Source organism: Blastococcus sp. DSM 46786 (assembly GCF_900109665.1).
Lineage (GTDB): Bacteria > Actinomycetota > Actinomycetes > Mycobacteriales > Geodermatophilaceae > Blastococcus > Blastococcus carthaginiensis.
Genome location: NZ_FOAO01000002.1, coordinates 286233 through 327976 on the forward strand (window position 1 = coordinate 286233; position 41744 = coordinate 327976).

The window sequence follows — 41744 nt, forward strand, 5'->3', positions numbered from 1 at the left end:
ACGCCGTTCCGCTGCTGGCCGGCGCGCTGGCCGACGCGGCGCCGCCCGGCGTGCCCGGCCGACCGCGCACCGCCGTGCTCACCCAGGGGGAGAGCGACGGCGCCTGGTTCGAGCACCGGGTGCTCGCCGAGGCGCTCGACGCCCCGCTGGTGCGCGCCGGCGACCTGTGGCCGCGCAGCGACGGGGGAGTGGAGGCCGCCGTCGACGGCGGTCGCGTGCCCGTCGACGTCCTCTACCGGCGCTTCGACGACGCGTTGCTCGGCGCCTATCCGACCGGGGCGGGGGTCCCGCTGGACCTGGCGCTGACCGAGGCGGTGCGGGCCGGACGGCTCGGGCTGGCCAACGTGCCCGGCAACGGGGTGGCCGACGACGCGGCCGGCTACGCCTGGGTGCCGGCCATGATCCGCTTCTACCTCGGCGAGGAGCCGCTGCTGGCCTCGGCGCGGACCTGGGTGCTGGCCGACCCGGACGCGTGGGCCGAGGTCGCCGGCCGGCTGCACGAGCTCGAGGTGGAGTCCGTCGCCGGGTACGGCGGCCGGCGCGTCGTGCACGGGCCGGCCTGCTCGGCGGACGAGCTGGCCGCGCTGCGGGCCGAGATCGCCGCCGCCCCGCACCGGTTCGTCGCCCGCGAGCCGCTGGTCCCCTCGACCGCGCCGGCGCTGGTCGACGGGTGCCTGCGTCCCCGGCCGGTGGAGCTGCGGGTGTTCTCCGTCGCCGGGCGCACCACCACCGCGCTCCCGCTGGCGCTGACCCGGGTGGGCAGCACCCCCCTCGTCGGCAAGGACACCTGGCTGCTGCGCTGACGGGCCCCCTGCTCAGCCTGTGCGGCAACAGGTGGGTAGCCGAGCGAGCACACGCCGGCCGGTGAGTACTGGCGGCTCAGGACGCCGGCCGTAGCGCGGCCCGGATCCGGACCGTCGTCCCCGCGGGGCTGGGGACGGCGGTGACCTCGGCGACCGCGCTCATCAGCGTGGAGCCGCGGCCGCGGTCCATGCTCGGCACCCGCTCCCGCCACTGGCCGTGGTCGCGGACCGTGATCTCCACGGCGCCGCCCTCGATGGCCGCGGTCACCTCGACGACGGGCTCGATGGGGTCCTGGGCGTGCTCGATCGCGTTGCTGGCCGCCTCGCAGGCGGCCAGGAGCAGGTCGTAGGACTGGTCCGGGCCGACGCCGGCGTCGGCCAGCAGCGCGCGGAGCCGCCGGCGCACCACGGGGATGGAGGAGAGCTCCGACGGCAGCCGCCAGTGCGCCCGGGAGCGGGCGCCGGATGAGTCGCCGGCACGGGGAGCAGGCACGGGCTCGCTGCCGTGCCCGGGCCGCTCGACGTGGGTGGAGACCAGCGGGGCCGGCAGCGGTGAGGTCGCCGGCCGGGGCGGGGCGATGTCGCGCGCACCAGCGGGGGCCACGGCGTGACCGGCGGCCCGCTCCAGCGCCACCCGCACGCGGGCGAGCAGCTCCGCGGCGCGGAAGGGCTTGGCCAGGTAGTCGTCGGCGCCGGCCTCCAGCCCCTCGACCGACGCCTCCTGCCCGGCGCGGGCGGTCAGCATGATCACCGGGACGTCGCGGGTGGCCGGGTCCACGCGCAGCGCCCGCAGCAGCTCGAACCCGTCGACCCGGGGCATCATCACGTCGGTCAGGATCAGGGCCGGGCGCCGCTCGGCCACCGCGGCGAGCGCCTCCGCGCCGTCGGCGGCCGTGCGCACCGCCCAGTGGGGCTGCAGCAGGCGGGTCAGGTAGCTGCGCATGTCGGCGTTGTCGTCGACGACCAGCACGCCGGGCGCGTCCGGGACGCCGGTCGGCCGGCCCGCCGGCCGTGCGCCCTGCTGCTCCCAGCCCTCCGCCTCGCCGCGGGCGGTGTCGGAGGGGGCGGCCGCGGGGCCATCGGCGGCGGCGTCGGGCTCGCCGAACGGCAGGGAGACGGTGAACGTGCTGCCCTGCCCCGGCTCGCTGGTCACCGTGACGGTGCCCCCGTGCAGCGCGGCGAGCTCCTGCACCAGGGCCAGGCCGATACCGGTGCCCTCACGGGTGCGGGCGGCGGCCCCGGCGACGCGGTGGAAACGCTGGAAGAGCTGGGGGAGCTCCTCGGCGACGATGCCCACGCCGGTGTCGGCGACGGTGAGCACGAAGCGGTCGTCCACGCCGCGGAGGGCGACGTCGATCCCGCCCACGAAGGTGTACTTCACCGCGTTGGCGAGGAGGTTGACGACGATCTTCTCCCACATCCGCGGGTCCACGTGGGCGGGACGCCCCAGCGGCGGGCAGTCGACGGTCAGCCGCAGCCCGGCCCGCTCGGCGGCCGACCGGAAGATGCCGGTCAGCTCGGCGGTGAAGGTGGCCACGTCGGTCGCCACCCGCACCGGGGTGGCCCGACCGGCCTCGATGCCGGCGAAGTCGAGCAGGTCGTCGACCAGGCGGCGCAGCCGCTGACCGTTGCGCACGGCGAGGGTGACCTGCTCCCGCACGTCCGCGGTCAACGCGGCGTCGGGGTCGTCGAGCACGTCGCGGAGCGGGCCCAGCAGCAGGGTCAGCGGCGTGCGCAGCTCGTGGCTGACGTCGGCGAAGAACGTCGTCTTGGCGCGGTCCAGCTCGGCCAGGGACTCCGCCCGCGACCGCTCGACCTCGAAGGCCCGGATGTTGACGACCACGCCGGCGAACTGCCCGGCCACGAGCTCGTAGAAGGACCGGTACTCCACGTCGAGCGCGAGGTTGGGGCTGGTGCCCGCGAGGAGCAGGCCGAGCGGCTCGCCGTCCCGCGTGGCGGTGAGCGGGAGGACGACGGCCTCGGTGACGCGGTCACCGAACGGGCCGCCGGTCACGTCCAGCCGGTCGACGATCCCGGTGAGCTCGGCGTCGGTCCCCGCCGTCTCCGGCAGCAGCGTCGCGTCGCATCCCACCGCGGCGACGCGGCGGAACCCGGGTTCGCCGGGAGAGGCGAGGTACACGGCGGCGAACGGCAGGTCCAAGGAGTCGGCGGACAGGGCGGCGCACATCGCCGCCACCGTCTCCTGCTCGTCCCCGAGCTGGGATCCGACCGTGGCGAGGTCGTGGAGGAGCCGCTGCCGGCGCTCGCCCAGGATCTGCCCGGTCATCTCGGTGCACACCGCGTGCATGCCGGCCACAGCACCGTCGTCCCCGAACGCGGGGGCGTGGGAGACGGTGAAGTAGGTCTCCTCCCGGTAGCCGGCGCGCTCGAGCAGCAGCAGCAGCCCCGGCAGCCAGGAGGCCTCGCACGTGGCCATCGCCCGCTCGACCGGGGGGCCGAGCGCGTCCCAGCCCTCGGCGAGGGTCTGGCGGATGTCATCCCCGATCGCCGGGTGCTTCGCACCGATGAAGGGCGCGTAGGCGTCGTTGTAGAACTGGATGTACTCCGGCCCCCAGGTCAGGACCATGGGGAACTTGGACACCAGCACCGTGCGGACGGCGAACCGCAGGCTCGCCGGCCAGCCGTCGACCGGGCCCAGCGGGGTGCTCGCCCAGTCGAACGCGGCCATGATCCGGCCGGCCTCGCCCCCGGCGGCGAAGAGATCGCCACCGTCGGCGCCCGCAGGCACACCGGGCCCCACATCCACCTCCACCGACACATCGTGCACGACGCCCGGTCGGCTCCCGACCGGCTCCACCCCCCGCAGGGTCCAGGGGCGCCGTCCCTACAGGCGCTCCACCACGTAGTCGATGCAGGCCGTCAGCGCCTGCACGTCGTCCGGGTCGACCGCGGGGAACATGCCGACGCGCAGCTGGTTGCGGCCGAGCCGGCGGTAGGGCTCGACGTCGACGATGCCGTGGGCGCGCAGCGTCGCCGCCAGCGCGGCGGCGTCGACGGAGCCGGCGAAGTCGACGGTGCCCACGACGTAGCTGCGGTGCTCCCGGTCGGCGACGAAGGGCGTGGCGTACGCCGACCGCTCCGCCCAGCCGTAGAGCCGCGACGAGGACTCGCGGGTGCGCTCGACGGCGGCCGACAGCCCCCCGAGGGAGAGCAGCCAGTCGATCTGGTCGGCCAGCAGGAACAGCGTGGCGACGGCCGGGGTGTTGTACGTCTGGTCCCTGGCCGAGTTCTCGACGGCGATCGACAGGTCGAGGAAGGCGGGCACCCAGCGGCCCGACGCCTTGAGCTCGGCGATCCGCTGCAGCGCGTCGGCCGACATCAGCGCCACCCAGAGCCCGCCGTCGGAGGCGAAGGACTTCTGCGGGGCGAAGTAGTAGACGTCGGTCTGCGAGACGTCGACCGGCAGGCCGCCGGCGCCGGAGGTCGCGTCGACGAGCACCAGGGCGTCCTCGGTGCCGCTGGGGCGCGAGATGGGGGCCATGACCCCGGTGGAGGTCTCGTTGTGCACCCAGGCGTAGGCGTCGACGCCCCGGGTGGCGGCCGGCAGCGCGAGCGAGCCGGGCTCGGCCGTGACGACCACCGGCTCCCCGAGGAACGGTGCGTCCCGCGCCGCGGCGGCGAACCTGGCGGAGAACTCCCCGTAGCTGCCGAAGGCGGCGCGGTCGCGGATCAGGCCGAACAGCGCGGCGTCCCAGAACGCGTTCGTCCCGCCGTTGCCGAGCACCACCTCGTAGCCGTCGGGGAGGTCGAACAGCTGGGTGAGCCCCTCCCGGATCCGGCGCACCAGGGCCTTCACCGGCGCCTGGCGGTGGGAGGTGCCCATGACCGCGGCTCCCGCGCCGGCCAGGGCGCGCAAGGCCTCGGGGCGCACCTTGGACGGCCCGCTCCCGAACCGGCCGTCGGCCGGGAGGAGCGCGGCGGGGATGGTGGGGGTCATGCCGTCGAGGGCCTCTCAGGGTGACGTGCTGGAACGGCCACCCTTCAGGGGCCCGCGCCGAGCTCGCGAGGCGTGGGGGGAAGGGTGGTCCTTGTTCAGGTGAGCTGGGCGGCCTTCGTGTTGATGGTGTCCCAGCCCTCGACGGCCTCGGGCTTGCGCGGCTCGGGCCCGATGTAGCGGGCCGACGGACGCACCAGGCGGCCGGTGTTCTTCTGCTCGAGGATGTGCGCGCACCAGCCTGCCGTGCGGGCGCAGGTGAACATCGAGGTGAACATGTGGCTGGGGACCTCGGCGAAGTCCAGGACGATGGCCGCCCAGAACTCCACGTTGGTCTCCACCGGCCGGTCGGGACGCCGCTCGCGCAGCTCCTTGAGGGCGGCGTCCTCCAGGGCGAGGGCGGCCTCGAAGCGCGGGGCGCCGAGCTCCTGGGCGGAGCGGCGGAGCACGCGGGCGCGGGGGTCCTCGGCGCGGTAGACCCGGTGGCCGAAGCCCATCAACCGCTCCTTGCGGTCGAGCAGGTCCTTCACGTACTTCTCGGCGTCACCGGTCTTCTCGACGTCGTCGAGCATGTGCAGCACCCGGGAGGGGGCGCCGCCGTGCAGCGGGCCGGACATCGCGCCGATCGCGCCGGACATGGCGGCGGCGACGTCGGCACCGGTGGAGGCGATGACGCGCGCGGTGAACGTCGAGGCGTTCATGCCGTGCTCGGCGGCGGAGGTCCAGTAGGCGTCGACCGCGGCCACGTGGCGGGGGTCGGGCTCACCGCGCCAGCGCACCATGAAGCGCTCGACGATGGTCGAGGCCTCGTCGATCCGGCTCTGCGGCACGGCGGGGACGCCGATGCCGCGGGCGGACTGGGCGACGTAGGACAGCGCCATGACGGCGGCGCGGGCCAGCTGGTCGCGCGCCTCCTCGGCGCTGATGTCCAGCAGCGGGCGGTACCCCCAGAACGGGGCCAGCATCGCCAGGGCGGCCTGGACGTCGACGCGCACGTCGCCGCTGTGCACCGGGATGGGGAACGGCTCCGCCGGCGGCAGCCCGGGACCGAACTTGCCGTCGACCAGCAGCGCCCAGACGTTGCCGAAGGTGACCTTGCCGACCAGGTCCTCGATGTCGACCCCGCGGTAGCGGAGCGCACCGCCGTCCTTGTCCGGTTCGGCGATCTCGGTCTCGAAGGCGATGATGCCTTCCAGGCCGGGTACGAAGTCGTCGGCCATCTCGCAAGCTCCTCTGCGCGCGGACCCACGTGCGCGCAGGGAACTGGCGCACGGATTGCCTGCCGACCCTAGGCCGTCCACCCCGTCCTGGCACACGGGGGGCGGTGCGGGCGCCCTCCCGAGCCGCCGCGCGGACCCGGTGTCAGCATGGCGGCGTGCCCGACCTGTCCCGCATGCGCAACGACTACACCCTCGGGCGGCTGCGCGAGGACGAGCTCGCCCCCACCTGGGTCGAGCAGTTCGACCGCTGGTTCGCCGACGCGGTCGCCGCAGAGCTCCCCGAGCCCAACGCCGTCGTCGTGGCGACCGCGGACGCCGACGGCGCCCCGGACGCCCGGGTCGTGCTGATGAAGGGCTACGACACCGACGGCATCGTGTTCGGTACCAGCTACGCCTCGGCCAAGGGCGCGCAGCTGGCGGTGAACCCGCGGGCCGCGCTCGTGTTCCCCTGGCACGCGCTGCAGCGGCAGGTGCGGGTGGCCGGGCGGGTGGAGCGGATCGGCGACGCCGCGTCCGACGGGCTGTGGGACCCGCGCCCGCGCGGCTCGCAGCTGGCGGCGGTCGCCTCGGTGCAGTCGACCGTCGTCGACTCCCGGCAGGAGCTCGAGGAGCGCGTGCGGCTGCTGGACGAGCAGACGCCGGAGGGCCCGGTGCCCCGCCCCGAGGTGTGGGGCGGCTACCGGGTGGTGCCCGAGCGGGTGGAGTTCTGGCAGGGCGGGGCCGACCGGCTGCACGACCGGCTGCGGTTCGTCCGCGACACCGCCGAGGGCGGCGGCTGGGTCGTCCAGCGGCTCGCGCCGTGAGCCAGCCGGTCGACCCGATCGAGGGCGGGGCGCCGGTCGAGGAGCCGGTCCCCGAGCGGGTGCGCCGGCGGGGCTGGGCGATCGACACCACCCCGCTGCGCGACCCCCGCTACCGGCGGCTGTTCTGGGGCATCGCCACGACCACGATCGGCCAGCAGATGACGCTGGTGGCCGTCCCCTTCCAGGTCTACCTGCTGACCGGCTCGTCGTTCATGGTCGGCGTGACGTCGATCGTCGCGCTGGTCCCGCTCATCGTCTTCGGGCTCCTCGGCGGCGCGATCGCGGACGCCATGGACCGCCGGCGGCTGCTGGTGGTCACCTCGGTCGGCGCGGCGGTGACCAGCGCGCTGCTCGCGGCGCAGGCGCTGCTCCCGGGCGGCGGGAACCTGGTCCTGCTGTGGGTCCTGACCGCCGCGGTCTCCGCCTTCACCGCGGTCAACTCGCCGACGCGCTACGCCGTCATCCCCGCGCTGGTCGGCACGGCGGGCGTCCCCGCCGCGAACGCGCTCGCCATGACCGTCCGGCAGATCGGCGTGATCGTGGGTCCGCTGGTCGCGGGGCTGCTGATCGGGCTCGGGTCGCTGTTCACCGCCTACGCCATCGACGCCGTCGGTTTCGTGGTCGCCGCCGTGCTGCTGCGCGGGCTGCCGCCGCTGCCGCCGGGACGGGACGCCGGGAAGCTGCGGCTGGGTGCCGCCGTGCACGGGGTCTGGGAGGGCTTCGCGTTCCTGCGCACCCAGCCCGTGCTGCTCATGACCTTCGTCGTCGACGTCATCGCGATGCTGTTCGCCTGGCCGCAGGCGGTGTTCCCCGAGCTGTCGGAGACCCGGTACGCCGACTCGCCCAACAGCCTGGGCTGGCTGTTCGCGGGCATCTCGATCGGCGCGCTGGGAATGGGGCTGACGTCGGGCTGGGTGTCGAAGGTGGACCGGCAGGGCGCGGTGGTGATCGTCTCGATCGCGGTGTGGGGCGTGGCGATCATCGGCTTCGGCCTCGCCCCGACGCTGTGGCTGGCGGTCCTGTGCCTGGCCGTCGCGGGCGCGGGCGACATGGTGAGCGCGGTGCTGCGCAGCGCGATGCTGCAGACGGCGGCGCCCGAGGAGATGCGCGGCCGCATGCAGGGCGTCTTCATCGTCGTGGTCACCGGCGGCCCCCGGCTGGGTGACCTGCGCGCCGGTGGCCTGGCCAGCGCCGCGGGCGTGTCGTTCGCGATGGTCTCAGGCGGCGTCGTGGTGGTGCTCGCGATGGTCGCCGTCGCGCTGCTGGTGCCGTCGTTCTGGCTGTTCCGCGCCTCGCGGTCGGCCGTCGACCGGACCGGCTGACCCGCCGGGTGTCCGGCCGGGCTCGCCCGCCCCCGAGAGTGGCGAGGCCGGCCGGACCTCCGGCGTTCATATCCGATCCTGCCCGGCCCTACTCCCCAGTAGCGGGATGGGGCAAGAGCTGGGGCAGCGGCGGGAGGCGCAGTCGTCCGCGGCGGCGAGTGAGCGGAAACGCCGACCTGCGCCCTCACCCCGTGGGGGGACGAGGTGAGGCACGCCTCAAGCGCGGCGGCGTGTGGACCGATCGTCGGTGGCATGAGCCTTCTCCACCGGCTACGGGGCACCAGCCTCCTCGCACGCTTCGGTGCGGTCAGCCTGCTGCTCACGTTCGCGGTGGGGGCGGTGCTCTCCTCGGTGTTGAGCACGGCGATCGAGAACCGCGCCCGCCAGCAGGCGGAGGACGCGGCCCTGATGGCGGTGCGCCTGGGGCTCCAGCCGCAGTTCACCCCCGTCGACCTCGCCGAGGGGTTCGAGGCCGAGCGCCTGGCGGACGTGGAGAGCGCCGTGAACGACGCCGCCGAGGAGTTCGGTACGGCGGGGCTCTCGCTCGCCGCGTTCGACCCGATCGAGCTCAAGATCTTCAACCGCGACCGCACGATCGTCTACCACTCGGAGAACCCAGAGCTCGTGGGCGAGACATCGGGTTCCGGTGAGCTGGGCGCGGCACTCGACGGTTACGTCGTCTCGGGCTTCGCCCACTCCGCCGACGACAGCGCCACCAGCGAGGACGGCACGCACCAGCTGCTCGAGGTCTACGTGCCGATGCAGTACGACGGTGCGGACTCGCCGGACGGGGTGATCGAGCTCTACCTGCCCTACGCGCCCGTCGCCGCCGCGGTCGCAACGGACGTGCGGACCATGACGATCGCCCTCGTCGCCTCCCTGACGGTCTTCCACCTCGTCGTCTTCCGCCTGATCGCGTCGGCGTCGAAGAAGCTGCGCCGCCAGACCGAGGACCTGCGGAGCTCCGCCGAGCGCGACCGCCATCAGGCCACGCACGACGCCCTCACCGGCCTGCCCAACTGGGAGCTGCTGCGCGACCGTCTCGACCAGGCCCTGGCCGCGGCCAGCCGCTCGGACGGCGAAGTCGCCCTGTTCCTGATCGATCTGGACCGCTTCAAGGAGATCAACGACACCCTCGGCCACTCCTTCGGTGACAGGTTGCTCTGCCAGGTGGGGCCCCGACTGGAGTCGGTGCTGCGGGAGGGTGACACCGTCGCCCGCCTCGGCGGGGACGAGTTCACCGTCCTGCTGCCCCTCGTGGATGGGGCCGGTGAGGCCGAGCAGGTGGCCGAGCGGCTGCGCGAGGCGCTGCACCGGCCCTTCGACGTCGACGGCGTGGCCGTCGACGTGGAGGCCAGCATCGGCATCGTCGTCTCCCCGTGGCACGGCACCGACACCGAGGTGCTGCTGCGCAACGCCGACATCGCGATGTACGTCGCCAAGGAGTTCAAGTCCGGCGCGGTGATCTTCGAGCCCGAGGAGCACGTCACCGCCCCGTCGCGGCTGACGGTCCTGGGCGACTTGAGGCGGGCGCTGGAGGGCGCCGGCGAGCTGTTCCTGAACTACCAGCCCAAGTACACCCTGGACGGCGAGCGCATCGAGGGACTGGAGGCGCTGCTGCGGTGGCGGCATCCCGTCCACGGCCTCATCCCGCCCGACGACTTCATCCCGGCCGCCGAGGGCACCGGCATCATCCTGCGGCTGACCGAGCACGTGCTGGATCTGGCACTCGCCCAGATGCGCTGCTGGATGGACGCCGGCCACGGCGTCCCCGTGGCGGTGAACCTGTCCACCCGCTGCCTGCTCGACGTGGGGCTGCCCGAACTGGTCCGGCGGCTGCTGACCGCGCACCGGGTACCGGCCGAGCTGCTGCGACTCGAGGTGACCGAGAGCGCGGTCATGGGCGACGCCGCCCGGTCCATGGAGGTCCTGCAGCGCCTGCACGACCTGGGCGTGAAGCTGTCGATCGACGACTTCGGCACCGGTTACACCTCCATGGCGCACCTGCGGCGGCTGCCGGTCGACGAGCTGAAGATCGACCGCTCGTTCGTGCTGGGCATGATCTCGACCGCCCACGATGCCGTGCTGGTGCGAACCGCGGTCGACCTGGGCCACAACCTGGGGCTGACCGTGGTCGCCGAGGGCGTCGAGGGCGCCGAGCACGTGGCTGCGCTGCGCGACCTCGGCTGTGACATCGCGCAGGGCTACCACTACGCCCGGCCGATGGGCGGCGAGCAGATGAGCGAGTTGCTCGACCGGGTCGGCACGATCCACGACGGATCGATGCCGGTCGTCTGACAGCGGACACGACAGAGGCCCAGGTCGGTGAACCTGGACCTCTGTCGTGGGACGAGCGCCGGGTCAGGCCAGCGCCCCGGCGACGGTGCGCAGGTCGGCGACCAGGGCGTCGTAGGCGGCGGCGCGCGCCTCGTCGGGCGTGCGCAGGATCGCCGAGGGGTGCGTGGTCGCGAGGATCCAGGTCTGGTGGGGCGCGTCCTCGTCGTCGTCCTCCGTCGGCGCCGGCGCGCCCGGCGGGGTCCAGGGGAGCAGCTGCCCGTGGTCGCGGGTGATCCGGAACGACGGGGAGATCAGCCCCTTGGCCGCCGTCGCGCCCAGGGCCACGACGACCTCGGGCTGCAGGACGGCGAACTCCGCCTCCAGCCACGGCCGGCAGGCCCGCAGGTGCTCGGGCCGGGGCGTCTGGTGGATCCGCCGCTTGCCCTTCACGGTGTGCGAGAAGTGCTTCACCGAGTTCGTGACGTAGCTGTCCCGCCGGTCGATGCCGGCGTCGGCCAGGGCCTTGTCCAGCAGCCGGCCCGCGGGGCCGACGAACGGCTCGCCCTTCCGGTCCTCCTGGTCGCCCGGCTGCTCGCCCACGAAGACCACCCGGGCGGTCTCCGGTCCCTCCCCGAACACCGTCTGGGTGGTGTCCTGCCACAGCTCGCAGGCCCGGCACCCGGCCGCGGCCGACCGCAGCTGCTCCAGGCCCACCCCGGCCGGCGGCCGGGCCACGCCGTCGCGCTCGCTCATCCACCGATGACACCGCACCGGGGCGCCGGCCGCGAGGTGAACTTCCGGTACTCGGGCACCTCACCTGCCCCGACGTGATCGTGGGCCCCGATACGGTCTCGGGCAGGAACACGCGAGGGCAGGAGGAACAGGTGCTCGAGTTCGACGGGCTGCGCAAGAGCTTCGGGAGCATCCGCGTGCTCGACGGTGTCGGCTTCACGGTCGCGCCCGGATCGATGTTCGGGTTCTGCGGCTCCAACGGCGCCGGCAAGACGACGACGATGCGCATCGCCATGGGGCTCGTGCGGGCGGACGCCGGCGAGGTGCGCTGGCAGGGGCGCCCGCTGGACCAGGTGACCCGCAGCCGGATCGGCTACATGCCGGAGGAGCGCGGCCTCTACCCGAAGATGAAGGTCGGCGAGCAGGTCACCTACTTCGCCCGGCTGCACGGCATGGACGCCGCCCCCGCGGCGAAGGCGGCGGAGGAGTGGGTGGGGCGGCTGGGCCTCGGTGACCGCCGCGGCGACCCGGTCGAGAAGCTGTCGCTGGGCAACCAGCAGCGGGTGCAGCTGGCGGCCGCGCTGGTGAGCCGCCCCGAGGTGCTGATCCTCGACGAGCCCTTCTCCGGCCTCGACCCGGTCGGCGTCGACTCCCTGGCCGAGGCGCTCCTGGAGCAGGTGCGCACCGGCGTCCCCGTCGTCTTCTCCAGCCACCAGCTGGACCTGGTGGAGCGGCTCTGCGACTCCGTCGGCATCCTCGCCCGCGGCCGCATGGTCGCCACCGGCACCGTCGAGGAGCTCCGCCGGCGCGAGGCGGGCCGGGTGCTCCGCGTCGTCGTCCCCGACGCCCCGCCGGGCTGGGCGGCCGCGCTGCCCGGCGTGCGGGTGGTCTCGGAGTCCGCCGGCGACACGCTGCTCGACCTCGGGGCCGGCGCTGACGACCAGGCGGTCCTCGGCGCCGCCGTCCGCACCGGGCGGGTCACCCACTTCGCCTGGCGCCAGCCCAGCCTCGTCGAGCTGTTCCGCGAGGCCGTCGCCCAGCCGCAGGAGGTGGCCGCGTGACCGAGCTCCGCACCCTGAGCAGCGCCGCGAAGGTCCGGCTGGTCGCAACGCGGGAGCTCTCCACCCGCATCCGGGACAAGAGCTTCATCATCAGCTCGATCGTCATCCTGGTCGCGATCGTCGGCGCGATGGCGTTCCAGGTGGTCGTGAGCTCCGGCGGCGAGGAGACGCGCGTCGCTGTCGTCGGCGGGGACGCCTCCGTGACCGCCGCCCTGGAGGCCCAGGGCGAGGCGCTGGACGTCGACGTCACCGTGGTGGAGCTGGTCGACGAGGACGCCGCGCGCGCAGCGGTGGACGCCGAGGACGTCGAGGGTGCGCTGCTCGCCGGTGCCGACCCCGAGCTGCTGGTCCGCGAGTCCGCCGGCGGCTCCCTGGAGGCGGTCGTGCAGGGGGCGGTCGGCCAGCTCGCGGTCGCCCAGCAGCTCGCCGACGCCGGGCTGACCGGTCTGGACGTGCCCGAGGTGGCGGTCACCCCGCTGGAGACCGGCGCCGCGGCCGACGGCCAGCGGATCGTCACCGCGATCATCGGCGTCGTCCTGCTCTACAGCCTGCTGATCCTGTTCGGCCAGTTCATCGCCCAGGGCGTGGTGGAGGAGAAGGCCAGCCGGGTCGTCGAGCTGCTGCTGGCGACGATGCGCCCCTGGCAGCTGCTCGCCGGCAAGATCCTCGGCCTCGGGGTGCTGGCCCTGGGCCAGATGGTGCTGATCGGCGTCGTCGGCGTCGCGGGCGTGCTCGCCTTCGACGTCGTCGAGGTGCCGGGGGAGCTGATCGGCACCGTGCTCACGGTGATCGCCTGGTTCCTGCTGGGCTACGCCTTCTACGCCGCGGTGTTCGCGGTGGCGGCCTCGCTGGTGAGCCGGCAGGAGGACCTGGCCACGGTGCTCATGCCGACGTCCATGGTGCTCATCGTCGCGTTCTTCGTCGGCATCCAGGCCGCCTCCGACCCCGCCGGCGGCCTGGCCCGGGTGACCTCCTACCTGCCGGGACTGTCGCCGCTGGTCATGCCGGTGCGCCAGGCCGCGGGCCAGGTGGCCCTCTGGGAGGTCGGGCTGGCCGTGGTGCTGATGCTGGCCGCCATCGCGCTGATCGTGCGGCTGGGCGGGCGGGTCTACGCCGGGGCGCTGCTGCGGACCGGCGGGAAGATCAAGGTCCGGGAGGCGCTGCGGGCCGAGCGCGTCTGAGGGTTGACCCCCCGGGGGGTCCGGGTAGCGGCGCGGCATGGCGATGCAGCTGGGCTACACGATGATGACCGAGCAGGCCGGGCCGAGGGACCTGGTCCGCCACGTGGTGGGTGCCGAGGAGGTCGGGTTCGACTTCGCCGTCAGCAGCGACCACTACTTCCCGTGGCTGGACGAGATGGGCCACTCACCGAACGCGTGGGTGACGCTGGGGGCGGCGGCGCAGGCGACCAGCCGGATCCCGCTGATGACGTACGTGACCTGCCCGACCTTCCGGTACCACCCGGCGGTCGTGGCGCAGCAGGCCGCGACGCTGCAGCTCCTCTCCGGGGGACGCTTCACCCTGGGGATCGGCGCGGGGGAGAACCTCAACGAGCACGTGGTCGGCGGCGGGTGGCCCGCGGCCGACGTGCGGCACGAGCGGATCGTCGAAGCCCTGCAGATCATCCGCGACCTGTTCGACGGCGAGGGCTACACCAACTTCCGCGGCGAGCACTTCGACGTCGAGTCGGCCAAGCTCTGGGACCTGCCGGAGAAGCGGGTGCCCATCGGCTTCGCGGCGGGCGGGGAGCAGGCGGCCACGATCGCCGGCGAGCTCGCCGACGTCCTCATCGCCACCGACCCGATGAGCGAGCTCGTGGAGCAGTTCGAGGCCGCCGGCGGTGCCGGCAAGCCCAAGGTCGCGCAGATGCCGATCAGCTTCGGCACCGACGAGGACGCCGCGGTGCAGCGGGCGCACAGCCTCTTCCGCTGGTTCGGGCTCGGCTGGAAGGTGAACGCCGAGCTGCCGGGCACCGCCGCGTTCGACGCGGCCAGCCAGTTCGTCACGCCCGACGACGTCGCCGGGGCCATCCCGTGCGGGGACGACGTCGAGGCCGTCATCGAGGGGGCCAAGGCCTACGCCGACGCGGGCTTCACGCACCTGGCCCTGGTGCAGATCGGCGGGGACCAGCAGGAGCCCTACCTCGACTGGGTGCGCAGCTCCCTGATGCCGGCCTGGCGGGAGGCGTTCGGCAGCTGATCGGGTGACCTGCCGCCCCCGGGCCGCTCCCTTGGGGTGAGGTCCGGGCGCGAGGGGGCGCGCAGCGCGCCCCCTCGCCGCGATCATCGGCGGCATGACCGAGGACCTGGACGTGCGGCTGCGGCGGCTGCTCGCCTCCGACGACGCCGACGCGCTGATCGACCTCGGCTGCGACCTGGCCGACGCCGGCCGGCAGACCGACGCCGAGGCGTGCTTCCGCCGCGCGTTCGACCTGGGCGACTCGGTCGCCGCGTTCAACCTCGGCAACTCCCTCGCCGCACAGCAGCGCTGGGAGGAGGCGGTCGACGCCTACGAGGTCGCCCTGCGCGGCGGGGAGTCGGACGCCTGGCGCAACCTCGGCCTGGTTCTGGAGGACCTGGGAGACCTCGCCGGCGCGATGCGCGCCTACCGGGGCGCGGCGGCCGCCGGTGACCTGGAGGGCGGGCTGCAGCTGGCGTTCCTGCTCCGCGAGCAGGGCGAGCGCGAGCAGGCCATGGCGGTGGCCGAGGAGTTCGCCGCCGCCGGTGACCAGGAGGCGGCGGCCGTCGTCGCCTGCTGGCGCTGGTGCTCGACCCTGGACCCGGCGCTGGAGGACGACCTGCGAGCGGGGCAGCACCACTTCCCGGCCGCCCGCGCGGATCTCGCGCACCTGCTGCGGGAGACCGGCCGGTCGGCCGAGGCGCGCTCGGTGCTCGAGCGCGGGGCCAAGCTCGGTGAGCAGGTGGCCTGGCTACCGCTGGGCAACCTCTACCGCGAGGAGCTGGGCGACGAGGAGGCCGCCGAGGAGGCCTACCGCAGCGGCATCGCCGCCGGTGACGCGTACTGCCACCAGAATCTCGGCGTGCTGCTGGCCGACCGCGGGGACCTCGAGGGCGCCGTGGAGCAGTTCCGCCTGGGCGCGGCGGCCGGTGACCAGCTCGCGGCGCAGTGCCTGCGGGAGCTCGAGCACTGAGAGGACCCCGTCCTGACGGGGCCGGGCAGCGGACATCGAGCGCTGATGTGCAGTCGTGGCGCCTGGATGTGCGCATCGGCGCACTCTGACGGTGGGTGCGACGGGGCCGCCGTGGCAGGGGGGGACATGAGCGCGTCACGTGCGTCCCCGATACTCGCGGTGTGAGCGAAGCCACTGTCGACGTCGCCGATCTCCGCCGCCACGGTGCCCCCGGCGCCGCCGACCGGGCGGACGACGAACCGCTGCGGGAGGACATCCGCCTCCTGGGCCGGGTCCTCGGCGAGGTCATCGGCGAGCAGGCCGGGCCCGACGTGCTGGAGCTGGTCGAGTCCACCCGCGTGGAGGCCTTCCGCATCCGCCGCTCCGAGGTCGACCGCGCCGAGCTCGCCCGGCGCCTCGCCGGGCTGGACGTCCGCTCGGCGAACCACGTCATCCGCGCCTTCAGCCACTTCTCGCTGCTGGCCAACCTGGCCGAGGACATCCACCACGAGCGCCGCCGCCGGCACCACCGGCGCGCGGGGTCGCCGCCGCAGCAGGGCAGCCTGGCGGCGGCGTTCGCGCTGCTGGACGAGGCCGGCGTCGCGGAGGACACCGTGGCCCGCGAGCTCGCCGGCGCCCTGGTCTGCCCCGTCGTCACGGCCCACCCCACCGAGGTGCGCCGCAAGACGGTCTTCCAGGTGCAGCGGCAGGTCACCGAGCTGATCCGGCAGCGCGACCGCGCCGTCGACGGCGACGTCGACCCGCAGTGGTCGGCCCGGCTGTGGCGCTCGGTGCTCACGCTCTGGCAGACGGCGCTGCTGCGGCTGTCCCGGTTGCGGCTGACCGACGAGATCGACGAGGCGCTGCGCTACTACGAGCTCTCCCTGTTCGAGGTGGTGCCGGCGATCAACGCCGAGGTGCGGCGCGCGGTCGAGCAGCGCTGGCCCGGGGCCGGGGTGCTGCGCCGGCCGCTGCTGCTGCCCGGTTCCTGGATCGGCGGCGACCGCGACGGCAACCCGTTCGTCACCGCCGAGGCGCTGCGCCGGGCCACCTCCCGGCAGGCCGGCACGGCGCTGGCGCACCACCTGGCCGAGCTCGCGGCGCTGCGCGACGAGCTGTCGATGTCCGACCGGCTGGTCACGCCGACGCCCGCGCTCTACCACCTCGCCGAGGTCTCGCGGGACGACTCCCCGTTCCGGGCCGACGAGCCCTACCGGCGGGCGCTCACCGGCATCTCCGCGCGGCTGGCGGCCACCGCCGCCCGGGTGCCGGGCGCCGGGCCCGCGGAGGCCGGGGCGCTGCCCGCGCTGCCCCCGTACGAGGGCCCCGACGAGCTGCGCGCCGACCTCGACGTGGTCGACGCGTCACTGCGCAGCCACGGCGCCGGCCCGCTCGCCGACGACCGCCTGCTGCGGCTGCGCGAGGCGGTCGAGGTGTTCGGCTTCCACCTGTGCGGGCTGGACCTGCGGCAGAACTCGTCGGTGCACGAGCAGGTCGTCGCCGAGCTGCTCGCCTGGGCCGGGGTGTGCGACGACTACGCGGGGCTCGACGAGACCGCGCGGGTGGAGCTGCTCGCCGGGGAGCTGACGCTGCGGCGCCCGCTGGTGCGCCCCGACGCAGAGCTGTCGGAGGAGACGCGCAAGGAGCTCGACGTGCTCCTCGCCGCCGCCGAGCGGGTGGCGCTGCTGGGCCCGCGGACCATCCCGAACTACGTGATCAGCATGTGCGAGTCGGTGAGCGACGTCCTCGAGGTCGCCGTCCTGCTCAAGGAGGTCGGCCTGCTCGACCCGGCCGGCGGGGACGGCCCCACCTGCCCGGTCGGCATCTCGCCGCTCTTCGAGACCATCGGCGACCTGCAGGCCGCGGCGACGACGCTGGGCGCGGTGCTCGACCAGCCCCTGTACCGGTCGCTGCTGGCCGGCCGGGGGAACGTGCAGGAGGTCATGCTCGGCTACTCCGACAGCAACAAGGACGGCGGCTACCTCGCGGCCAACTGGGCGCTCTACCGCGCCGAGCTGGACCTGGTGGAGCTCGCCCGCCGCGAAGGCATCCGGTTGCGGCTCTTCCACGGCCGCGGCGGCACCGTCGGCCGGGGCGGCGGCCCCAGCTACGAGGCGATCCGCGCGCAGCCGCCGGGCGCGGTGGCCGGGGCGCTGCGGCTCACCGAACAGGGCGAGGTGATCGCCGCGAAGTACGCCGACCCCGACCTCGCCCGGCGGAACCTGGAGGCGCTGGTCGCCGCCACCCTGGAGTCGACGCTGCTCGACGTCGAGGGCCTCGGTGCCGACGCCGAGGAGGCCTACGCGCTGCTGGACGACCTCGCCGCCCGGGCGCAGCAGGCCTACCGGGAGCTGGTGCACGACACCCCCGGGTTCGTGCAGTGGTTCCGGGCGGCCACGCCGATCGGCGAGCTGGCCGAGCTGAACATCGGCAGCCGCCCGCCCTCGCGCAAGGCCGGAGACTCCATCGCCGACCTGCGCGCGATCCCGTGGGTGTTCAGCTGGTCGCAGACGCGGATCATGCTGCCCGGCTGGTACGGCACGGGGTCGGCGCTGGAGGGCTGGGTCGGGGGCTCCGCGGAGCGCCTGGAGCGGCTGCGCGAGCTGCACCGGCGGTGGCCGTTCTTCCGGACGGTGCTCTCCAACATGGGAATGGTGCTGGCCAAGACCGACCTCGGGCTCGCGGCCCGGTACGCCGAGCTGGTGCCCGACGAGGAGCTGCGGGCACGGGTGTTCGACCGGATCACCGCCGAGCACGAGCGCACCTGCCGGATGGCGCTGGCGGTCACCGGCGACGACGACCTGCTGGCCGACAACCCGTCGCTGGCCCGGTCGATCCGCAACCGGTTCCCCTACCTGGAGCCGCTGCACCACCTGCAGGTGGAGATGCTGCGACGCCGGCGGGGCGGGGAGGACGACGAGCTCACCAGCCGCAACATCCAGCTGACCATCAACGGCATCGCGACCGCGCTGCGCAACAGTGGCTGACCCGGGGCTGCGCACCGCGACCAGCTCCGACCTCCCGGCCGCGGCCGAGGCGCTGGGGCTGTCGCCGGCCGCGCTCGCCCCGGCACTGCTCGACCCCTGGGCGCGGGTGCTGGTCGGCGAGGAGGGCCAGGTGGTGCTGGTCCGCCGGCAGTGGACCGACGAGGCCACCGCCGCGGCCGTGGTGGTGCGGCGGGCCGGCGTGCCGCTGGACCACCCGGTCGTGCTCGCCGCCGCGGCGGGGTGGGGCTGCGACCGGGTGCGGCACCTGGCGACCGGCCGGTGCGTCGAGGTGCCGGCGCCGCCGGCCGACGCGCCGCTGCCGCTGCGCTTCGCCCACCTGGCGGCGCTGGCGGCCACCCGGGTGGAGACGGCGGTGGCGCTCGCGCACGGCAGGGGGGAAGCGCGGACCAAGCGCGACGGCAGCCCCGCGCTCGCGGCCGACGACGCCGCCCACGACGCCGCCGTCGAGGTGCTCGGGGCGCTGGGCGTGCCGGTGCTCAGCGAGGAGAGCCGCGACACCGTGGTGGCCGCCGGGCGGCCGTGGGTGGTGCTCGACCCGCTCGACGGCACCGGCAACTTCGCCGCCGGGCTGCCGCCGTGGGCGTTCTCCGCCGCGCTGGTGCACGAGGGCCGGCCGGTGGCGGGGCTGGTCGCCGATCTCTCCTCGGGCCGGCGCTGGGCGGCGGTCGAGGGGCACGGTGCCGTGCGGGACGGGGTGCCGGTGCGCACCCGGACCGGCGGCACCGTCGTCGTCCCCAGCGGGCCCCGGGGTGCCGCGGTGGCGGTGCCGGCGACGGCCCGCCGGGTCCGGATCACCGGTTGCACCGCGGTCGACCTCTGCCTGGTCGCCGACGGCGCGGCGGCGGCCTGGCACGACCTGGACCGCGGCGGCACCCACGTGCACGACGTCGCCGGCGGGCTGGCGGTGCTGCTGACGGCCGGGGGTGCCGTCCTCACCGAGCGAGGGGAACCGCTGCGGCTGGTGCCCGACACCGGCGCGCTCATCCGGTTCGTGGCCGCGGCCGACGAGGCGGCGGCGCGGGAGCTGCTGGCGGCGATGCGCTGAGTCAGCGCGCCCGGGCCGCGGCCTCCCGGACGGCGGCCAGCAGCGACTCCCGCTCGTGCAGGGTGGTGCGGGCCCGGCCGCGGCGCGCGCCCAGCGCCTGCTCGGCGGCGTCGATGGCCCGCCAGTCGTCCAGCAGCACCGGTTCCGCGCCCCGGGCCTGCAGCGTGCGCACCAGGTCGTCGACCGGGCCGCGCACCGCCAGCGTGCCGTCGGCGGCGTCGGCCAGCAGCGCGGCAACGGTCTCCCGGGCGTCGTGCTTGTTGTGCCCGACCACGCCGGTAGGCCCGCGCTTGATCCAGCCGGCCACGTACTCGCCGGCCGAGGGGTGCCCGTCGCGGAGCACCCGCCCGACGCCGTCGTGGGCGACGGTGCCGGTGCGCCCGTCGACCGGCAGCCCGGGCAGCGGGGTGCCGAGGTAGCCGACCGAGCGGACCACGAGGTCGGCCGGGAGCACCTCGAACTCGCCGGTGCCGATCGCCCGGCCGTCGCCGTCGACGGCGGTGCGCTCCACCTCGACGCCGGTGACCCGGTCGGTGCCCAGCAGCCGCACCGGGCGGGAGTAGAAGCGCAGCCGCAGCCGGGTGCGGCCGGGCTCCGGCTCGTGGGCCGACCAGTCGCGCAGGACGGCGAGGTTGCGGGTGGCGTTGCGGTCCGCCGCGGCCCGGGCCTCGGTCTCGTCGTCGAGCTCGAGGTCGGCGGGGTCGACCAGCACGGTGCCCGCCGCCAGCTCACCGAGCTCGCGCAGCTCCTGGGTGGTGAAGGTGGCCTGCGCCGGGCCGCGGCGGCCGAGCACCGTCACCTCCTCGACCGGGGCGGCCGCCAGCACGTCGATGACGTGCTGGGGCATGTCGGTCGGCTCCAGCTCCTCCGCGGTGCGGGCGAGGATCCGCCCGACGTCGAGCGCGACGTTGCCCACCCCGATCACCACGGCGCGCCGGACGCCGGACAGGGCCGCCTCCACGGTGGCGCGGTCGGCGTCGGGGTGGCCGGTGTACCAGGCCACGAGGTCGGTGGCGGCCAGGCTGCCGGGCAGGTCCTCGCCCTCGATGCCCAGGTGCCGGTCGAGGGCGGCGCCGTAGGTGTAGACGACCGCGTCGACGTGCGCGCGCAGGTCGTCCAGCGCGAGCTCCGTGCCCACCTCCACGTTGCCGACGAACCGCACCAGGGGGTGATCGAGGCTGCGGTGCAGCGTGTCGCGGATGGCGCGCATCTTCGGGTGGTCGGGGGCGATGCCGTGGCGGACCAGGCCGAAGGGGGTGGGCAGCCGGTCGACCAGGTCGACGGCGACGGGCACCTCGCTCTGCCTCGTCAGGGCGTCGGCGGCGTAGATGCCGGCCGGTCCGGCGCCGACGACCGCCACGCGCAGCGGGTGGTCATCAGCCGGGGGAGGGGGAGCGCCGTCGTCGACCACCCTGGCATCCTGGCCCGGCCGGGGCCGCGCCACCAGGGCAACCGTCCGGGCCGTTCGATCCGCGTCGTCCCCAGGAGGCCCCGTGTCCGTCGTCGTCGTCGCCACCATCACCCCGAAGCCGGAGGCGGTGGATGCCGTCCGCGAGGCGATCCTCGCCGCCGTGCCGCAGGTGCACGCCGAGCCCGGCTGCGAGCTCTACGCGCTGCACGAGGGCGACGGCGTCTTCGTGATGGTGGAGCGGTGGGAGAGCCCCGAGGCGCTGCGCACCCACGGCAAGGCCGAGGCGCTGACCACCCTGGGCGGGGCGCTGGCCGGCAAGCTGGCCGCGCCGCTGGACGTCCGCCGGCTGACCGCCGTCCCGGCGGGGGAGCCGGGCAAGGGCGCGCTCTAGCCGCGTCAGCCCCGCGCGGTGCCCCCGCGGCAGGCGTGGTTGTGGTCGAGGTCGTCCTCGACCCACTGCACCATCGCCACCCTGCCGCCGGGGACCAGCGGGTCCTCGGCGCAGCGCTTGCGGGCGTCCGCGCGGTCGTCGGCGCCGGCGAGCCAGCTGTCGAGGTCGGCCAGGTTGCTGTCCTCGGGCACCTCGCCGACGATCCGGCCCCACTGGTAGCCGGTCGAGTACACGCCCACCCGGCCGTCCCGCTCGGTGAGGTACTCGGTCATGCCCTCCAGCGCGGCCCGGTTGCGCGCGCGGGCGTCGTCGGAGCCCTGCTGCCAGGTGTTCATGGTCTCGACGTCGAGCCACCAGGTGTAGTGCTCGGGACGGCTGGCCAGCGGCACCGACCGCGCAGCGGGCCGGAAGAACCACTGGACGCTGGACCGCGCCCGTTCCCAGCCGTACTGCCAGCTGCAGGCCATCGAGTTGGTGCCGTCGCAGTCGCCGTAGGGCGTCTCGCCGTCGGCGGGCCAGGTGACCACCTGGTCGCGCACCTGGCCCGGGTTGGCGGTGTTGAGGTAGAGCTGCAGCGGCGGCTGCCCGGGCACCCCGCCCGACGAGCCGGCGCCCCACTCCAGCTGCCGGGCGAGGCAGGGGTTGGTGCGGGTGGCCAGCCCACCGTTCACGCCGACGACGGCGAACGCGGCGTCGTCGGGGAGGTCGGCGCCGCACTGCGGGTGGGAGACGTCGTACCCGGTGGTGCTCCGCGCGGTCTCCCGCTCCACCGGCGCGGCCGAGGCCGCGGTGGGCAGTCCGACCAGCCCGGCCACCGCGGTCACCGTGATCGCCCAACGTGACCGGTGTCTCATCCTTCCCGACGGTACACGCGCCGGCGGCGACGGCCGGGGGCGTTCAGACGGCCTGGCAGACCGGGCACCAGTAGAGGTTGCGGCCGACCATGACCTCGGTGCGGATCGGGGTGCCGCAGATCCGGCAGGGCAGCCCGGTGCGCCGGTAGACGTAGTGGACGTCCTCGCGGCGCACCGCGCCGCTGCGGCGGGATCTGTCCTCGGGCCGGGTCGTCACGATGCGGCCCATGCGGACCCCCGAGCGCATGAGCGTCACCAGGTCCCGCCACATGCCGGCCCAGAGCTCGGCGCCGATCGCCTTGCCGGGGCGGAACGGCGAGACCCGGTGCCGGAACAGCAGCTCCGCGCGGTAGACGTTGCCGACGCCGGCCAGCACCGACTGGTCCATCAGCAGCGCGCCGACCGCCGTGCGGCTGCCCGCGATGCGCCGGTGCGCGAGGGCACCGTCGGCCCGGGGCCGCAACGGGTCCGGCCCCAGCCGGTCGAGGATCCGCTCGACCTCCGGTGCGGGCAGGACCTCGCAGGCGGTCGGGCCGCGCAGGTCGCCCCACACGCCGCCGCCGTCGGGCCCGTCGCCCACCCAGCGCATGCGCAGCGCCCCCTTCGCCACCGGAGGCGTGCCCGTGCCGGTGAGGAAGGTGCCGTAGAGCCCCAGGTGCACGTGCAGGTGGTCACCGCCGAAGCGGGCGAACAGGTGCTTGCCGTAGGAGAACACCTCGTCGAGCACCCGGCCGTCCAGCAGCGCGGCGCCGGCCTCGAACCGGCCCTGCGGGCTGGTCACGTGCACCGGGCGGCCGGCGAAGGGAAGCTGCAGGTGCTGCGCCAGCCGGAACAGGGTGTGGCCTTCAGGCACCCGCGCAGCCTAGGTGGCGGCCCGACCACCTGCTCAGCGGTCGGCGGGTTCCAGGCCGAAGTGCGGCCGGTCCTCGGCCGCGACGAGGTCGACCAGCTCGGGGTGCTGCTGGATGTAGTGGCGGACGAAGGAGCAGTAGGGGAGCACGGTCAGCCCGCGCTCGCGCGCCGCGTCGAGGACGCCGGCGACCAGCATCTTCCCGATGCCCTGCCCGCCCATGGCGGGGTCCACCTCGGTGTGCGGGAGGGTCATCTGCCCCTTGTCGACGTGGTAGCTGGCCAGTCCGACGACGCGCTCGCCCTGCCGGACCTCGAAGCGCCCCCGCTCGGGGACGTCGACCACCGTGGTCTCCATCGTTGCGACCCACCTCTCCTGACCCCCGGCGACGCTGCCGGAGCTCGGCCTCTACCCCAGCACCGTAACCCGCTGGAAGCGTCCGCTCTCTCTCCCGTACCGACGAGTCGGGTGCTGCCGGGGTTCCGCGGGGCCACCCGCTAGCCTTCCGGCGAAGGTCGCGGCGCGGGCTCGAGCGCGCCGTGGCCCCCGTAGCTCAGGGGATAGAGCATCGGTTTCCTAAACCGTGTGTCGCAGGTTCGAATCCTGCCGGGGGCACCACGACGTCTCCTCCGCGCGCCCGGGCGCAGGGTCGAGAACTCGAACGGGCTGCTCAAGCACTGCGTTCACCCGACCGATGGAGTGCAGGTCAGGTCGTCACCGAACGTGAGCGGAGCAACCAGCGTGTCCATCTCCACCGGCGTCACCCGGGTCCTCGTCCTCGCCGACGCGCCCGTCCTGCGTCGCGGCCTGGTCGGCATGGTCGACGAGACCGCCGGCCTGCAGGTCGTCGGTGCGCCCGGCGAGCCGCGCCGCGCGCTGGTGCTGGCCGAGTCCGCCCGCCCCGATGCGGTGGTCGTGGAGCTCGGGTCCGGTCGCAGCGCGACGCTCACCGCCGTCCGCGACCTGCGCCGTCGCTTCCCGCGCACCGCCGTCGTCGCCGTGGCCACCTCCGAGGACCCCGCCGTGGTCAACGAGGCGCTCGCCGCGGGCGTCCGCGGCTACCTGCTCATGAACACCTCCGCCACGCTGCTGGGCTGGGCCGTGCTGGCCGCCCGCGCCGGGCGCACCGTCGTCGACCCGCAGATCCGCCGGCTGCAGCCCGGGACGGCCGCGCCGGTCGCCCGCGAGCTCACCCCCGAGGTGCCGCTGACCCGCCGCGAGTCCGACGTGCTCGACGAGCTGGTCCAGGGCCAGTCCAACCGGCGGATCGGCGAGAACCTGTTCATCTCCGAGGACACGGTGAAGTCGCACGTCAAGGCGATCCTGCGCAAGCTGGGTGCCCGCGACCGCGCGCACGCCGTCTCGATGGTGCTGTCGGCGCGCAACGGCTGCACCTGCGGCTCGCACGACCTGACCGCCACCTCCGTCGAGGTCTGACCGGCGCCGCCGGACTCCGGCCGGGCGCCCCGCACAGGGTTACCGTGCTGGGCATGGTCGGCGTCCTGACGGCTGTGCTGCTGGTCGTGCTGCTGGCCGGGCTCGTCGTCTGGTGGGTCTCGGTCCCCCAGCCGGCCGGCCGGGGGCTGCCCGCGCGCGAGCGGGCACTGCGGGAGCGCGCCGTCGCCGCCGCCCGCTGGCACGCCGCGCACGACGAGGTCGACGGCGTGACCCGGGTGCTGCTGCGGCGCAGCTGCCCGGGGCTGGACGGGCACCCGGAGGTGCTCGAGGAGCGGGTGTTCGACACCTTCCCGGCGGACGACCCGCTGTGGGAGGCGCGCTTCACCGAGGCCATGGCCGGCGCCCGGTTCCGCTGCTCCTACCTCAACAACGAGGAGGGGCAGGAGTAGCCGATCCGCCGGAGGGCAGGATGGGCGGCATGGGTCAGGTCGTCGCCACCACCGAACGTGTCCTGCGCGCCCCGGCGGACGTCGTCCGCGCCGCGCTCGCCGACTACGCCGTCACCCGGCCGGAGGTGCTCCCCGAGCAGTACAGCGAGTACCGCGTGGACGCCGGGGGCCAGGGCGCCGGCACGAAGGTGCACTGGCGCCTGCAGGCCACGTCCAAGCGGGTGCGCGAGCAGGACGTCGTCGTCACCGAGACCCCGGACGGGGCGCTCGTGGAGACCGACACGAACTCCAGCATGGTGACCACCTGGACCGTCAGCGCCGCCGACGCCGGGGTGAGCACGGTGCGGGCGCGCACCACCTGGACCGGTGCCACCGGCATCGGCGGGTTCTTCGAGCGGACCTTCGCGCCCAAGGGGCTGGCCCGCATCCAGGACGCGATGCTGGCCCGGCTCGAGCAGGCGGTCACCGCCGGCTGACCCCGGACGGCGGCGCGCGCGCCGTCCGGCAGGGACGATGGGCCGGTGACCGCAGCGCCACCCGCCGTCGACGGGCTCTCCGAGCTGACCGGCCTCATCGCCGGGGGCGGGGCGCTCGTCCTCTCCGGCGCCGGGCTGTCCACCGACTCCGGCATCCCCGACTACCGCGGCGCCACCGGCTCGCTCCGCCGGCACACGCCGATGACCTACCAGACCTTCACCCGCGACCCGCGCGGCCGGCACCGCTACTGGGCGCGCAGCTTCGTCGGCTGGCGGCAGATCGCCGAGGCCCGGCCGAACCCGGGCCACCGGGCCGTCGCGGCCCTGCAGCGGACCGGGGCGGTGGCCGACGTGATCACCCAGAACGTCGACGGGCTGCACCAGGCCGGCGGGGCGCGGGACGTCTTGGAGCTGCACGGCGGGCTGGACCGCACCGTCTGCCTGGCCTGCGGCGACGTCGCGTCGCGGGCCGCGCTGGACGTGCGGCTGCGGACGGCCAACCCGGGCTTCCGCCCCGAGCCGACCGACGAGGTCAACCCCGACGGCGACGTCGAGCTGCCCGAGGAGGCGCTGGACGGGTTCGTGATGGTCGACTGCCTGGCCTGCGGGCGCGGCCCGCTCAAGCCCGACGTCGTCTTCTTCGGCGAGACCGTGCCGCGGAACCGGGTCGACGCCTGCTTCGCGCTCGTCGACGAGGCCCGGGCACTGCTGGTGCTCGGCTCGTCGTTGACCGTGATGAGCGGCTACCGGTTCGTCATCCGCGCCGCCAAGTGCGGCATCCCGGTCGCCATCGTCAACTCCGGGCCGACCCGCGGTGACGCGAAGGCGTCGCTCAAGGTCGACGCGCCGCTGGGGGTCGTGCTGCCGGAGCTGGCCCGCCGGCTGGCATGACGCGGGAGGCCGGGCGCACCGCCGACGCGCGGCGCGCGCTGGGAGGCGGCGCTCGACGGTTGATCACCTGCCCGGCAGGGCAGGAAGCCCCGCGATGCAGACCTTCCTGCCGGTGGCCGACTTCGTGGAGAGCGCCCGGCTGCTGGACAATCCGCGCCTGGGCAAGCAGAGGGTGGAGACGCTGCAGATCCTGCGGGCGCTCGAGCTGCCCGACTACGGCTGGGCCAGCCACCCCGCCGTCCTCATGTGGAAGGGCCGGACGCCGGCCCTGGTGGCCTACGGGCTGGCGATGGCGCGGGTCTGGCGGGAACGCGGCTTCGCCGACACGACCGAGGCCCAGATCGGGGAGTTCGCCCCCGAAGTCGTCGGCCGGTCGCAGGCGGAGCTCGCCGCGGCCGGCCTGCTGCCCTCCTGGGTGGGCGACGAGGAGCTGCACCGCTCGCACCGGTCGAACCTGATCGCGAAGGACCCGGAGTTCTACCGAGGCCGGTTCACCGAGATCTTCGGCCCTGAGCCCGACGACCTGCCCTACCTGTGGCCGGGCCCCGACGACGTCCCACCCGCACCCGGGCCCGAGGGGGTGCGGGTGTGGGTGGTGCGGCCGCGGTCGCACAACGAGCTCGGCGCCTGCCTCGCGGCCGGGGTCGTGGGGCTGGGCACCCAGTCGGGCATCGACGTCGACGCGAGCGGGATGGAGCCGGCGGAGCTGCGGGCGCTCTCCAAGGAGATCTCCGGCCGCCGCCCCGCCAAGGACCTGCGCCAGCTCTCCGCCCTCCTCGACCAGGTGCGCCCCGGCGACCCGGTGGCCCTGCCGGTCGAGCACGGTGCCGGCCTGCTGCTCGGCGAGGTGGTGGGGGAGTACCTGTTCCAGGGGCGCGAGCTGCTGCCGCACCGCCGGCCGGCCCGCTGGGACCGGGTGGTGCCGCGGGCGGCCGCCCGGCCGCCCGCGACCCTCCAGGACCCGCGCGCGCTCTTCCAGGTGACGCTGGACCCGGCCGTCCTGCCTTAGCCCGGCAGCGGCACGTTCTGCAGCCGTACCTGCCCGCGGGCCACCAGCTTGCCGTCCTCCCGGGTGAGCGACACCTGCCACAGCTGCTGGGTGCGGCCCTGCTGGACCGGCTCGGCGACGACGTCGAGCCGCCCGCCGGTGACGCTGCGCAGGAAGTCGGTGCTGTTGTTCACCCCGACGGCGAACTGGCCGCTCTCGCGCACCGCGAGGCTCGCCCCGATGCTGGCCGCGGACTCGACCACCGTGCAGTACAGCCCGCCGTGCACCACGCCCCAGGGGGTGTGCTGGTCGGGGCCGAGCTCCACGTGCCCGGCCACGCGGGTGCCGGTGGCCTCGGTGACCTCGAACCCGGTCGCGGCGACGAACGCGCTCGCCGCCGGGCGCTCGGGCTGGCTCACGCGTCCCACACCAGGCAGAAGGGGTGGCCCACCGGGTCGGCGTAGACGCGGAAGTCGCCCCCGCCGCCGGGCAGCTTCCGCGCGCCGAGCGCCAGGACCTTCGGCTCGGCCTCCTCGATGTCGGCGACCCGGACGTCGAGGTGGAACTGCTGCGGGCGGTCGGGGTCCGGCCAGTCAGGAGGCTGGAGGTCCGGCGCCTGCTGGAAGGCCAGCCGGTAGCCGGCGCCGGTGACGACGACCCAGTCGTCCCCGGGTTCACCCCGGCTGATCTGCATGCCGAGCAGGTCGGCGTAGAAACCGGCGAGGGCGTGCGCGTCGGGTGCGTCGATCACGACGGAGTGGAGTTGACCGATCATGGCGCCATCCTGACGCGGTCCCCGGCCGGCCGACAGCCGGATGCCGGCCCCGGGGCGCGGGTAGGACGGCAGCGCCGAGACGCGTACCGCAGGATCGGGGCATGTCCCGCGCCGCTGCACCCGTCCTCGGTTCGCTGACCTGGTCGGCCGCCGCCGAGCGGCCCGAGCTGCTGGCCCCGCCGGTCGCCACCGCGCTGCCGGTGCTGGCCGGTCCGGCGTGGGTCGCGGAGATCGCCGACGACCTCGCCGACACCGCCGCCTTCTCCGACGCCTACGGGGTGCCGCTGGCCGCGTCCGCCAACTGCGTCGTCGTCGCGGCCCGCCGGGGAGGGGAGACGACGCTGGCCGCCTGCCTGGTGCTCGCGACCACCCGGGCGGACGTCAACGGGCTGGTGCGGCGGCACCTGGGCGCGCGCAAGGCATCGTTCGCGCCGCAGGACGTCGCCGTCGCCGAGAGCGGGATGGCCTACGGCGGCATCACCCCGGTCGGGCTGCCCGCCGCCTGGCCGGTGCTCGTCGACGCCGCCGTCGCCGCGGCCGAGGTGGTCGTCATCGGCTCGGGGACCCGCGGCAGCAAGCTCGCTGTGCCCGGCGCGGTGCTGGCCGCGCTGCCCGCCGCCCAGGTGCTGGAGGGGCTGGGGCAGCCGCTGCCCGCCGAGGCGCCCGCGCCGCCGCCCGCGCAGCCGCTGCGGCTGGACCGGGCGCCGGACGACACCGACGTCGGCTGGGGGGAGCGGCCCGCCGAGGGGTCCGACGACGACCGGCGCTACTACGAGGACCGGCCGCCGCACTGGGGCAGCGACTGATCCGCGCTCACAGCTGCCCGGGCAGCGAGGTGGTGCCCGGGCCGGTCGGGTCGGCCCCCGGCCCGCGCCCCTGCTGCGCGCGGAGCAGGTCGCGGATCTCGACGAGCAGCTCGACCTGCGTCGGTGCGACGGGGCCGGGCTCCTCACCGCGCGCCCGGCGGTCGAACAGCCGCCGCACCGGGAGCACGACCACGAAGTAGAGGATCGCCGCGGTGAGCACGAAGGTGATCACCTGGTTGACGAAGCTGCCCCAGGTGAACACCTGCCCGTCGATGGTGAAGGAGCCGCCGGCCTCCCCGCCGCCGCCGACCAGGCCGATCAACGGCTCCAGGAACGACTCGGTGAACGAGGTCACCACCGCGGTGAAGGCGGCGCCGACGACGACGGCGACCGCGAGGTCGACGACGTTGCCGCGCAGCAGGAAGTCCTTGAATCCCTTGAGCATGGGCTCATCCAACCCGCTCGGGGAGGCCGCCGGCGGAGGCCTCGCCGGGTCAGGGCGGTGGCAGGCTGACCGTCAGCGTGGCGGTGGCCGCGGCGGCGGCGAGCCGGGTCGCGGTGTCCCCGTCGACGGCGAGGACGAGCAGCCCGGCGCCGTCGTCGCCGGCCGGGGCGGCCAGCACCAGCGCGCCGGCCGCCACCCGCTCGGCCGGCCCGGCGCCCAGGCCGGCCGCCAGCACGTCGACCCGGTCGCCGGCACGCAGCAGCGCCGCGACCGCGAGGTCGGCCAGCCGCACCGGCGCCGCCACCTGGCCGGCGGGCAGCAGGGCGGTCAGCCCCGCACCGACCAGCCGGGCGTCGGTGAGCGGTTCACCGCGGCGCACGTGGCCGGCGAGCACACGGTGCACCAGCTCCTCCGGAACGGCCACCACGCCGTCGGGCACCGCGCGGGGCGGCAGCCGGACGACCGCGAGGTGGTCGCGGCCCAGCGCGGTGCCGGCTGCGAGGTCGGTGGCCGCCACCACCACGTCGGCGCCGCGCGGCTCCGCACCGCCGGCCGGGGCGGGTGCGGGGCGCAGCGCCAGCCCGAGGGCCAGGGCGGCCAGCAGCGCGGCGCCCAGCCGGCGGGCGGTCAGCAGGGGGAAGCGAGGGCGGCGTGGACGGAACACGCTCCGGACCCTGCCCGGCGCGGCCCGCGCCCGGAAGGGACCGGGCGCGGGCTGTGGAGCGGCCGCGGGGCTGTGGAGGAGCCCCGCCCGCCGTCGCGCTAGTTGGCGGCCTTGGCCGCGCTGCCGGCGGTCGAGGCCGGGGTCGGTGCAGGAGTGGCGGAGGAGCTCGACGAGCTCTCCTTGGCCGGCGTCGAGGAGGAGGTGCCCGACGAGGAGCCGTCGCTGCTGCTCGCGGTCTCCGAGGCCTTGCCGTTGGAGCGGCTGTCGGTGCGGTAGAAGCCCGACCCCTTGAAGACCACGCCGACCGAGCCGTAGACCTTGCGCACCGCGGCGCCGCAGTCGGGGCACTCGGTCACCGAGGCGTCGGTGAAGGACTGCACGACCTCGAACTCGTGCTTGCCCTCGGCGTTGGTGCAGGCGTACTGGTACGTGGGCACGGCGTGGCTCTCCCGGATCGAGCGGAGGTGGGGCCCGGGTTGGCACTCGCACCCGGAGACTGCCAATGATGCGTCATCCGGGCGTCCGTCGTCCACGTCCGGCGGCGAGCGTCACGATTGCCCCGCGCGACCATGAGATTGCGGTGACGCGCGAGCATGAGATTGCGGCGGCGTGCGCGAGATTGTGGTGGCGTGCTTGGCCAGCGGGCTGCCACCCGGTTGGCGCGTCCCTGGAAGCTACCGACGCCAGGGCGTGGCCCGGTCGGCCAGGGTGTCACAGAGGAATCGGCAGTACGGTGCCGCTGCGAAGGCGGCTCGGCCGCGTGCGAGGGGCTGGCGCGGCCGCGGGGACGGTCCCCGCGGATGCAGCCCGCGGACCTGTTCGACCTCGCGGGCGGGCCGGCGTCCGGAACAGGGACGAGGGTGAGGTCCGCGTCAGCGATGAAGTTCAGGTCACCCGGGCACGTCGATCACCGGCCAGAGGGCTCTGCCCGAGGAGGCCTGCTGCGACCGCATGATCGCCGTGGTGCCGCGGGGCGGGTGGCGCCACCAGACGAGGCCCGCGGCGGCGAGGGCGACGCGGGCGGCGACCGCGCGCCGGGTGTCTCCTCGGACAGGAGGGTGTACTGCCGGTAGTCGGCGAAGACCAGCATGGCCTCGCGCACGCTGACCATCCAGTCCACCGTCCGTTCGAACCTGCCGCCGGGAGCCACCCGTGATCGACACCGACCTGCCCACCGCACCCGGGGTCAGCGCGCTGACCCGCGGGTTCGCCGCCTGCCTGGCCTCGGTCACCGAGGTACCGGTCGCCGGGCTGCCGCTTCCTTCCGGCGACCTGTCCTCGGCCGTCGGCGCCCTCCGCACCTGGCTGGCCGGGCGGGACTCCGGCCTGGTGCCCGTCGCCGACCCCACCCGCTTCCAGTGGCCCGGCTGGTGGATCGCCGTCGTACGGACCCCCGACACCGAGGTCGCCACGGTCGCCTTCGGCACCCCGCCGGGCATCGTGCTCAGCCCGCAGGACCCGGCCCTACTTGGTCGGGCCACCGTCGAGTTGACCATCACCGCCGCCTACGCCGTCGCTTCCCTGGACCCGGTCCTCCGGTCCGTCGCGGCCACGCCGGACCTGCACGGCACGGTGGAGGCGCTCGCGATCGCACCCGCCGCCGAGGTCGAGATGCAGATGCTTGAGGTCGCCCGAGCGGTCGCCGGGCGAGGCCTCGAGGGCGACCGGTACGCCGCCCGGGCCGGCACCTTCACCCCGCGCGGCGACACGCGCCCCGGCTACGACCTCACCCTCATGGCCGCCGAGGTCCTCGACGAGCTCACCGCCGCCGGCGTCGCGGTGGACTTCGCCGCCACCCGCCGCAACGTCCTCACCCGCGGCATCGACGTCAACGCCCTGGTCGGCCGCCGCTTCCGCATCGGCGACGTCTTGTGCGAGGGCTTCCGGCTGTGCGAGCCGTGCGTCCACCTCGACCGGCTCAGCGGCCCCGGCCTGCTCCGCCCGCTGATCCACAAGGGCGGCCTGCGCGCCGACGTCCTCACCGACGGCGAGATCCGCTCCGGAGCGCTGATCGAGCCCGCCTGAACCGAGGGTTCCGACTGCGGCCTGCGTCCCGACCACGACGGCAACCACCGCTACGAGTTCTACCGGGGTCCCGAGGCGTACGACCTGGGACGCCGCCCGCCCGCGAGGAGTGGCTGCTGCACACCGACTGGGACCCCTCGGGTGCATTCAGCGGTCGCCGGGTGGCCCCAGGCGGGGGAGGACCAGCTGCCCGATGCGGTTGCCCTGTGGCTGCCGGCGTCGAGCCCGTCCGGGTAGTGGACGCCGGCGTACACGCGGGAGATCGCGGTCTCCTCGGCGGCGGCCTCGAAAGACGAGAGGTGGCCGTCGGGTTCGGCACCGGTAGCGTCGCGGGCGGTGACGGTGGCGTCGCCGAGCAGTCCGGTGAGGACGGTGGCCGCGGCGGCGGCGGAGTGGCCGGCGGGGAACTCCGGGTGTTCGGGGCTCGGCAGCAGCGGGGTCCGGGCCGGGTCGATGTGCCGCTGGATGTAGGTGACCGGGCGGATCTCGTTGTGCGCGTACGTGGCCGCCCAGCTGGCGATGCTGGCGTCGGCGAGGGCGACGGCGGTCAGCGCCAGGGCGTGGGTGCCCTCGGTCACGTCGAGGTCGTGCGCGGTCACCTGGTCGGCGGCGATGGTCAGCCATCGTGCCGCGGGTCCCGCCGCCCAGAAGCGGGCGATGGCGCGCTGCCCGTCGGTGAGCGTGCGGCCGGCGTCGTAGACCTGTTGGGCCTGTGCGGCGAACGAGGCGTTCGGGTCGGCCGCGTAGGGCAGCGGCGCGGGCGGCTGGACCTCGCGTGCGGTGCCGAGGACGTAGGTGCGCAGGTTGCCCCAGTGCGGATCGACCGCCGCGGTCGCCGGGGCTGCCAGCTCCCAGACCCCGTCCCCGGTGGGCAGCTGGTACGGCGCGGTACGCGCGGCGTAGCCGTCGTCGACGGTCCAGTCGAGGATCGCCTCGGCCACCCGGCCACCCGGCCACCCGGCCACCCGGCCGCCGTGCGCGATCGAGGCCGGCCGCAGCGCGCTGGTCGCGGTGCAGCTGGTCGATGGCCGTGGTGGTGCCGAGCAGTCCGGTCAGCACGCCGCGGGCCGGGCCCCGGCCGCCGCCCCGTCCAGCCGCACGCCCTCGCCGGCCGTCGGCATGGCCGGCCCGCCGGTCGACCCGCTGGTGAGCGAGCCGGCGTCCGGGTCGGCGGCCTCGTGCATGGCGAGCGTGGTGTGGGTGAATAGTCGTGAGGCGGCCGGATGGGACGGCGGCTTGGCGTGCACGATGTGCCCCGCGCGTCAGCTCCACCATGCCACGGGCACCGCCGCCGCCCCGTCCGAGGCGCCAGCGTGGCCGGCGCGGTGGACCTCGTGGGCGGCCGGGGTGGCCGGTGCGCAGGCGGGCAGCGTGGCGCCGATCGCCAGCACGGCGACGGCGCGCAGGAAGGACCGGCGGGAAGCGGCGGTGCGCACGGGGGTTCTCCGGGGGCGGTGAAGGGGCCGGGGGCCAGGGGGTGGCCGGGGTGAGGATGAAGGCGCGCTCGAGGTAGGCCCACAGCTGGCCTTCGTGGGCGGTGGCCAGCTGCAGGTCGTCGACGGCGGCGCGCATGTGCCGCAGCCACCGGTCGCGGGTGTCGGCGTCCATCCGGAAGGCGGCGTGCCGCATCCGCAGCCGCGGATGTCCACGGGCCTCGCTGTAGTCCCGGGGTCGCGTCGCCCGGAGGGGGCAGCGCACCGGAACCGGAGCAGTTCCCGCGCGGGGGAGGTGACGTGCGGGCCGGCGCCCGCCAGGATCGCCGGGTGCGCACACCCGACCGGCCGCTTCCGTCCCGCGCAGCGCTCCTGCTCGTCCTCGGTGCTGCGACCTGGATGCCGTGCCGCTACGGCGTGATGACCACCTGGGACGGGACCTGGCTGGGGCTGGACTACGCCGGCTGGAACCGGGCCGTGCTCGTCCCGCTGGCGCTGCTCGCCGCGGGTGCGGTGATGGCGACGCGCGACGCGCCTGCGCGCGCCGCCGCGGTCGGCTGGTCGGTCGTGGCGACCGGCTTCGGCCTCTCCTGGTTCGGCGTCGTCACCGAGTTCGTCGTCGGCGGCGGGCTGCGCGGTGGGTCGCGCGACCTGGCCGTCGCCGGCTGGACCACCTACCTGGTCGGCACGGCGGTCACCGCCGTCGGTGCACTGGTGCTGGCCGCGGCGCTGGCCGGGCGGGACCGCGCTACCGCGGCGGCCGCGGGCCTCGCCGCCGTCGCGATCCTCGCGTGGGTGCCGCTGCTCGCCGTGGGCCCGGACGGCGTGGCCGTCGTCGACCAGCTGATCGGCGGTGCCGCCTGGGCGGCGGTCGGCCTGCTCGGCCGGTCGCGGTCACCCGCAGCGCCGCTGCCCGCGACCGCCTGAACCTCGGCGGCCCGCCACCTACCGTGCGGCGAGCCGGAGGCGGACCACGCGGTAGGCGATGCCGACGGCGAACACGACGACGCCGCCGACAACCGCCTCGACGGGCAGCGATGCGACCAGCACCAGGCAGCCGACCACGCCGAGCACCTGCAGCGGCCGGGGGAAGCGGCGGTGCGTGCGGTCCTGGGTGAAGGCGGCGGCGTTGGCGACGGAGTAGTAGAGCAGCACGCCGAAGGAGGAGAAGCCGATCGCGCCGCGCAGGTCGACGGTGAGCACCAGGACGCACACCACCGCGGCCAGGGCGAGCTCGGCGCGGTGCGGCACGGAGAAGCGCGGGTGCACCGCGGCCAGGAACCGGGGCAGGTCGCCCTGCCGGGCCATCGCCAGCCCGGTGCGGCCGATCCCGGCGACCAGCGCGAGCAGCGCACCCAGCGAGGCCGCGGCGGCGCCGATCCGGACGACCGGCTCCGCCCACACCCACCCGCCGGCGTCCACCGCCGCCGCCAGCGGCGCGGCGGTGGCGGCGACGCCGTCCGGGCCGAGGCTGACCAGCACCGCCACGGCGACCACCGCGTAGACGGCGACGGCGATGCCCAGCGCCAGGGGGATCGCCCGGGGGATGGTCCGTGCCGGGTCGCGCACCTCCTCGCCCATCGTCGCGATCCGCGCGAAGCCGGCGAAGGCGAAGAACAGCAGGCCGGCCGACTGCAGGATGCCGCGCACCCCGCCCTCGGTGACCGTCCACCCGCTCAGCCCGTCCGTGGTCGCCCCGCTCCCGAGCAGGCTCGCGGTGACCGCGACCGCCAATGCGACGAGCACCACGGCGACGACCACGCGGGTGAGCCCGGCGGTACGGGTGACGCCGCGGTAGTTGACCGCGGTCAGCGCCAGCACCGCGGCCACGGCCACCGGTCGCTGCCAGCCGGCCGGTGCCGCGTACGCCGCGAAGGTGAGCGCCATCGCCGCGCAGCTGGCCGTCTTGCCGACGACGAAGCCCCACCCCGCCAGGAACCCCCACCACGGGCCGAGCCGCTCGCGGCCGTAGACGTAGGTGCCGCCGGAGGTGGGGTACTGCGCGGCCAGCTGCGCCGACGCCGTCGCGTTGCAGTAGGCGACCACCGCCGCCAGCGCCAGCCCGATCAGCAGGCCGGCGCCGGCTGCCTGCGCGGCGGGGGAGAAGGCGGCGAACACCCCGGCGCCCACCATCGAGCCGAGCCCGATGACCACGGCGTCGGTGGTGCCCAGCCGGCGGTCCAGGGCCGGACCTGTGCTCACGGTGCTCCTCGCTGCGGCGTCGGCCGACGATAGCGGGGCGGTCAGTGGTGCGCGGCGGGCTCGTGGTGGCTGTGCGCGGCGGTCTCCAGCTGGAACGTGGAGTGCTCGATGCCGACCGGGAAGTGCTCGGCGAGGCAGGCCTGGAGCTGGTCGAGGACCTGCGGCGCGTGCCCGTCGTGGAAGCAGCCGTCCTCGACGACGACGTGCGCCGAGAGCACGGGCAGCCCGCTGGTGATCTGGGAGGCGTGCAGGTCGTGCACCCCGATCACGTGCGGCAGCGCGAGCAGGTGCGCGCGGACGGCGTCGAGGTCCAGGCCCGGCGGCGTGCTCTCCAGCAGCACCGACACCGTCTCCCGGAGCAGCCTGATCGTGCGGGGCACGATCAGCGCCACGATGACCAGCGAGGCGACGGCGTCGGCCTGCAGCCAACCGGTCAGCGCGACGACGGCCGCCGCCACCAGGACCGCCACCGAGCCCAGCGCGTCGTTGACCACCTCGAGCAGCGCGGCCCGCATGTTCACGCTGCCGCCGCGCCCGCCCCGGGTGAGCACCGCGATGCCGGCGAGGTTGGCGGCCAGCCCGAGCCCACCGAACACCAGCACGGCGGTGGAGGCGATCTCCGGCGGGTCGGCCAGCCGGGCGAACGCCTCCACCGCGATGTAGCCGCCGACGGCCAGCAGCACGGCGGCCTGCAGGGTGGCGCCGAGCACCTCGGCGCGCCGGTAGCCCCAGGTGCGCCGCGACGTGGCCGGCCGCGCCGCGAGGGTGGCCGCGATCAGCGCGATGACCAGTCCGGCGGCGTCGGTGGCGGCGTGCGCGGCGTCGGCGAGCAGTGCCAGCGAGCCCGAGACCAGCGCCCCGACGAGCTGGACGACGAGCACGCTCGCCGTCAGGGCCAGCACCACGGCCAGGCGGCGCCGGTCGCCGGTCGCCGCGCCGTGGCCGTGGTCGTGCCCGCCGCTCACCGCGGCGGCTCCTGGCCGCCGCAGCAGGTGTCCACCGCGGCCTCCGGACCGGGGCGGCCGGGCGCGCAGCAGCCCTCGCCGCGCCACGCCTCGACCCCCTCGCGGAGGGCCACGACGGCGATGACCAGGCCGGCGACCGGATCGGCCCAGCTCCAGCCCAGCCAGGCGTTGAGCACCAGACCGGTGAGGACGGCGGCGCTCAGGTAGGTGCAGAGCAGCGTCTGGGTGGAGTCGGCGACGACGGCGCCCGAGCCCAGGGCCCGGCCCGTGCGGCGCTGCGCCCAGGACAGGAACGGCATGACGACCAGGGAGACCGCGGCCAGCGCGATGCCCACCGGAGAGGCGTCCGGTTCGCCGCCGGCCACCAGCGCGCGCACCGACTCGAACGTCACGTAGGCGGCCAGGGCGAAGAAGGAGACGGCCATCAGCCGCAGCGCCTGCCGTTCCCGGGTCTCCGGCAGGTGGTGCCGGAACTGCCACAGGATGATCAGCCCGCTCGAGACCTCGACCACGGAGTCCAGCCCGAACCCGACCAGCGCGACCGACCCGGCGACCACCCCCGCGGTGATGGCGATGACCGCCTCGACGACGTTGTAGGCGACGGCGGTGCCCGCGAGCAGTTGGGCCCGCCGGCCGAGGCGGGAGCGCTCGGCGGGGGTGGGTGCCGCGGCGGTGGTCGCGGCGCTCATCGGTCCGGCACCTCGCCGTAGGCGGGGCACAGGATCACCGCGTCGCCGGTGGCGGCCAGCAGCCGTTCCGCGGCGGCGAGCAGTTCGAGCACCTCCGGCGTCGCGGCCAGCGACCACAGCGACGCCCGGCCCTGCGGGCGGGAGGTGACCAGACCGCAGTCGCGGAGGCACGCCAGGTGCGCCGACACGGTGGACTGCGCCAGCCCGAGGTGACGGGTCAGCTCCACCACCTTGTGCTCGCCGAGGGCGAGGTGGCGCACGATCGCCAGCCGGCTGGGGTCCCCGAGGCTGCGGAACAGGCAGGCGGCGGCGGACAGCGCCGCCGCCTCGTCGACGGGGGCGTCGGTCGCCCGGCCAGCACCCTCCACGATCATCGTCACTCGGCGATGATAGCGCTGCCAGCCGTGCGCCGGCCGTCAGCCGGTGACGTACTCCGCGAGGTGCTGGCCGGTGACGGTGGACCGGGCGGCGACCAGGTCCGCCGGGACGCCCTCGAACACCACCTGCCCACCGTCGGAACCCGCGCCCGGCCCGAGGTCGACGATCCAGTCGGCGTGCGCCATGACCGCCTGGTGGTGCTCGATGACGATCACCGTGGTGCCCGAGTCGACCAGCCGGTCGAGCAGCCCCAGCAGGTTCTCCACGTCGGCCAGGTGCAGGCCGGTCGTCGGCTCGTCCAGCACGTAGACGCCACCCTTCTCGGCCATGCGGGTGGCCAGCTTCAGCCGCTGCCGTTCCCCGCCGGAGAGGGTGGTGAGCGGCTGGCCCAGCGTGAGGTAGCCCAACCCGACGTCGGCGAGCCGGTCGAGGATCGCGTGCGCCGCCGGGGTGCGCGCCTCCCCGCTGCCGAAGAACTCCTCGGCCTCGGCCACGCTCATCGCGAGCACCTCGGCGATGTCCTTCCCGCCCAGCCGGTACTCCAGCACCGCGGCCTGGAACCGCTTGCCCTCGCACTCCTCGCAGGTCGACTCGACCGTCGCCATCACGCCGAGGTCGGTGTAGATGACGCCGGCGCCGTTGCAGGTCGGGCAGGCACCCTCGGAGTTGGCGCTGAACAGCGCGGGCTTGACGCCGTTGGCCTTGGCGAACGCCTTGCGGACCGGCTCGAGCAGGCCGGTGTAGGTGGCGGGGTTGGACCGGCGCGATCCCCGGATCGCCGACTGGTCGACCACGACCACGCCGTCGCGGCCGGCGAGGTTGCCGTGGATCAGCGAGCTCTTGCCCGAGCCGGCGACGCCGGTGACCACGGTGAGCACCCCGGTGGGGATGTCGACGTCGACGCCGCGGAGGTTGTTCTGCCGCGCACCGCGGATCTCCAGCGCGCCGGTGGACGGGCGCACCTTCGTCTTGAGGGCGACCCGGTCGCCGAGGTGGCGGCCGGTCAGGGTGCCGCTGCCGCGCAGCCCCTCGACGCTGCCCTCGAACACCACCTCGCCGCCGTCGGTGCCGGCGCCCGGGCCGAGGTCGACGACGTGGTCGGCGATCGCGATCGTCTCCGGCTTGTGCTCGACCACCAGGACGGTGTTGCCCTTGTCGCGCAGCCGCAGGAGCAGGTCGTTCATCCGCTGGATGTCGTGCGGGTGCAGCCCGATGGTCGGCTCGTCGAAGACGTAGGTGACGTCGGTGAGCGACGACCCGAGGTGGCGGATCATCTTCGTGCGCTGCGCCTCGCCGCCCGACAGCGTGCCCGCCGGCCGGTCCAGGGAGAGGTAGCCCAGCCCGATCTCGACGAAGGAGTCGAGGGTGTGCTGCAACCCGGCCAGCAGCGGCGCGACCGAGGGGTCGTCGAGGTCGCGCAGCCAGGCGGCGAGGTCGCTGATCTGCATGCGGCAGAGGTCGGCGATGTTCCTGCCGCGGATCGTCGACGACAGGGCCTCGGCACTCAGCCGGGTGCCGTCGCAGTCCGGGCAGGTCTCGAAGGTCACCGCCCGCTCGACGAACCGGCGGACGTGTGGCTGCATCGCCTCGACGTCCTTGCTGAGCATCGACTTCTGGATCTTGGGGATCAGCCCCTCGTACGTGAGGTTGACCCCCTCGACCTTGACCTTGGTCGGCTCGGCGTGGAGCAGCGTGTGCAGCTCCTTCTTCGTGTACTTGGCCAGCGGCTTGCCCATGGGCAGCCCGGCGCCGGCGAAGATGCGGCCGTACCAGCCGTCCATGCTGTAGCCGGGCACCGTCAGGGCGCCGTCGGCGAGCGACTTCGAGTCGTCGTAGAGCGCCGTGAGGTCGATGTCGTTGACCGACCCCATGCCCTCGCAGCGCGGGCACATGCCGCCGAGGCGGGTGAACGTCACCTTCTCGGCCTTGGTGCCGGCCCCGCGCTCGACGGTGATCGCCCCGCTGGCCGAGATCGACGGCATGTTGAACGAGTAGGCGTTCGGCGAGCCGAGGGCGGGCTCCCCGCGCCGGCTGAACAGGATCCGCAGCATCGCGTTGACGTCGGTGGCGGTGCCCACGGTGGAGCGCGGATTGGCGCCCATCCGCTCCTGGTCGACGATGATCGCCGTCGTCAGGCCCCCGAGGACGTCGACGTCGGGCCGGGCCAGCGAGGGCATGAAGCCCTGCACGAAGGCGCTGTAGGTCTCGTTGATCATCCGCTGCGACTCGGCGGCGATCGTGCCGAACACCAGCGAGCTCTTGCCGGACCCGGAGACGCCGGTGAACACGGTGAGCCGCCGCTTGGGGAGCTCGACGCTCACGTCCTTCAGGTTGTTCTGCCGCGCCCCGACCACCCGGATCAGGTCGTGGGCATCGGCGGCGTGCACCGCGGTCGGCTCGGTCAGCGTGCTCATCGTCTCTCCGTCCGTCCGGGCCCCCGCCGGTGTGGCGAGGGCCCGGTGTCTACCAGGGGCGTCCGACAGGGATGACCGTCAGGTCGGCGGCTTCTCAGCGCAGCTCCTGGATGCGGACGGTGTTGCCCGCGGGATCGCGGAAGGCGCAGTCGCGGATCCCGTAGGGCTGGTCGGTCGGCTCCTGCATGACCTCGGCGCCGGTGGCCTGGATCCGGTCGAAGGCGGCGTCGACGTCCTCGGTGCCGAGGACCACCGAGGCGTAGGTGCCCTTCGCCATCATCTCGGCGATGGTGCGCTTCTCGTCCTCGGTGATCCCGGGGTCGGCGGTCGGCGGGTGCAGCACGATCGAGGTCGCGGACCCGTCGGCCGGACCGACGGTGAGCCAGCGCATGCCCTCGTAGCCGACGTCGTTGCGCAGCTCGAAGCCGAGGGCGTCGCGGTAGAAGGCCAGGGATGCCTCCGGGTCGTCGTGCGGGAGGAAGGCGTGGTGGATGGTGAGGTCCATGCCGATCACGCTATTGACGGCGCGGGTGCCGGCGCTTCTCGATTCCTGACCGGTCTGGTGACCTGCTTGGCCGTGCACGAGGGGATGCCCGCCGTGGCCGCGGCGGCCTCCCGGCGGTAGGTGCTCGGCGGCACCCCGACCAGCTCGGTGAAGCGGGTGCTGAAGGTGCCCAGCGACGAGCAGCCCACGGCGAAGCAGACCTCGGTGACCGTCAGGTCGCCGCGGCGCAGCAGCGCCATCGCGCGCTCGATGCGCCGCGTCATCAGGTAGGCGTAGGGGGGTTCGCCGTAGGCGCGCTTGAACTCGCGGCTCAGGTGCCCGGCCGACATGTGGGCACCGCGTGCGAGCGAGGCGACGTCCAGCGGCCGGGCGTACTCGCGGTCGATCCGGTCCTTGACCCGGCGCAGCCGCGCGAGCTCGCGCAGGTGCGGGTCGGCAGCCGGTCCGCTGGTCACGGGCGGGATCGTGCCATGCGACCGCCGCCGCGTCAGCGGCCCTGGCGCTCCCGGTAGCGGGCGGCCCGCCGGGCCGCCGCGGTGCGCTTGCGCTCGGTCTCGGCCCGCTGGCTCGCCAGCCCGGCGCGTTCGCGGGCGGCGGTCGCGGTGCCGGCGGGGTAGCCGGCCTTCACCACCCGGTTCTCGGTCGTCTCGGGCATGTAGGCCAGCGAGAAGATCAGCCCGAGGAAGATCCCGCCGCCCGCGACCGCCAGCCGCAGCCCCAGCGGCGCGGGCAGGAACACCACGACGAGCGCAATGGGGACCGACAGCTGGACCAGCGTCCGGAGGACGTGCCGGGCCCACCAGGTGCGGGTCGTCGTGTCGTGCAGCACCCAGCCGCGGTGCCGCTCGGGGAGCCCACCGCCGAGGGCGTACCAGAACCACCGGTGCGGAGCCGGGCGCACCACGGGGTCGGGCGTCCTCTCCGCGTCACGGTCCACCGGGCCATGGTCCCAGTGCTGCCTCCCGCGGGGGGCGCACGGGTCGGCGGTCCACGGAGGTCATCCTGGCTCAGCTGGTGTGGTCCTGGATCACCGTCCACCGTGAGCCAGGACCCGTGTCGATCAGGATGCTCCTATGGATCGTCAAGCGGCCGAGGCGATGTTTTCGGGCGACTGGGTGGGGCGTAGGACGTAGTAGAGCTCGCGGGCGATCATGCGCTTGAGGCAGCGGATGATGTCCTTCTTCGACAGTCCCTCTTGAGTGCGGCGTTCGACGTAGGCACGGGTGCGTGGGTCCCAGCGCATCCGGCAGAGCGCGACGCGGTAGAGGGCGGCGTTGGCTTGGCGATCGCCGCCGCGGTTGAGCCGGTGGCGGTGGGTTCTGCCCGAGGACGCCGGGATGGGGGCGGCGCCGCAGAGCATGGCGAAGGCCGGTTCGGAG

The 41744-nt window shown here is 75.0% G+C and carries 44 protein-coding genes, 1 tRNA gene and 1 pseudogene (1 of these 46 only partly in view); 20 read left to right on the forward strand and 26 right to left on the reverse strand.

What is annotated here, in order from left to right:
• Positions 1 to 803: the 3' portion of a circularly permuted type 2 ATP-grasp protein gene (locus tag BMW62_RS03440; RefSeq protein WP_091929417.1), read on the forward strand. Its footprint begins 646 nt before the window's first position; 803 of the gene's 1449 nt are visible here — the last part of the coding sequence; its start codon lies beyond the left edge, outside the window; it ends in the stop codon at positions 801 to 803.
• A 76-nt stretch (positions 804 to 879) separates the two neighbouring features.
• Here BMW62_RS03440 and BMW62_RS03445 read toward each other — a convergent pair whose 3' ends face one another.
• The 3 genes from BMW62_RS03445 to BMW62_RS03455 form a co-directional block, all read right to left on the reverse strand.
• A complete protein-coding gene (locus BMW62_RS03445) occupies positions 880 to 3576 on the reverse strand; it encodes an ATP-binding protein (protein ID WP_244523811.1) in 2697 nt (898 codons plus the stop codon).
• 72 nt (positions 3577 to 3648) lie between these two features.
• On the reverse strand, positions 3649 to 4761 hold the full coding sequence (serC, locus tag BMW62_RS03450) for a phosphoserine transaminase (RefSeq protein ID WP_091929418.1): 1113 nt from the start codon (positions 4759 to 4761) through the stop codon (positions 3649 to 3651).
• A gap of 95 nt (positions 4762 to 4856) precedes the next feature.
• Positions 4857 to 5978: a citrate synthase 2 gene (locus tag BMW62_RS03455; RefSeq protein WP_091929419.1), complete on the reverse strand. Its 1122-nt coding sequence runs from the start codon at positions 5976 to 5978 to the stop codon at positions 4857 to 4859.
• A 155-nt stretch (positions 5979 to 6133) separates the two neighbouring features.
• Here BMW62_RS03455 and pdxH point away from each other — a divergent pair, with 155 nt between their 5' ends.
• From pdxH to BMW62_RS03470, 3 genes are all read left to right on the forward strand, one after another.
• Positions 6134 to 6781, forward strand: a complete 648-nt coding sequence (pdxH, locus tag BMW62_RS03460; RefSeq protein ID WP_211434957.1) for a pyridoxamine 5'-phosphate oxidase — start codon at positions 6134 to 6136, stop codon at positions 6779 to 6781.
• Positions 6778 to 8103, forward strand: a complete 1326-nt coding sequence (locus BMW62_RS03465) for an MFS transporter (protein WP_091929420.1) — start codon at positions 6778 to 6780, stop codon at positions 8101 to 8103. Before pdxH ends, BMW62_RS03465 begins: the two co-directional genes overlap by 4 nt.
• A gap of 252 nt (positions 8104 to 8355) precedes the next feature.
• The gene (locus BMW62_RS03470; protein ID WP_091929421.1) at positions 8356 to 10401 is read left to right on the forward strand and encodes a putative bifunctional diguanylate cyclase/phosphodiesterase; all 2046 of its coding nucleotides are present in this window, start codon (positions 8356 to 8358) and stop codon (positions 10399 to 10401) included.
• 63 nt (positions 10402 to 10464) lie between these two features.
• On the opposite strand, the gene BMW62_RS03475 is transcribed toward BMW62_RS03470, so the two are convergent.
• Positions 10465 to 11133: a UdgX family uracil-DNA binding protein gene (locus BMW62_RS03475; RefSeq protein ID WP_091929422.1), complete on the reverse strand. Its 669-nt coding sequence runs from the start codon at positions 11131 to 11133 to the stop codon at positions 10465 to 10467.
• A 131-nt stretch (positions 11134 to 11264) separates the two neighbouring features.
• Between BMW62_RS03475 and BMW62_RS03480 the strand changes: the two genes are divergently transcribed.
• The 6 genes from BMW62_RS03480 to BMW62_RS03505 all read left to right on the forward strand — a co-directional run bounded on the left by BMW62_RS03480 (position 11265) and on the right by BMW62_RS03505 (position 19356).
• Entirely contained in the window at positions 11265 to 12173 is a 909-nt protein-coding gene (locus tag BMW62_RS03480) for an ABC transporter ATP-binding protein (protein ID WP_091929423.1), read from the forward strand.
• Positions 12170 to 13354 carry an ABC transporter permease gene (locus BMW62_RS03485; RefSeq protein ID WP_091929424.1) on the forward strand — a complete coding sequence of 395 codons (1185 nt, stop codon included), beginning with the start codon at positions 12170 to 12172 and terminating at the stop codon, positions 13352 to 13354. Before BMW62_RS03480 ends, BMW62_RS03485 begins: the two co-directional genes overlap by 4 nt.
• Positions 13355 to 13391: 37 nt before the next feature.
• Positions 13392 to 14372 (forward strand): TIGR03557 family F420-dependent LLM class oxidoreductase, encoded by a 981-nt coding sequence (locus BMW62_RS03490; RefSeq protein ID WP_091929425.1) that lies wholly within the window; start codon positions 13392 to 13394, stop codon positions 14370 to 14372.
• A 94-nt stretch (positions 14373 to 14466) separates the two neighbouring features.
• Positions 14467 to 15324 carry a tetratricopeptide repeat protein gene (locus BMW62_RS03495; protein WP_091929426.1) on the forward strand — a complete coding sequence of 286 codons (858 nt, stop codon included), beginning with the start codon at positions 14467 to 14469 and terminating at the stop codon, positions 15322 to 15324.
• 161 nt (positions 15325 to 15485) lie between these two features.
• On the forward strand, positions 15486 to 18290 hold the full coding sequence (ppc, locus tag BMW62_RS03500) for a phosphoenolpyruvate carboxylase (protein WP_091929427.1): 2805 nt from the start codon (positions 15486 to 15488) through the stop codon (positions 18288 to 18290).
• Positions 18283 to 19356, forward strand: coding sequence for an inositol monophosphatase family protein (locus BMW62_RS03505; protein WP_091929428.1), 1074 nt, complete (start codon positions 18283 to 18285; stop codon positions 19354 to 19356). Before ppc ends, BMW62_RS03505 begins: the two co-directional genes overlap by 8 nt.
• Before the next feature lies 1 nt (position 19357).
• Here the strand turns inward: BMW62_RS03505 and BMW62_RS03510 are convergent, their stop codons facing one another.
• Positions 19358 to 20767, reverse strand: a complete 1410-nt coding sequence (locus BMW62_RS03510) for a ferredoxin--NADP reductase domain-containing protein (protein WP_091929429.1) — start codon at positions 20765 to 20767, stop codon at positions 19358 to 19360.
• A gap of 82 nt (positions 20768 to 20849) precedes the next feature.
• Here BMW62_RS03510 and BMW62_RS03515 point away from each other — a divergent pair, with 82 nt between their 5' ends.
• Positions 20850 to 21158 (forward strand): putative quinol monooxygenase, encoded by a 309-nt coding sequence (locus tag BMW62_RS03515; protein ID WP_211434959.1) that lies wholly within the window; start codon positions 20850 to 20852, stop codon positions 21156 to 21158.
• 5 nt (positions 21159 to 21163) lie between these two features.
• Here BMW62_RS03515 and BMW62_RS03520 read toward each other — a convergent pair whose 3' ends face one another.
• The 3 genes from BMW62_RS03520 to BMW62_RS03530 are packed head-to-tail and all read right to left on the reverse strand — an operon-like array spanning position 21164 to position 23219.
• A complete protein-coding gene (locus tag BMW62_RS03520) occupies positions 21164 to 22012 on the reverse strand; it encodes a glycoside hydrolase family 25 domain-containing protein (RefSeq protein WP_091929431.1) in 849 nt (282 codons plus the stop codon).
• A gap of 43 nt (positions 22013 to 22055) precedes the next feature.
• A complete protein-coding gene (locus tag BMW62_RS03525) occupies positions 22056 to 22865 on the reverse strand; it encodes an Fpg/Nei family DNA glycosylase (protein ID WP_091929432.1) in 810 nt (269 codons plus the stop codon).
• Positions 22866 to 22898: 33 nt separating this feature from the next.
• Complete coding sequence (locus BMW62_RS03530) at positions 22899 to 23219, reverse strand: GNAT family N-acetyltransferase (RefSeq protein ID WP_091929433.1); 321 nt, start codon at positions 23217 to 23219, stop codon at positions 22899 to 22901.
• A gap of 185 nt (positions 23220 to 23404) precedes the next feature.
• Here BMW62_RS03530 and BMW62_RS03535 point away from each other — a divergent pair.
• The 6 genes from BMW62_RS03535 (at position 23405) to BMW62_RS03560 (ending at position 27085) form a co-directional block, all read left to right on the forward strand.
• Positions 23405 to 23480: transfer RNA gene (locus BMW62_RS03535), tRNA-Arg, on the forward strand.
• A gap of 123 nt (positions 23481 to 23603) precedes the next feature.
• On the forward strand, positions 23604 to 24299 hold the full coding sequence (locus BMW62_RS03540) for a LuxR C-terminal-related transcriptional regulator (protein ID WP_091929434.1): 696 nt from the start codon (positions 23604 to 23606) through the stop codon (positions 24297 to 24299).
• A 53-nt stretch (positions 24300 to 24352) separates the two neighbouring features.
• Positions 24353 to 24709, forward strand: a complete 357-nt coding sequence (locus tag BMW62_RS03545) for an RING finger protein (protein WP_139206181.1) — start codon at positions 24353 to 24355, stop codon at positions 24707 to 24709.
• A gap of 29 nt (positions 24710 to 24738) precedes the next feature.
• Positions 24739 to 25185, forward strand: coding sequence for an SRPBCC family protein (locus BMW62_RS03550; protein WP_091929495.1), 447 nt, complete (start codon positions 24739 to 24741; stop codon positions 25183 to 25185).
• Positions 25186 to 25230: 45 nt separating this feature from the next.
• Positions 25231 to 26076, forward strand: coding sequence for an NAD-dependent protein deacetylase (locus tag BMW62_RS03555; RefSeq protein ID WP_091929436.1), 846 nt, complete (start codon positions 25231 to 25233; stop codon positions 26074 to 26076).
• 94 nt (positions 26077 to 26170) lie between these two features.
• Positions 26171 to 27085 carry an MSMEG_6728 family protein gene (locus tag BMW62_RS03560; protein WP_091929437.1) on the forward strand — a complete coding sequence of 305 codons (915 nt, stop codon included), beginning with the start codon at positions 26171 to 26173 and terminating at the stop codon, positions 27083 to 27085.
• Here BMW62_RS03560 and BMW62_RS03565 read toward each other — a convergent pair.
• Both BMW62_RS03565 and BMW62_RS03570 read right to left on the reverse strand, forming a co-directional pair.
• Positions 27082 to 27483, reverse strand: a complete 402-nt coding sequence (locus tag BMW62_RS03565; protein ID WP_091929438.1) for a PaaI family thioesterase — start codon at positions 27481 to 27483, stop codon at positions 27082 to 27084. The two genes, BMW62_RS03560 and BMW62_RS03565, sit on opposite strands and share 4 nt — an antisense overlap.
• On the reverse strand, positions 27480 to 27839 hold the full coding sequence (locus BMW62_RS03570) for a VOC family protein (protein WP_091929439.1): 360 nt from the start codon (positions 27837 to 27839) through the stop codon (positions 27480 to 27482). The genes BMW62_RS03565 and BMW62_RS03570 overlap by 4 nt, the downstream gene beginning before the upstream one ends.
• A 101-nt stretch (positions 27840 to 27940) precedes the next feature.
• Between BMW62_RS03570 and BMW62_RS03575 the strand changes: the two genes are divergently transcribed.
• Complete coding sequence (locus BMW62_RS03575) at positions 27941 to 28645, forward strand: YbaK/EbsC family protein (RefSeq protein WP_091929440.1); 705 nt, start codon at positions 27941 to 27943, stop codon at positions 28643 to 28645.
• A gap of 7 nt (positions 28646 to 28652) precedes the next feature.
• On the opposite strand, the gene mscL is transcribed toward BMW62_RS03575, so the two are convergent.
• The 3 genes from mscL to BMW62_RS03590 all read right to left on the reverse strand — a co-directional run bounded on the left by mscL (position 28653) and on the right by BMW62_RS03590 (position 30191).
• A complete protein-coding gene (mscL, locus tag BMW62_RS03580; protein WP_091929441.1) occupies positions 28653 to 29090 on the reverse strand; it encodes a large conductance mechanosensitive channel protein MscL in 438 nt (145 codons plus the stop codon).
• Positions 29091 to 29139: 49 nt separating this feature from the next.
• Positions 29140 to 29754, reverse strand: a complete 615-nt coding sequence (gene cpaB / locus BMW62_RS03585; protein ID WP_091929442.1) for a Flp pilus assembly protein CpaB — start codon at positions 29752 to 29754, stop codon at positions 29140 to 29142.
• 98 nt (positions 29755 to 29852) lie between these two features.
• Complete coding sequence (locus BMW62_RS03590; RefSeq protein WP_091929443.1) at positions 29853 to 30191, reverse strand: FmdB family zinc ribbon protein; 339 nt, start codon at positions 30189 to 30191, stop codon at positions 29853 to 29855.
• Between the two features lie 715 nt (positions 30192 to 30906).
• Between BMW62_RS03590 and BMW62_RS22900 the strand changes: the two genes are divergently transcribed.
• Positions 30907 to 31779, forward strand: a complete 873-nt coding sequence (locus tag BMW62_RS22900; RefSeq protein WP_211434961.1) for an MOSC domain-containing protein — start codon at positions 30907 to 30909, stop codon at positions 31777 to 31779.
• Positions 31780 to 31838: 59 nt separating this feature from the next.
• Here the strand turns inward: BMW62_RS22900 and BMW62_RS03600 are convergent, their stop codons facing one another.
• The 4 genes and pseudogenes from BMW62_RS03600 to BMW62_RS23085 all read right to left on the reverse strand — a co-directional run.
• Positions 31839 to 32744: a phosphatase PAP2 family protein gene (locus BMW62_RS03600; protein ID WP_211434962.1), complete on the reverse strand. Its 906-nt coding sequence runs from the start codon at positions 32742 to 32744 to the stop codon at positions 31839 to 31841.
• Between the two features lie 87 nt (positions 32745 to 32831).
• Positions 32832 to 32963, reverse strand: a complete 132-nt coding sequence (locus tag BMW62_RS23395; RefSeq protein WP_280138607.1) for a hypothetical protein — start codon at positions 32961 to 32963, stop codon at positions 32832 to 32834.
• Between the two features lie 78 nt (positions 32964 to 33041).
• On the reverse strand, positions 33042 to 33215 hold the full coding sequence (locus BMW62_RS22070; protein ID WP_139206182.1) for a twin-arginine translocation signal domain-containing protein: 174 nt from the start codon (positions 33213 to 33215) through the stop codon (positions 33042 to 33044).
• Between the two features lie 85 nt (positions 33216 to 33300).
• Positions 33301 to 33552 (reverse strand): annotated as a pseudogene (locus BMW62_RS23085) (hypothetical protein); the annotation flags it as partial.
• Here BMW62_RS23085 and BMW62_RS03610 point away from each other — a divergent pair.
• A complete protein-coding gene (locus BMW62_RS03610; protein WP_139206183.1) occupies positions 33543 to 34139 on the forward strand; it encodes a hypothetical protein in 597 nt (198 codons plus the stop codon). The pseudogene BMW62_RS23085 and the gene BMW62_RS03610 overlap by 10 nt on opposite strands.
• 18 nt (positions 34140 to 34157) lie before the next feature.
• On the opposite strand, the gene BMW62_RS03615 is transcribed toward BMW62_RS03610, so the two are convergent.
• The 9 genes from BMW62_RS03615 to BMW62_RS03655 all read right to left on the reverse strand — a co-directional run.
• Complete coding sequence (locus BMW62_RS03615) at positions 34158 to 35414, reverse strand: APC family permease (RefSeq protein ID WP_091929446.1); 1257 nt, start codon at positions 35412 to 35414, stop codon at positions 34158 to 34160.
• 41 nt (positions 35415 to 35455) lie between these two features.
• Complete coding sequence (locus tag BMW62_RS03620) at positions 35456 to 36379, reverse strand: cation diffusion facilitator family transporter (RefSeq protein ID WP_091929447.1); 924 nt, start codon at positions 36377 to 36379, stop codon at positions 35456 to 35458.
• Positions 36376 to 37068 (reverse strand): cation diffusion facilitator family transporter, encoded by a 693-nt coding sequence (locus tag BMW62_RS03625; RefSeq protein ID WP_091929448.1) that lies wholly within the window; start codon positions 37066 to 37068, stop codon positions 36376 to 36378. Before BMW62_RS03625 ends, BMW62_RS03620 begins: the two co-directional genes overlap by 4 nt.
• Positions 37065 to 37442: an ArsR/SmtB family transcription factor gene (locus BMW62_RS03630; protein WP_091929449.1), complete on the reverse strand. Its 378-nt coding sequence runs from the start codon at positions 37440 to 37442 to the stop codon at positions 37065 to 37067. The genes BMW62_RS03625 and BMW62_RS03630 overlap by 4 nt, the downstream gene beginning before the upstream one ends.
• A 42-nt stretch (positions 37443 to 37484) precedes the next feature.
• Entirely contained in the window at positions 37485 to 39860 is a 2376-nt protein-coding gene (locus BMW62_RS03635; protein WP_091929450.1) for an ATP-binding cassette domain-containing protein, read from the reverse strand.
• Positions 39861 to 39954: 94 nt separating this feature from the next.
• Positions 39955 to 40365 (reverse strand): VOC family protein, encoded by a 411-nt coding sequence (locus tag BMW62_RS03640; protein ID WP_091929497.1) that lies wholly within the window; start codon positions 40363 to 40365, stop codon positions 39955 to 39957.
• A 5-nt stretch (positions 40366 to 40370) separates the two neighbouring features.
• The gene (locus BMW62_RS03645) at positions 40371 to 40820 is read right to left on the reverse strand and encodes a helix-turn-helix transcriptional regulator (protein WP_091929451.1); all 450 of its coding nucleotides are present in this window, start codon (positions 40818 to 40820) and stop codon (positions 40371 to 40373) included.
• A 32-nt stretch (positions 40821 to 40852) separates the two neighbouring features.
• Complete coding sequence (locus tag BMW62_RS03650) at positions 40853 to 41302, reverse strand: DUF5313 family protein (protein ID WP_091929452.1); 450 nt, start codon at positions 41300 to 41302, stop codon at positions 40853 to 40855.
• A 144-nt stretch (positions 41303 to 41446) separates the two neighbouring features.
• A partial coding sequence (locus BMW62_RS03655) for a transposase (RefSeq protein WP_139206184.1) occupies positions 41447 to 41744 on the reverse strand: 298 nt, incomplete at its 5' end.

Bases quoted from the DNA above. Each gene is read 5' to 3' on its own strand.
- serC (WP_091929418.1), bottom strand. From the start codon at position 4,761: ATGACCCCCACCATCCCCGCCGCGCTCCTCCCGGCCGACGGCCGGTTC.
- BMW62_RS03455 (WP_091929419.1), bottom strand. From the start codon at position 5,978: ATGGCCGACGACTTCGTACCCGGCCTGGAAGGCATCATCGCCTTCGAG.
- BMW62_RS03470 (WP_091929421.1), top strand. From the start codon at position 8,356: ATGAGCCTTCTCCACCGGCTACGGGGCACCAGCCTCCTCGCACGCTTC.
- BMW62_RS03475 (WP_091929422.1), bottom strand. From the start codon at position 11,133: ATGAGCGAGCGCGACGGCGTGGCCCGGCCGCCGGCCGGGGTGGGCCTG.
- BMW62_RS03490 (WP_091929425.1), top strand. From the start codon at position 13,392: ATGGCGATGCAGCTGGGCTACACGATGATGACCGAGCAGGCCGGGCCG.
- BMW62_RS03495 (WP_091929426.1), top strand. From the start codon at position 14,467: ATGACCGAGGACCTGGACGTGCGGCTGCGGCGGCTGCTCGCCTCCGAC.
- BMW62_RS03520 (WP_091929431.1), bottom strand. From the start codon at position 22,012: ATGAGACACCGGTCACGTTGGGCGATCACGGTGACCGCGGTGGCCGGG.
- BMW62_RS03530 (WP_091929433.1), bottom strand. From the start codon at position 23,219: ATGGAGACCACGGTGGTCGACGTCCCCGAGCGGGGGCGCTTCGAGGTC.
- BMW62_RS03545 (WP_139206181.1), top strand. From the start codon at position 24,353: ATGGTCGGCGTCCTGACGGCTGTGCTGCTGGTCGTGCTGCTGGCCGGG.
- BMW62_RS03550 (WP_091929495.1), top strand. From the start codon at position 24,739: ATGGGTCAGGTCGTCGCCACCACCGAACGTGTCCTGCGCGCCCCGGCG.
- BMW62_RS03560 (WP_091929437.1), top strand. From the start codon at position 26,171: ATGCAGACCTTCCTGCCGGTGGCCGACTTCGTGGAGAGCGCCCGGCTG.
- BMW62_RS03570 (WP_091929439.1), bottom strand. From the start codon at position 27,839: ATGATCGGTCAACTCCACTCCGTCGTGATCGACGCACCCGACGCGCAC.
- BMW62_RS03575 (WP_091929440.1), top strand. From the start codon at position 27,941: ATGTCCCGCGCCGCTGCACCCGTCCTCGGTTCGCTGACCTGGTCGGCC.
- mscL (WP_091929441.1), bottom strand. From the start codon at position 29,090: ATGCTCAAGGGATTCAAGGACTTCCTGCTGCGCGGCAACGTCGTCGAC.
- BMW62_RS23395 (WP_280138607.1), bottom strand. From the start codon at position 32,963: ATGCACGAGGCCGCCGACCCGGACGCCGGCTCGCTCACCAGCGGGTCG.
- BMW62_RS03625 (WP_091929448.1), bottom strand. From the start codon at position 37,068: ATGAGCGCCGCGACCACCGCCGCGGCACCCACCCCCGCCGAGCGCTCC.
- BMW62_RS03630 (WP_091929449.1), bottom strand. From the start codon at position 37,442: ATGATCGTGGAGGGTGCTGGCCGGGCGACCGACGCCCCCGTCGACGAG.
- BMW62_RS03635 (WP_091929450.1), bottom strand. From the start codon at position 39,860: ATGAGCACGCTGACCGAGCCGACCGCGGTGCACGCCGCCGATGCCCAC.
- BMW62_RS03640 (WP_091929497.1), bottom strand. From the start codon at position 40,365: ATGGACCTCACCATCCACCACGCCTTCCTCCCGCACGACGACCCGGAG.